This is a genomic window from Pseudomonas sp. Irchel s3b2, from assembly GCF_900187445.1.
GTDB lineage: Bacteria > Pseudomonadota > Gammaproteobacteria > Pseudomonadales > Pseudomonadaceae > Aquipseudomonas.
Window position 1 is genome coordinate 56,078 of sequence record NZ_FYEB01000013.1, and the last position, 56,684, is coordinate 112,761.

Annotated in this window: 53 protein-coding genes and 2 pseudogenes (2 of these 55 running past the window's edge); 24 read left to right on the forward strand and 31 right to left on the reverse strand. The window is 57.7% G+C overall.

Going from position 1 to position 56,684, the window contains the following annotated elements; all coding sequences use genetic code 11:
• The 3 genes in view from CKW20_RS22610 to CKW20_RS22620 are tightly spaced (at most 21 nt apart) and all read right to left on the reverse strand, a layout consistent with a single transcriptional unit that may run on beyond the window.
• A protein-coding gene (locus CKW20_RS22610) for an aldehyde dehydrogenase family protein (protein WP_095054870.1) crosses the window boundary here: on the reverse strand, nt 1-388 show its beginning. Its footprint begins 2,015 nt before the window's first position; the window shows 388 of its 2,403 coding nt (coding positions 1-388); its start codon is at nt 386-388; its stop codon lies beyond the left edge, outside the window.
• A gap of 1 nt (nt 389) precedes the next feature.
• Entirely contained in the window at nt 390-1,520 is a 1,131-nt protein-coding gene (locus tag CKW20_RS22615; protein ID WP_176466947.1) for an acyl-protein synthase, read from the reverse strand.
• Between the two features lie 21 nt (nt 1,521-1,541).
• Entirely contained in the window at nt 1,542-2,783 is a 1,242-nt protein-coding gene (locus CKW20_RS22620) for an MdfA family multidrug efflux MFS transporter (RefSeq protein WP_095054872.1), read from the reverse strand.
• A gap of 600 nt (nt 2,784-3,383) precedes the next feature.
• Between CKW20_RS22620 and CKW20_RS22625 the strand changes: the two genes are divergently transcribed.
• Nucleotides 3,384-3,572, forward strand: a complete 189-nt coding sequence (locus tag CKW20_RS22625) for a hypothetical protein (RefSeq protein ID WP_007901365.1) — start codon at nt 3,384-3,386, stop codon at nt 3,570-3,572.
• Here the strand turns inward: CKW20_RS22625 and CKW20_RS22630 are convergent.
• Entirely contained in the window at nt 3,562-3,960 is a 399-nt protein-coding gene (locus CKW20_RS22630) for a fe2+ zn2+ uptake regulation protein (protein WP_095054873.1), read from the reverse strand. The two genes, CKW20_RS22625 and CKW20_RS22630, sit on opposite strands and share 11 nt — an antisense overlap.
• 234 nt (nt 3,961-4,194) lie before the next feature.
• Between CKW20_RS22630 and CKW20_RS22635 the strand changes: the two genes are divergently transcribed.
• The gene (locus CKW20_RS22635; RefSeq protein ID WP_095054874.1) at nt 4,195-6,540 is read left to right on the forward strand and encodes an acylase; all 2,346 of its coding nucleotides are present in this window, start codon (nt 4,195-4,197) and stop codon (nt 6,538-6,540) included.
• 55 nt (nt 6,541-6,595) lie between these two features.
• Here the strand turns inward: CKW20_RS22635 and CKW20_RS22640 are convergent, their stop codons facing one another.
• Both CKW20_RS22640 and CKW20_RS22645 read right to left on the reverse strand, forming a co-directional pair.
• Nucleotides 6,596-7,597 (reverse strand): FecR family protein, encoded by a 1,002-nt coding sequence (locus CKW20_RS22640; protein ID WP_095054875.1) that lies wholly within the window; start codon nt 7,595-7,597, stop codon nt 6,596-6,598.
• A gap of 210 nt (nt 7,598-7,807) precedes the next feature.
• Entirely contained in the window at nt 7,808-12,664 is a 4,857-nt protein-coding gene (locus CKW20_RS22645) for a dermonecrotic toxin domain-containing protein (RefSeq protein WP_095054876.1), read from the reverse strand.
• Between the two features lie 228 nt (nt 12,665-12,892).
• Here CKW20_RS22645 and CKW20_RS22650 point away from each other — a divergent pair, with 228 nt between their 5' ends.
• Nucleotides 12,893-13,936: an Ldh family oxidoreductase gene (locus tag CKW20_RS22650; RefSeq protein WP_095054877.1), complete on the forward strand. Its 1,044-nt coding sequence runs from the start codon at nt 12,893-12,895 to the stop codon at nt 13,934-13,936.
• 127 nt (nt 13,937-14,063) lie between these two features.
• Here CKW20_RS22650 and CKW20_RS22655 read toward each other — a convergent pair whose 3' ends face one another.
• Nucleotides 14,064-14,381 (reverse strand): YqjD family protein, encoded by a 318-nt coding sequence (locus tag CKW20_RS22655; RefSeq protein ID WP_095054878.1) that lies wholly within the window; start codon nt 14,379-14,381, stop codon nt 14,064-14,066.
• A 163-nt stretch (nt 14,382-14,544) separates the two neighbouring features.
• Between CKW20_RS22655 and CKW20_RS22660 the strand changes: the two genes are divergently transcribed.
• Nucleotides 14,545-14,796: a hypothetical protein gene (locus tag CKW20_RS22660; protein ID WP_007937833.1), complete on the forward strand. Its 252-nt coding sequence runs from the start codon at nt 14,545-14,547 to the stop codon at nt 14,794-14,796.
• Nucleotides 14,797-14,814: 18 nt separating this feature from the next.
• Here CKW20_RS22660 and CKW20_RS22665 read toward each other — a convergent pair whose 3' ends face one another.
• Nucleotides 14,815-15,729, reverse strand: a complete 915-nt coding sequence (locus CKW20_RS22665) for a LysR family transcriptional regulator (protein WP_095054879.1) — start codon at nt 15,727-15,729, stop codon at nt 14,815-14,817.
• 85 nt (nt 15,730-15,814) lie between these two features.
• On the opposite strand from CKW20_RS22665, the gene CKW20_RS22670 reads away from it, so the two are divergent.
• Both CKW20_RS22670 and CKW20_RS22675 read left to right on the forward strand, forming a co-directional pair.
• Nucleotides 15,815-16,738 carry a carbon-nitrogen hydrolase family protein gene (locus CKW20_RS22670; protein ID WP_095054880.1) on the forward strand — a complete coding sequence of 308 codons (924 nt, stop codon included), beginning with the start codon at nt 15,815-15,817 and terminating at the stop codon, nt 16,736-16,738.
• Nucleotides 16,739-16,805: 67 nt separating this feature from the next.
• On the forward strand, nt 16,806-18,383 hold the full coding sequence (locus CKW20_RS22675) for an alkaline phosphatase D family protein (RefSeq protein WP_095054881.1): 1,578 nt from the start codon (nt 16,806-16,808) through the stop codon (nt 18,381-18,383).
• A gap of 3 nt (nt 18,384-18,386) precedes the next feature.
• Here CKW20_RS22675 and CKW20_RS22680 read toward each other — a convergent pair whose 3' ends face one another.
• Nucleotides 18,387-18,854: an LEA type 2 family protein gene (locus tag CKW20_RS22680; protein ID WP_095054882.1), complete on the reverse strand. Its 468-nt coding sequence runs from the start codon at nt 18,852-18,854 to the stop codon at nt 18,387-18,389.
• Between the two features lie 133 nt (nt 18,855-18,987).
• Nucleotides 18,988-19,881, reverse strand: coding sequence for a LysR family transcriptional regulator (locus CKW20_RS22685; protein ID WP_095054883.1), 894 nt, complete (start codon nt 19,879-19,881; stop codon nt 18,988-18,990).
• Between the two features lie 101 nt (nt 19,882-19,982).
• On the opposite strand from CKW20_RS22685, the gene CKW20_RS22690 reads away from it, so the two are divergent.
• The 6 genes from CKW20_RS22690 (at nt 19,983) to CKW20_RS22715 (ending at nt 24,588) form a co-directional block, all read left to right on the forward strand.
• The gene (locus CKW20_RS22690) at nt 19,983-20,351 is read left to right on the forward strand and encodes a hypothetical protein (RefSeq protein WP_095054884.1); all 369 of its coding nucleotides are present in this window, start codon (nt 19,983-19,985) and stop codon (nt 20,349-20,351) included.
• A gap of 21 nt (nt 20,352-20,372) precedes the next feature.
• Complete coding sequence (gene speB / locus CKW20_RS22695) at nt 20,373-21,332, forward strand: agmatinase (RefSeq protein WP_095054885.1); 960 nt, start codon at nt 20,373-20,375, stop codon at nt 21,330-21,332.
• Nucleotides 21,333-21,541: 209 nt separating this feature from the next.
• On the forward strand, nt 21,542-22,258 hold the full coding sequence (locus CKW20_RS22700) for a YafY family protein (RefSeq protein WP_095054886.1): 717 nt from the start codon (nt 21,542-21,544) through the stop codon (nt 22,256-22,258).
• Nucleotides 22,259-22,310: 52 nt separating this feature from the next.
• Nucleotides 22,311-22,652, forward strand: coding sequence for a nuclear transport factor 2 family protein (locus tag CKW20_RS22705; RefSeq protein ID WP_007897370.1), 342 nt, complete (start codon nt 22,311-22,313; stop codon nt 22,650-22,652).
• Between the two features lie 209 nt (nt 22,653-22,861).
• On the forward strand, nt 22,862-23,980 hold the full coding sequence (gene zapE, locus CKW20_RS22710; protein WP_095054887.1) for a cell division protein ZapE: 1,119 nt from the start codon (nt 22,862-22,864) through the stop codon (nt 23,978-23,980).
• Between the two features lie 116 nt (nt 23,981-24,096).
• A complete protein-coding gene (locus CKW20_RS22715) occupies nt 24,097-24,588 on the forward strand; it encodes a GNAT family N-acetyltransferase (RefSeq protein ID WP_095054888.1) in 492 nt (163 codons plus the stop codon).
• Nucleotides 24,589-24,688: 100 nt separating this feature from the next.
• Here the strand turns inward: CKW20_RS22715 and CKW20_RS22720 are convergent, their stop codons facing one another.
• Both CKW20_RS22720 and CKW20_RS22725 read right to left on the reverse strand, forming a co-directional pair.
• Nucleotides 24,689-26,434 (reverse strand): phosphoethanolamine transferase CptA, encoded by a 1,746-nt coding sequence (locus CKW20_RS22720; RefSeq protein ID WP_095054889.1) that lies wholly within the window; start codon nt 26,432-26,434, stop codon nt 24,689-24,691.
• A 187-nt stretch (nt 26,435-26,621) separates the two neighbouring features.
• Complete coding sequence (locus CKW20_RS22725; RefSeq protein ID WP_030130313.1) at nt 26,622-26,804, reverse strand: DUF6026 family protein; 183 nt, start codon at nt 26,802-26,804, stop codon at nt 26,622-26,624.
• A 272-nt stretch (nt 26,805-27,076) separates the two neighbouring features.
• Here CKW20_RS22725 and gnd point away from each other — a divergent pair, with 272 nt between their 5' ends.
• From gnd to CKW20_RS22740, 3 genes are read left to right on the forward strand one after another with little or no spacing between them, the layout of a single operon-like run.
• Entirely contained in the window at nt 27,077-28,057 is a 981-nt protein-coding gene (gene gnd / locus CKW20_RS22730) for a phosphogluconate dehydrogenase (NAD(+)-dependent, decarboxylating) (RefSeq protein ID WP_095054890.1), read from the forward strand.
• The gene (gene zwf, locus CKW20_RS22735; RefSeq protein WP_095054891.1) at nt 28,054-29,580 is read left to right on the forward strand and encodes a glucose-6-phosphate dehydrogenase; all 1,527 of its coding nucleotides are present in this window, start codon (nt 28,054-28,056) and stop codon (nt 29,578-29,580) included. The genes gnd and zwf overlap by 4 nt, the downstream gene beginning before the upstream one ends.
• Nucleotides 29,573-30,397 carry an HAD family hydrolase gene (locus CKW20_RS22740; RefSeq protein WP_095054961.1) on the forward strand — a complete coding sequence of 275 codons (825 nt, stop codon included), beginning with the start codon at nt 29,573-29,575 and terminating at the stop codon, nt 30,395-30,397. Before zwf ends, CKW20_RS22740 begins: the two co-directional genes overlap by 8 nt.
• A 133-nt stretch (nt 30,398-30,530) precedes the next feature.
• Here the strand turns inward: CKW20_RS22740 and nhaB are convergent, their stop codons facing one another.
• From nhaB to CKW20_RS22755, 3 genes are all read right to left on the reverse strand, one after another.
• A complete protein-coding gene (nhaB, locus tag CKW20_RS22745) occupies nt 30,531-32,033 on the reverse strand; it encodes a sodium/proton antiporter NhaB (RefSeq protein WP_095054892.1) in 1,503 nt (500 codons plus the stop codon).
• 78 nt (nt 32,034-32,111) lie between these two features.
• The gene (locus CKW20_RS22750) at nt 32,112-33,401 is read right to left on the reverse strand and encodes a hypothetical protein (protein ID WP_095054893.1); all 1,290 of its coding nucleotides are present in this window, start codon (nt 33,399-33,401) and stop codon (nt 32,112-32,114) included.
• 283 nt (nt 33,402-33,684) lie between these two features.
• Nucleotides 33,685-33,951, reverse strand: coding sequence for a hypothetical protein (locus tag CKW20_RS22755; RefSeq protein WP_095054894.1), 267 nt, complete (start codon nt 33,949-33,951; stop codon nt 33,685-33,687).
• 343 nt (nt 33,952-34,294) lie between these two features.
• Here CKW20_RS22755 and CKW20_RS22760 point away from each other — a divergent pair, with 343 nt between their 5' ends.
• On the forward strand, nt 34,295-35,620 hold the full coding sequence (locus CKW20_RS22760) for a sigma-54 dependent transcriptional regulator (protein ID WP_095054895.1): 1,326 nt from the start codon (nt 34,295-34,297) through the stop codon (nt 35,618-35,620).
• Nucleotides 35,621-36,839: 1,219 nt separating this feature from the next.
• Here the strand turns inward: CKW20_RS22760 and CKW20_RS22770 are convergent.
• The 10 genes and pseudogenes from CKW20_RS22770 to CKW20_RS30245 form a co-directional block, all read right to left on the reverse strand.
• Nucleotides 36,840-38,120, reverse strand: coding sequence for a hypothetical protein (locus CKW20_RS22770; protein ID WP_095054897.1), 1,281 nt, complete (start codon nt 38,118-38,120; stop codon nt 36,840-36,842).
• A gap of 46 nt (nt 38,121-38,166) precedes the next feature.
• On the reverse strand, nt 38,167-38,907 hold the full coding sequence (locus CKW20_RS22775; protein ID WP_095054898.1) for a hypothetical protein: 741 nt from the start codon (nt 38,905-38,907) through the stop codon (nt 38,167-38,169).
• Between the two features lie 32 nt (nt 38,908-38,939).
• Entirely contained in the window at nt 38,940-39,638 is a 699-nt protein-coding gene (locus tag CKW20_RS22780) for a C39 family peptidase (protein WP_095054899.1), read from the reverse strand.
• A gap of 62 nt (nt 39,639-39,700) precedes the next feature.
• Nucleotides 39,701-41,053, reverse strand: coding sequence for a heme utilization protein (locus CKW20_RS22785; protein ID WP_095054900.1), 1,353 nt, complete (start codon nt 41,051-41,053; stop codon nt 39,701-39,703).
• A 51-nt stretch (nt 41,054-41,104) separates the two neighbouring features.
• Complete coding sequence (locus CKW20_RS22790; RefSeq protein ID WP_095054901.1) at nt 41,105-41,677, reverse strand: adhesin; 573 nt, start codon at nt 41,675-41,677, stop codon at nt 41,105-41,107.
• 1 nt (nt 41,678) lies between these two features.
• Nucleotides 41,679-42,116, reverse strand: a complete 438-nt coding sequence (locus CKW20_RS22795; protein ID WP_095054902.1) for a hypothetical protein — start codon at nt 42,114-42,116, stop codon at nt 41,679-41,681.
• A gap of 435 nt (nt 42,117-42,551) precedes the next feature.
• Complete coding sequence (locus CKW20_RS22800; RefSeq protein ID WP_095054903.1) at nt 42,552-43,076, reverse strand: AAA family ATPase; 525 nt, start codon at nt 43,074-43,076, stop codon at nt 42,552-42,554.
• Nucleotides 43,073-43,636 carry a nicotinamide riboside transporter PnuC gene (gene pnuC / locus CKW20_RS22805; protein WP_095054904.1) on the reverse strand — a complete coding sequence of 188 codons (564 nt, stop codon included), beginning with the start codon at nt 43,634-43,636 and terminating at the stop codon, nt 43,073-43,075. Before pnuC ends, CKW20_RS22800 begins: the two co-directional genes overlap by 4 nt.
• Nucleotides 43,637-43,848: 212 nt before the next feature.
• Nucleotides 43,849-44,583 (reverse strand): methyl-accepting chemotaxis protein, encoded by a 735-nt coding sequence (locus CKW20_RS30240; RefSeq protein WP_371857446.1) that lies wholly within the window; start codon nt 44,581-44,583, stop codon nt 43,849-43,851.
• A gap of 171 nt (nt 44,584-44,754) precedes the next feature.
• A pseudogene (locus CKW20_RS30245) lies at nt 44,755-45,483 on the reverse strand (cache domain-containing protein); the annotation flags it as partial.
• Between the two features lie 292 nt (nt 45,484-45,775).
• Between CKW20_RS30245 and CKW20_RS22815 the strand changes: the two are divergent.
• Entirely contained in the window at nt 45,776-46,606 is an 831-nt protein-coding gene (locus CKW20_RS22815; RefSeq protein ID WP_095054906.1) for an undecaprenyl-diphosphate phosphatase, read from the forward strand.
• Nucleotides 46,603-47,031 (forward strand): DUF1294 domain-containing protein, encoded by a 429-nt coding sequence (locus CKW20_RS22820; RefSeq protein ID WP_095054907.1) that lies wholly within the window; start codon nt 46,603-46,605, stop codon nt 47,029-47,031. The genes CKW20_RS22815 and CKW20_RS22820 overlap by 4 nt, the downstream gene beginning before the upstream one ends.
• Nucleotides 47,032-47,037: 6 nt before the next feature.
• On the opposite strand, the gene CKW20_RS22825 is transcribed toward CKW20_RS22820, so the two are convergent.
• Nucleotides 47,038-47,397, reverse strand: a complete 360-nt coding sequence (locus tag CKW20_RS22825; RefSeq protein ID WP_095054908.1) for an MmcQ/YjbR family DNA-binding protein — start codon at nt 47,395-47,397, stop codon at nt 47,038-47,040.
• Entirely contained in the window at nt 47,394-48,302 is a 909-nt protein-coding gene (locus CKW20_RS22830; RefSeq protein ID WP_095054909.1) for a LysR substrate-binding domain-containing protein, read from the reverse strand. Before CKW20_RS22830 ends, CKW20_RS22825 begins: the two co-directional genes overlap by 4 nt.
• Before the next feature lie 132 nt (nt 48,303-48,434).
• Between CKW20_RS22830 and CKW20_RS22835 the strand changes: the two genes are divergently transcribed.
• Nucleotides 48,435-49,046 (forward strand): FMN-dependent NADH-azoreductase, encoded by a 612-nt coding sequence (locus tag CKW20_RS22835; RefSeq protein ID WP_095054910.1) that lies wholly within the window; start codon nt 48,435-48,437, stop codon nt 49,044-49,046.
• Between the two features lie 170 nt (nt 49,047-49,216).
• The gene (locus CKW20_RS22840) at nt 49,217-50,254 is read left to right on the forward strand and encodes a dienelactone hydrolase (protein WP_095054911.1); all 1,038 of its coding nucleotides are present in this window, start codon (nt 49,217-49,219) and stop codon (nt 50,252-50,254) included.
• 192 nt (nt 50,255-50,446) lie between these two features.
• On the opposite strand, the gene CKW20_RS22845 is transcribed toward CKW20_RS22840, so the two are convergent.
• Together CKW20_RS22845 and CKW20_RS29990 are read right to left on the reverse strand one after the other, a co-directional pair.
• The gene (locus CKW20_RS22845; RefSeq protein WP_095054912.1) at nt 50,447-52,036 is read right to left on the reverse strand and encodes an ABC-F family ATPase; all 1,590 of its coding nucleotides are present in this window, start codon (nt 52,034-52,036) and stop codon (nt 50,447-50,449) included.
• A 5-nt stretch (nt 52,037-52,041) separates the two neighbouring features.
• A pseudogene (locus CKW20_RS29990) lies at nt 52,042-52,275 on the reverse strand (hypothetical protein); the annotation flags it as partial.
• Between the two features lie 381 nt (nt 52,276-52,656).
• Between CKW20_RS29990 and CKW20_RS22855 the strand changes: the two are divergent.
• Nucleotides 52,657-52,938, forward strand: a complete 282-nt coding sequence (locus CKW20_RS22855) for an excalibur calcium-binding domain-containing protein (protein ID WP_095054962.1) — start codon at nt 52,657-52,659, stop codon at nt 52,936-52,938.
• Between the two features lie 386 nt (nt 52,939-53,324).
• Here the strand turns inward: CKW20_RS22855 and CKW20_RS22860 are convergent, their stop codons facing one another.
• Nucleotides 53,325-53,531, reverse strand: a complete 207-nt coding sequence (locus tag CKW20_RS22860) for a hypothetical protein (protein ID WP_095054913.1) — start codon at nt 53,529-53,531, stop codon at nt 53,325-53,327.
• Nucleotides 53,532-53,921: 390 nt separating this feature from the next.
• Between CKW20_RS22860 and lpxO the strand changes: the two genes are divergently transcribed.
• The gene (gene lpxO, locus CKW20_RS22865) at nt 53,922-54,821 is read left to right on the forward strand and encodes a lipid A hydroxylase LpxO (RefSeq protein ID WP_095054963.1); all 900 of its coding nucleotides are present in this window, start codon (nt 53,922-53,924) and stop codon (nt 54,819-54,821) included.
• Nucleotides 54,822-54,913: 92 nt separating this feature from the next.
• On the opposite strand, the gene CKW20_RS22870 is transcribed toward lpxO, so the two are convergent.
• Nucleotides 54,914-55,786 carry a Ku protein gene (locus CKW20_RS22870; RefSeq protein ID WP_095054914.1) on the reverse strand — a complete coding sequence of 291 codons (873 nt, stop codon included), beginning with the start codon at nt 55,784-55,786 and terminating at the stop codon, nt 54,914-54,916.
• A 204-nt stretch (nt 55,787-55,990) separates the two neighbouring features.
• Here CKW20_RS22870 and CKW20_RS22875 point away from each other — a divergent pair, with 204 nt between their 5' ends.
• A complete protein-coding gene (locus CKW20_RS22875) occupies nt 55,991-56,350 on the forward strand; it encodes a hypothetical protein (RefSeq protein WP_095054915.1) in 360 nt (119 codons plus the stop codon).
• A 51-nt stretch (nt 56,351-56,401) separates the two neighbouring features.
• On the forward strand, nt 56,402-56,684 hold the 5' portion of the coding sequence (locus CKW20_RS22880; protein WP_095054916.1) for a PQQ-dependent sugar dehydrogenase. 869 nt of this gene lie beyond the right edge of the window; 283 of the gene's 1,152 nt are visible here — the first part of the coding sequence; the start codon lies at nt 56,402-56,404; the stop codon falls past the right edge of the window.

Genomic DNA, 56,684 nt, shown 5'->3' on the forward strand with positions numbered 1-56,684 from the left:
ACAGGCTTTCGAGTACCGCGCAGAACGCCAGCATCGGTGCGTTGCCCGGAGTGATATGCACCACCAGCCCCAACGGATGCCAGCTTTCGAAGCACGGCTGCCGGTAGTCGATACGCCGCAGCGAACGCGGTTGCAGGCCCAGTTCCCGATCAAGCTTGGTGCTCAGGTTGCTCTGCTGGCAAAAATCGATCAGTCCCTGATATTGATCGTCGTCGAGGGGCAGATCCAGACTACGAGCTTGCAACTGCGTGGCAAAGCGAGCGGCGGACTCGATGACGGTGTCGCTATCGATCGGCGCAGCCAGCAGGCGGGGCAATTGTTTTTGAAGGAGGTCGAGTGCGCTTTCAGGGGGGATGTCGTCACGCAATTGGCCATTAATCAGGTACATATCAAGCGCCTCCGATCAATTCTGAAGCGGCCATGGCACAGCTGCGACTGGCGCTGGTGCCGGCACGTCCATGCAGCTCGAACCAATCGGTCGCCAGGCCGCATCCGCAACTGGCGCCGGGGTGCAATGTCGCTAGATCGCCCATGACCACGGCATGGGCGGGGCTGGATGAAATGTAGGGAGAGACGAATTCCAGCAAGCCGCGCTGGCCGTAGGGCTGGACAGTGAAATCGGATGGGTTGCGCACGAAAACCTTCGAATAAATCGGTACATGAAAATGATGGTGGGCACACTGGATATAGGGCACGGCATGCTCTACGGCGCCATATCCGTCCCGACAGCGGGACAGGTCGATGCCCAATTGCCGGTTGATTCGGGCATACAACTGATGGAGGGGGATCTCCTGTGCAGCCTGGGTTTTCCAGCCGCCTCCCAGAAACACCAATGACTGGGCAGGCAACTGCAAATCGGCCACGCAGGTGTCTTCCATGTGCTGCAGTGCGTGCGAAAGGAACGCCGGAAAACCCAGGATGCGAACGGGCAGTCCTTCCTCGGCAAACTCCTGCAAGGCTCGAATCACCCCAAAAAGATCGAACTCGTGACCTTTGCCGGTGAGGCGCAAGCCGTAAGCGACACGGTTGGCGGGGGCGTAGCTGCAAAGAAACTGATCGGTGTAGGCAGTGCCCAGGGTGATGGCAGCCTCGGGTTCATAGCTCAGGAGCAGGTAATTGCAGGGGCTGTTTGGAGTATCCCAGCCGTAGTGCCGGAAAATATGGCTCACCATGCCTTGTGCCGCGGCCATGCTGCGCTGGTCGTAGCGCATGCGACTTTTCTGGCCGCTGGTGCCTGATGAAGTCAACTCCAGCGCGCCTTCACCTGTGGGACCGAACACCAAATGACGTTTGAAGTAATTGGCGAAAATCGGCGGCAGCCTGGACCAGTCATCCAGTGTCTCTAGGGCATGGACATCAAGATTATTGGCGTTCAGCCAGCGTTCGTAGCCAAGCGTATGGTGACAATGAAACAGGCTGACTTCACTCATGGCCCGATCGAACAGTCCTTCCGGCACGGAATCCAGGCAATAGGGTTGCGTCAACGCGCAAAGCGCATCGGTATGGGGTAGATGGATCATCACAAGACCTATGGTGTGGTGTCAGACAGCAAGCGCGATGGGGGAACGTCGCAAAAACAGTCGCAAGGGCAGCAAGCACAAGAGCCCCGCGAGACTGGCCATCAGGGCAAAGGCTTCAAGGCTGCCACCGGCACCCAACGCAGCGATAATCGAGCCGCCGCCACCCATGACGGCGATGGAAATCATGCCAACCATGGCCGACACCAGGCCTTTGCTGTCGTCGCTGGAAAACAGTGCAAGCCGGTACAGTGCGGCATTGCTCATGCCAAGGCCGATGGCATAAACCGACAAGCAACTGACCAGCAGAACCGTTGAAGCACCGATGAAAGAGATGGTGATCAATGCAACGAGCCCGCCGCAAAATGGCCAGAGCGCGTATCGAATCAGTTGGGTCAGTTCAGTGTTGGCAATCAGTCGGTTGAGTATCAGGTTACCGAGAATGACTGCCGCAAATACCGGGATTTGCCACAGACCATAGTGCAGAGTAGAAAGCCCCTGGCTCTGGACCAGCAAGAGTGGCGCGAGCCCGATCCAGGCAATCAACGGCAGACTCATCAGGCCCAAGGCGATGGTGGCGCTCAAGAATGGCGGGTTGCCGAGCAAAGCCGCGTAGCGGCGTACCGTGCCACCCCATTCAAAGGGCACCGCGGCCAGTCGTTGCCCGTCCTGGCGCAAGGTGCCCACGGTTTCCGGCATGAACCAATAAAGCCCCAGCCAGACCATCGCGCCGCCGATACCCAACAATAAAAACAGCTCCCGCCAGGAGAGCCATTCCAGTGCCAGGCTGCCGAGTAATGGACCGAGCAGCGGGGAGAGCAGCGCAACGTTGCCCAGCAACGCCATGATTTTTACCGCGTCGGCTTCGCAGAAGACTTCTTGCAGGGCTGGATAACTGACGCCGATGACAAATCCCAATCCCATGCCCTGAATCAGGCGCAAGCCGTTGAACGCGAGGATGCTTTGTACGTAGAACGCTGTGGCACAGGCTAGAGCGAACCCCGCACAACCGATGAGTAACAGTCTGCGGCGACCGAAGTGATCAGACAGCGGACCGATAAGCCATTGCAGAAGAATGCCGCCAATCAAGTAAAGATTGAAGGCAAAAGGAACGTGGCTCGGACTGGCATCCAGTTGACGAGTTACAGTCAACATGGCGGGCATGATCATGTCGCTGCCCATATAAGTCAGCAGTTCGAAAAGAGTGATTGCAAGGCAAAAACCAAACAAATGATGGGGACTGATATTGATTAAAGGCTTGAGCACGGCATCCCTGTGTTACTTGAGGTTTGGGGGCGGTTTTATTTGTGTTGGGTCGAGAATAGACATCGATGGCGAACAGCTCAAATGCATGATTGAGACTTAAAGCTTCAATGGTTTTCGCTATGTTTCGAGGTGTGGGAGGAAGTCGGAAAGCGATAATTACGGTGGATTAAACTGACAGACTGATGAGAATAGTTATGTACGAAAAATGCCCGCTAGAGAGCGGGCATTTGTTCAATGGGGCAGAGAATGATTATTTTCTTACGAGTGAACGGCTGAATAGTCGTTGTTTATGCAGTCATTTTAAATTATCGATGTTGATGATAGCCGGGTCCGCCACGGTCATAATGGTGGCCGCCATGCCAGCCGCCGTGGGGGAAAACGATGCAGCCACTCAGGGTCAGGAGAGCGAGCAGGGGAATCAGCAGTGTGATTCGACGGAACATTTCAAAATCCTCATGGTTATCGCCGCAATGAAGTCAAAACTCCTCATCGGCTGTAACATGAGACCCCGTTTGCAGCCCCTCATTCCCGCAGCCTGGTAGGGGCTTGGCATGCAACCGGATACAAACCGGATACATTTTTTTGGTTCAGGAACCCGCAATGACCCAGTCGCAACGTTTGAAATATTCGATTCTGATTTCCCTGGTGGTACTGGGGATCATGTTCGGCCTTTCCTGGCTGCAAAATGCCGGGATCATCACAGAGCAGTTGTTCCAGTACATCGCCATTGGCGTAGCGGTGCTCGTGGTGGTGATCAATGGCGTAATGCGTCGCAAGGTCAAGCCTTGAGCGACGTTCTCTGGCCGGATTGCTTGCTATAAAAGACAGCGGCGGCCTGTGGATGCAGGCTGTAGCTTTTGTCTGGATTGAGGGTGATCACGCCCTCACTGCACAAGCGTTTCAACACTTCACGGACACTGAGAAAGGACAGGGGAATGTCCAGCTCCAGCAAGTGACTGTGCATGCCACGTACCCCAAGGCTGCGGTCGCTTTCGGCGGCGGTCAGCAAAGCGTCGATGACTTTCAGGCGAATCAGACTGGTGCGCAGGCCAAAGCTCTTGAGCAGAAACCTGATTCGTTCGTTGCCGTGGCGTTCGGCTTGTTGATTGAAAACGCCAGAGCCCAGAGTAGTGCCCTTCGGCATATGGCCATCCGTTGGCAGTTGCGTGTTGTACATGCAAAAAACTCCTTTTCAGAGCCTGATCAGGAAAATGTGATGGGTGCTCTCAATCAATAAGACGAACGAGCCAGGTAAATAATGAAGACTGGCATGTAGAAAATTTGTCGTCGTGACGTCAGCGGCCTGTGAGCTGGGCGTGGAGATGCCCTCAAAGGCCTAAATTTTTGCTGTTTGCTTCGTTTTAAGGGGAGGCGCATTGCGTGTCATACGTCTTTTCGATCAGGAGCGAGCGTGATTATTTCCAGGCAGTTAACCAGGTTGAGCCTTGCGGGTGTGTTTCTGGGGCTGAGTCTTGCAGCAAATGCGCGCAGCCAGCCAGAGCAGGCGACGGCCGACATTCGTCGAACCAGTTTCGGCGTGCCGCATATTCGTGCCGACAACGAGCGCGGGCTCGGCTATGGGATTGGCTATGCCTATGCTCAGGACAATCTGTGTTTGCTGGCCAATGAGATCGTCACCGTCAACGGCGAGCGCTCCCGGTATTTCGGCCCGGACCAGTTTACCGTTGAAGAGCGTGGGAACCTGGCCAGCGATGTGTTTTTCAACTGGCTGAACACCCCCCAGGCTGTCGCCGCGTTCTGGCAGGCGCAAACACCTGAAGTCCGCGAGCTCATCGAAGGTTATGTGGCGGGTTACAACCGTTCGCTGACAGAGCGTCGAGCGCAGGGTTTGCCGCAGCAATGCCAGGGAGAATGGGTGCGCGCGATTACCGCGCAGGACCTGATCAAGTTGACCCGACGTCTGTTGGTCGAAGGCGGCGTGGGGCAGTTTGCCGAAGCATTGGCCGGCGCCACCCCGCCGAAAACCGTCGCCCATGTGGCGGGCGAGCCAGCGTCTTTCCAGCTGGCGGCCTCGCGCATGCAACGCTTTGCTCTGGATCGCGGCAGCAACGCCGTGGCGGTTGGCAGCGAGCGTTCGTTCAATGGTCGCGGGATGTTGCTGGCCAATCCGCACTTTCCTTGGGTGGGCGGGATGCGCTTTTATCAGATGCACCTGACCATTCCCGGCAAACTGGATGTCATGGGCGCCGCGTTACCCGGCCTGCCGATGATCAATATTGGTTTCAACCAGCACCTGGCATGGACCCACACCGTGGATTCGTCCAAGCACTTCACGCTGTATCGCCTGCAACTCGATCCCAAGGATCCGACCCGTTACCTGCTGGATGGCAAGTCCTTGCCGATGAAAAAACAGACGCTGGCGGTAAACGTGAAGCAACCCGATGGCCAGACCCGGCAGATTTCCCATGTGGCCTACAGTTCGGAGTTCGGCCCGATTGTGCAATGGCCCGGAAAACTGGACTGGAACAACCAGTTCGCCTACAGCCTGCGCGATGCCAATCTGGATAACGACCGCGTTTTGCAGCAGTGGTATGCGATGAACCGCGCTGCCAGCCTCAAGGATTTGCAGGCATCGGTGCACAAGATTCAGGGGATCCCGTGGGTCAATACCCTGGCGGTGGACGATCAGGGGCAGACGCTTTACATGAACCTGTCGGTGGTGCCGAACGTCAGTGCCGACAAACTGGCCAAGTGCAGCGATCCGCGGGCCGGATTACAGATGATCCTACTCGACGGTTCCAACAGCGCCTGTGCCTGGGACATCGACCCGCATGCTGCGCAAAAAGGTATCTATGCGGCAGACAAATTGCCGCAACTGCTGCGCAAAGACTTTGTGCAGCATTCCAATGATTCGGCCTGGATGGCCAACCCGGCACAACCGCTCACCGGTTTCTCGCCGTTGATCAGTCAGGACAATCAGCCATTGGAGCTGCGTTCGCGTTTCGCACTGGAGCGTCTGGGCACCTTGAACAAGGCCGGTATTGTCACTGCGGCGGATCTGCAGCAGATGGTGATGGATGATCAGGTGTATCAAGCGGCTCAAGTGATGCCGGACCTGCTGCAATTCTGTGCTGCAGATCTCGGCCCTGATGCGCCGACACTTGCGCCGCTGTGCGCCAGTCTCAAGGCGTGGGATCGCCGGGTGAATCTGGACAGCGGGCTGGGGGTTGTACATTTTCAGAATGTCATGGTGCCGTTACAGAAAATTCCTGACATCTGGCGGGTAGCGTTCGATCCGAAGGATGCGCAACACACACCGCGTGGCCTGGCAATTGAACGGCCAGACGTCGCCAAAGCAATTCGCACGGCGATGCTGGCTTCGGTCGAACAGGTAAAAACCCTTGGCCTGAAAGCCGATAGCCGCTGGGGCGATATCCAGGTGGTCAGCAGTGGCGGGCAGCAAACGCCAATTCACGGCGGGCCGGGCACGCTGGGTGTGTATAACGCGATCCAAAGCGTGCCGAGCACCGACGGCAAACGCGAAGTCGTCAGTGGCACCAGTTATTTGCAGGTGGTGACGTTCGATGACAAGGGGCCTCAGGCTCAGGGCTTACTGGCATTCTCATTGTCCAGTGATCCGGCGTCAAAGTACTCTCGGGATCAGACACTGGCTTTTTCGAAGAAACAGTTGAGTGTGTTGCCGTTTACCGAGCAGCAGATCACGGCCGATCCGCAGTACCAGGCTCAGACGATTCGAGAGCAGGATGAAAAAGCAGGGAAGATCGCCGCGCAGTAATCGCGATAACGTTTGAATGAAAAATGAAGGCCGCACCCCGCAAGGGTGGCGGCCTTCAGCTTTTTGGGGCTTGTTGCGGGATCGAATTGAGGACCGGATTGCCGTCCTTGTTGCGGGTCAGGTAGACCGGTAGCACCTTGGGCAACGAAGCCACCAGGTTATTGAGCTCTTTGATGTTGTAGATACCGCCGAGGCGAATCGAGCCGGTACTGTGGTCCGCGATCATGACTGGTTTGTTCAAATAACGATTGATCAAGGGCATGGCTTCGGTCAGCGCCAGATCATCGAGCACCAGTTTGCCGCTGCGCCAGGCCAGCGAATGGTCATTGGCAGAGGTCTGGCTGATTTGCGGCGTGAAGTCGCCGTGCCGGTAACGCGCCTGCATGGCAGGTTCGAGAAGTGAACCCTCGCCGGGCAGGGCACCGTTGCTGGTCACCAGTACGGAACCCTCGATCAGGTTCACGCGTACCTGGTCTTCATACATCCAGACGTTGAATTGGGTACCCGTGACGCGAATCCTGCCGTCGGCCGCCTTGACGATGAATGGGTGCTGCATGTCGTGACTGACGCTGAAGAAGGCTTCGCCTTTTTTCAGGGTGACACGACGCTGATCCTTGTAATTGCTGAACGTCAGTTCACTGCCCAGGTTCAGCTCCACCTGGCTGCCATCGCTCAGCGTGACCTGACGAACATTATCGGTCGCCTCGAAATGCTGGTAGGCATTGGGCAGCCAACCCAGGTTCCATCCGGTATAGGCCGCCAGCGGCAGCGCGAGGGCGCAGACGGTGGCGGCAATGCCGAAGGTGCGCCAAGGCGTTGCCGGTTTGACGCGAGCAGCCTGTGCGGCGGATTCGGGACGAGGCAAATCCCCGGCCACATCCCAGATCTCCAGCATGGCTTCGTACTCGAGGGCATGCAGCGGATGAGCATTACGCCATTGCTCGAACGCCAGGCGTTCTTCGGCCGTGCAGTCGATGGCGTGCATACGCATGCACCAGTGCGCAGCGGCATCGGTGATGGCGTCGTATTGGGCTTGCGAGAGAGAGTGGTCGGTCATTGACTCATCCTGATTTCCTGCATTCTAACCTTGAGGGGAAGTCTGCGAGAACAACCGTCATGGCAATTGCCCATCAAAGTACAATTTATTTTTTATCCAGACGCCCTGAAGAACTGGGCGTCGCTGGGCAGTATCCATAAATGAAGTGAAAAAAAGATCAACCGGCGCTGAATCTGCTTCCGCCTCCTGTTACCGCTTCAAGCGGTGAACTCAGGGTGTATCAACATGCAGTTGGCGCCCCAAATGACTGATCAACCAGGAAACACTGTCAGCGTTCCCCAACTGCACAGCCAATCTGATCTTCGAATCATTCATAAAGCGACTGCGGGCATTGGACAGTGTCGTTTGACCGGTCAATTTCAAGACATGAACGAGCGCATTGTGAGTGTTTTCATAAGTCGTTTGGCCAAAATCCTCCCAAAGCCCAGTATCGTCATTCAAGACCGCGAAGAGTTCGTTTGACGGGGATCGGCTCGACAGTGCTGTGCTCTGAACTGAGGACAGCGCGGTCTTTAACTCTCTGGCGCGGGGAGTGGATGTTTCGATCAGGTCGGCAAAAGGCCTGACGGAGTCGAGGTATGCAATATCTTCTGTATTGCAAACGATGTGCGAAAGCTCATGGATCAGCGTAATCGCGCGTGCATGAGCGCTGATCGGGAAGGACGCGTCAGACAAGTAATTGCGGTAATGATCAAGGCGGGGAAGAAAAAACTTCTCGGCCAGATAGATTTTGCGTTTGTCGTCCGACGGAATAACGAAGCCGTAGGTACCGTCCCTGTTTTCGAATAGTGTTCCGACGGCGAAGCGCCTGGATTTTGGTTGCCTGAGTGTGGGATCCAGCAAGGAACCAAAGATGTCACCCACTGTTTTTTCAAGCAACGATACATGCTCCGGTAGTACCTCGGGCACATCAATAAAATCCTGGATAAGTTGATGGACAGGAGACTCCACGCCGTCGGCAGCCTTGAGTAATTGCAGGTTGCGCATACTGTTCCAGGCATAGGTCGTTGCCTGGTCCAGACCTTCATCAATCAACCGGGCCTTTACAGGGTACAGCCGACGGATTTCGGGCATGCCGTCGGCTTCAACGTTCATGCCGTACCTGACGGTAATCAACGTTTCCAATCGCCTGAGCATTCCATAACGAGGACGTTGTGTGTCTGATTCCGCAATCCATTGCCTGGCCGTGTTCTGACGCAGATACGGGCCTTGGGTCTTGTCGCCGACAATGCGCCAGCGATCCCCGCGTTTTTTGACGGGATAGACGTTGCCTTCAACCGCCGCGAAGTGTTTTTTTGTCGTCGGATGAGTGTAGAGGCCCAATGCCGGACTCAATGTCATTGAGTTCAGGTCGACATCCATACTCTCGTGACGCCGCAAGCGAATGCGCTCGGGAGCGGTCGTGTCTACGTCTTGCCACTTAAGCGGTAAGTCAGTTGCTTGCGGCGCTGGCTCGCTGATGGCCGAAGTCGAGGTCGGTTCATCCTCCGCCGATTGACGCAGCATGGCGAGTTGCGCAATGCCACTGATGAACGACTTTATCGCCGGTTTCCATCGTTGCGCCTGGAGGTCTTCGGCGGATTGTTTGATGTCTTTGTAACTGCGCCATACGGTGATCGGGTACGCCAGTTTGCCCATGAAAAACGTATAGGCCTGGTTCACATCCTCACTCAGGACATGTTTGATGACCGCCCATTCGCTCTGAGCGTTGGTATCAGACTGACAACCCAACAATCGGCCGAGTAACGCGGCGTTGTCGTTGAACAACTGTGTGAGCAGGTTGCCCGTGACAGGCTTGAGCCCCAGGCTCACGTTGTCAGGTTGGTCACTTGCAGGGCTCAATCCGCTTTCACACAGCGCGCGATCAGCCTGCGACAGACTGCCGAGGACCCAGTTGCGTAAAGCACCTTGAGTCTTCAATTCAGTCAGCAACAGCTGTTCATTTGCGTATTCCTTTACCCAATGTTCGGGGCTGTAGGGGGCGATCAGAACCCGAGGGCCGGTGATGTTCTGTTTTGATCCGATCAGATAGGTGCCCGGCACCTGAATCGCTTCGCCGCTTTTGATGCCCAGGAGTTGCAACGGACGGATAATCGCATCCGCCCCCTGGACAGCGGCGCGGGCGATGGCGTCGGGCATATCCATAACCTGTCGAATCAGATCAAACCCGCTTTGGCTCAGGCGCCCTTGCAGTTTTTCTGCGTGGGCATAGTGCATGAGTTGCCATGGCAACTGGGCGGCGAACGATTTTCTACGTGTTGCGGCGTTGCTGTGGGTGTCGGCAAGTGCGGCCTTCAATACTGTTTGCTGATGCTGGCCGAGGTTCAAATTCCGGATCAGGCGTTTGATGTAGCTTTCATCCATCCCTTCGGGAATTGCAGTGGCATCAAGTGAAACCAGCTTGAAACGGGCCTGCTCCAGGTCATGAAAGTGAATCAACGCGAAATCAGTCAGAGTTTGCGTCGATGTCATGGACGCCGAAGGCTGGCTGATCTGCACCTGAATGTTGTCCGGGTCCATATCGAAGGTGTCTGCCTTGAGTTGCTTCTCAAGCTCATGATGGGCCGTACGCTGCAGCGAGCGAATGCCGGTCAGATAGTCTTTGTCGTCGTTGACGTTATGCACGTATTGCTGGAGCAGTTCTGCGTGCAGTACCTGATCTTCGATCGAAGCCTCGCCCAGCCATGCTGGAAGCTTTTGCCGAGTGATCAGGGATTGGGCGATGTCCATTGCTCGGTGCAACCCTGTCGTGGGGTGGCGCAAGGACACGAGGTTCAGAAGACTGGACCGTGTCGCTTCGGGAAGCGTGTCGTGAAGTGCTTTTTCGACGAGGTCAGCGTCCAGTCGTACCTGTTTTTTTTGAACGTGGTCGAGAAAGTTTTCGTGAATCAGTTCCAGCGGCGCCAAGGTAAATGTATGGCTGGACATTCGTTCGACACGGCCCAGGTTTTCCAGCAGTGAAAAACGTTCGTCATGGTTTTGCAGGCGTTTCTGGAGCCTGCTCAATAAGGCTGTCAATGAGGGGAGCGCTTCAAATCCCAGGGTTGGCGTCCATAGGATGGCCTTGCCTGAATGAGTCGGGTCCAGACCGCCACGTTCCGTCAGCACAAAGCAGCTGGCCAGTTTCAATAAGTCCGTAGCGTCGCCAGCCTTTAGTGCCAGCGCGAATACATCGGGCACAAAACCGTTCAGTCCGGTGCGCTGGAGCCTTACGGGAGCGTCGAGGACTGTTTTGATGATCGCCTGTTCTACAGCGCCCAGTGTGTCGGCGAGTGTCCGTAATTGAAGCTCGCTGCGCAATGCCGTTGACAGGGTGCGAGTGAAGCCTGATTGCAGCTGTGCCAGAGACTCTCCGACGACATTTTGTGCTCCAACGACCGTGTGGGTCGCGGCGGGGATGGCAGGGTGACTGGCAAGTTGCCGTTCAAGCGTCTGTTCAGCGGCGCTGAGCAGAGTCAGTTGTTCGCTGGCCGATTCCGTATGCGCGGTGGCAGCCAGGGCGTTGCGTTGTTGCTGCGACTGTTTACTCCAGCGCAGGTCCACCTGCGTGCTCCATCGTCCACTGGCATCGGCGACCAACAGCTGATGATCGATCAACCCTCGTATATCCAGCGCCTTGTCAATCAAGGCATGCGGGTCGAGCATGCCTTCACTTGCCTGGTAGCGGCGCAGCGCATAAGTCAGGTTTGTCAGTTGCTTGGCGAGGATGTCCTTCATGAGTTGCTTGAACACCGCGCCGACAATCGGCTCACCAACAATGGTGCGCTCGTTCTCATTCAATGAGAGGAACGTGTCACGTTCTTCGAGGGACATGAAATCGAGAAGATTGTCTTCACGGCCTTCGCTTTTCATCATGTTCAACACGATGTGCCTGACTGCAGCCATGTCAGAGGTGCCTTCGATACCTCTGGATGGGGTATACAAATAACTCAGGGTATCGGCGCTGGTGATCATCAAGGAGCAGGCCAGTTCCGCATAGTGCTTATGAGGTGCGCTGACACGAACTTTTTCGATGCGCAGTTTTTTGTCCGAAGCCAATGAGTCGTTGATGCCGGCCTCGCCGACGGTTATCAATTCAAGGTAGTTGCCCGATGACAAATCACCTTGCTGGCGTTTGAGCAAAAGTACAGTGTGATAACTGTCGCAAAGGCATCTGGAAAAAAAGTCCGAGCGTGATTGCTCGTTACTCATGGGGGTGTTCCAGAAGGTCTCGAGCAAGTTGCGAAGGCTAAGCGAAAGGTTTTTTGCGCTCTCTGTTATCGCGCTTTCCCAGTATTGGTTGTCCGCGTCGCTACTGATGCCATGACCAGGATGGGAGAAAATCCTGTAGTCACCCTGTGGCCACTGATTCGTCAGGTAGTAGTGCAGCAAGGCATCGCTCAATGACAGCGAAGATTCTTTGTGGATGCGCTCAATGTTATCGGCGCCGGAGCGGGTAAAGCTTTCCAGGCGAGTCAGCCGCTGATCCAGCTGGGGGAAGCGCCCGGCCAGTGCTGTTTTAAGTGTTTCATCCAGCATCGACTGGAGTATCGGGGTCTTCACCAGCTCATCGATCATCGCCTTGAGATTGTGTGCCTGATTGAGTTGGATGAGCCGCTCCTGATCCTGGAATACTGCCCCTTCGATTTCTTTCGTGGAAATGCCCGAGACCGTGGTTGCCAACACGGTGTTGCGCTGCTCGATGGAGAGGTAGCGCAACAACTCTCGCTGCCCGGTGGCCTGTCCAAGCCATTGCTTGAGCCCATTCTTGAGGCTGACCATGTCGGCGAATTTGATCAGGCCCTTCCATGGCGTGTAGAGCATCACCGATGAAGTGTTGGGCAGGCTCATGGCAAAGGCCCCGGCCAACGGTATATCGGTTGCACCGCTCAGGCGCAGAAGCAGGTGATCGACCTGCATGGGCCTGGTTTGCGCCATGCGAGCCGCGTGGGTGGGAAGATACACACCGCTCAACCAATTCAGGTCATCACGGGTGAAGTTCAGCGCTTTTTCGCGAGCACCGGGTTCCTTGGCAAGGGACCCACGATGCGCCTCGTCGAAAAAATAAGGCTGTGTGGAAGTTGTCATGGAGTTTCCTCTGATGGGCTGCGATGGGAGATCGCAGCTCGTTGGGCCGAGGAAAAACAGTAGGGCCAATGGACGGCCTGAGTGCGGTACATATTGCTTGATCCTGATCCCGCGTCGAGGGCTTGACAGGAGCCTGGTGAAACAGCGCTTAATCGATGAATGTTTTCCTGTTGCCCTGCAACTTTGTTTGACCTGTTGCCCGTACTTTATAAAAAAAAGGAGCTTCAGATGTCTGCGCCACACGATCATGTGTCTACTGCAGTTTCGCAAAACCTGTCCTTCGAAGCGCTGACGGCGTTGCTCGAGCAGATCTTCCTGCGCCACGGCACCTCAGCCGCTGTCGCCAAAACCCTGGCCCTCAACTGCGCCGGCGCCGAGCGCGACGGTGCCCACAGTCACGGTGTTTTTCGCATTCCCGGTTATGTGTCGACGCTGCAGAGCGGCTGGGTCAATGGTCAGGCCATACCGGTAGTCGAGGACGTGGCCTCGGGGTTTGTCCGGGTTGATGCGGGCAACGGTTTCGCGCAACAAGCCCTGGCGGCGGCACGGCCATTGTTGGTCGAAAAAGCCCGCAGCGCAGGCATTGCGGTGCTGGCCATTCGTAACTCCCACCATTTCGCCGCCTTATGGCCGGACGTCGAGCCATTTGCCGACGAAGGTCTGGTGGCTCTTAGTGTGGTCAACAGCATGACTTGCGTGGTGCCGCACGGTGCCGATCGTCCGCTGTTCGGGACCAATCCAATTGCCTTCGCCGCCCCTCGGGCCAACGGTGATCCGATCGTCTTCGATCTTGCGACCAGCGCCATCGCCCATGGCGATGTACAGATCGCAGCCCGTAAAGGCGAGCGTTTGCCGGCGGGCATGGGCGTGGACAGCCTCGGCCAGCCGACCCAAGACCCGAAAGCGATCCTTGAGGGCGGCGCCTTGCTGCCGTTTGGCGGGCACAAGGGCTCGGCGCTGTCGATGATGGTGGAACTGCTGGCGGCGGCGTTGACCGGGGGCAATTTTTCTTTCGAGTTCGACTGGTCGAACCATCCGGGGGCGAAAACACCCTGGACCGGTCAACTGCTGATCGTGATCGATCCGAGCAAATCGGCGGGGCAGAATTTTGCCGAGCGCAGTCAGGAACTGGTCCGGCAGATGCATGGTGTGGGGCTCAAGCGGTTGCCGGGTGATCGGCGTCATCAGCACCGCGCCAAAGCCAAGGTCGACGGCATTGCACTCGACCCTCAAACATTGGCAGATCTGCGGGAACTGGCCGGGCTTTTGTAGGAGCCAGGCTTGCCGGCGAAGGCGGACTTGAGATCGCCTTCGCCGGCAAGCCTGGCTCCTACGAAAAGCGGTTCATTCGCTTAACTGACTGGCATTACGGCAAGCCTACAGGTCCAGTGTTTCCCAATTAACGTCGGCCCAACAACAGCCCCACCACCAAACCGAATCCCGCGGATATAGCTACGGTTTGCCAAGGATGACCACCGATGTAGATTTCGGTGGCGTCGACCGCGGGCCTGGTCCGATCACGCATACCGGAGACTGAACTGCGGGCCTGCTGGAGTTTCTGGGCGATTTGCCCACGAAGGGTGTCCGCTTCGTCACCGACCAGTGAAGCGCTGCTCTTCAGCAGTTTTTCCGACTCTTCGATCAGGGCCTGAAGTTCGCTGAAGACCTGATCCTTGATTTGATCCTCGGCGACTTGATCGATGATTTTACGGGCCATTGAAGTACTCCTTGCAGGTGAATGGGCAGTGAACAATGGAGTCTGGCGCCATGGCAAAAGTTGCAGCCATTTTGCCTGGCGACTTCACCCTGAGGAAAATCCAGGGCAGGACATTTCTTCCTACAGTGTAAGATGTCGCCTATTTACGCAGCAGGAAATTCCCATGAGCTTCAATCTGGCCGACAAACCCCTTGCCGAGCGCGCGGCGCTTGAAGATGAAAAATCCCGTTTGTTCGAACTCTGGCAAAACAACCTGGGCAAAGCCAAGGGCGAAGCCGCACGGTTGTTCGGTGAGCGTGCCAAGCGCAAAGGCAAATGGGCCGAGTGGGTGCGCTCCGAACTCGACGGCATGTCGCCCCCGGAATTTGCGAACATGGTGCGCAGTGAGGTCAATCGGCTGATGGCCGCTAAATAAGCTTCCAGACACTATTTCCTACGAGTGGGAAAAGATCGCGACAATGGCTTCACGCACTTTCAATACCACCGGATCGAGCTGCGTACTGGTGCGCCAGCCCAGCTCGATCGGATAGCGTGGCAGCGACAAAGGGCAGGGCAGCAGCGCCAGTCCGCTGAGCGCGGCGATACTTCGAGCCGCATGAGCTGGGATAGTTGCCACCGCCTGACTGCCCTTGAGCAGATACGGCAACGCGGCAAAGTGCGTGGTCGACGCGCATACCCGCCGACTCAGCCCCAACGCCGCGAGGCCTTCATCGGTGATCCCGATGAAACCGCCCGATGACACCAGAATGTGCTCACGGGCGACGAACGCCTCAAGGCTGAGAGTCTGCTGCCCTTCGGTCAGACTGAGGGGATCCACCAAACACAAATAATCTCCTTCACCCAGTACCTGACGACTGAGCAAACGCTCGGCAAATCCGCCTGCCGTGATCGCCAGATCGATGCTGCGCTCCATCAAGGCCCGGGCGACGATCTGGCTATGGGTTTGGCGAAAGATCAGTCGCAGTTTCGGCGCGCGATCAGCGATCTCTTCGATCAATCGTCGCCCATAGGCGATTTCGAAATCATCCGACAAGCCGACCGTGACCGAGCGTCCTTCGTAGTGGTGGGCGGCCGGATCGACCATCGCCAAACTCTGTCGGCATTTATTCAGCGCATCGCTGACCACCGGTTTCAGCTGGTTGGCCTTGAGCGTCGGCGCAAGACCTCGGCCAGTGCGCACGAATAATTGATCGCCATACACCTCACGCAATCGGCGCAACGCCGCGCTGACCGCCGATTGCGTCACGCCCAGACGCAGCGCGGCACGGCTGGCGCTGGATTCCTCGTGCAGGGCTTCGAAGACTTTGAGCAGATTGAGGTCGACGGTGGCGATATTCATTTGGTTCATATCATTCAGCAGTGAGTCGGGCTTTATTCATGATCCTGTGACGCCGGAGAATGAGCAACACTTCATTACTGACGGAGTCACTGCAATGCCCAAGTCCATCGTTGCTGCTCTGCAAATCGGCGCCTTGCCCGGCGGCAAGGCCGATACCCTCGATCAGATCCTCTCTTGGGAAACCGCCATTATCGAATCCGGCGCCGCACTGGTGGTCATGCCGGAGGCGTTGCTCGGCGGCTACCCCAAAGGCGAGGGCTTCGGTACGCAATTGGGCTATCGACTGCCGGAAGGTCGTGAAGCGTTCGCGCGGTATTTCAACAATGCCATCGACGTGCCCGGTGCCGAGACTGACGCCTTGGCCGGATTGTCTTCACGCACGGGCGCCAATCTGGTGATCGGCGTGATCGAGCGTGCGGGCAGCACCTTATATTGCACCGCACTGTATTTCGATCCACAGGCCGGGCTGGTCGGCAAGCACCGCAAACTGATGCCCACCGGCACCGAACGGCTGATATGGGGCAAGGGCGATGGCTCGACCTTGCCGGTGATCGACAGCCAGGTCGGGCGGATCGGCGCGGTGGTGTGCTGGGAAAACATGATGCCGCTGCTGCGCACCGCGATGTACGCCAAAGGCGTGGACGTCTGGTGCGCGCCGACCGTGGACGAGCGGGAAATGTGGCAGGTCAGCATGCGTCACATCGCCCATGAGGGGCGCTGTTTTGTGGTCAGCGCCTGTCAGGTCCAGGCCTCGCCCCAAGCCTTGGGCGTGGAAATCGCCAACTGGCCGGCGGAGCGACCGTTGATTGCCGGCGGCAGCGTGATTGTCGGGCCCATGGGCGACATTCTCGCGGGGCCGCTGCGTGACGAGGCGGGTTTGCTGACCGCCGAAATCGACACCGATGACCTGATCCGCGCCCGTTACGACTACGATGTGGTCGGGCACTACGCGCGCCCGGACGTGTTTGAGTTGACGGTGGATGAGCGAGCCAAACCGGGTGTGCAGTTCAACGCATAAACCGTTGGGGGCGTGATTGTCGTCTAGTCTCTAGGCGTTCACACCCCTGTCAACGGATGGACTGTCCATGAGTTTGTTACTCGGCCCGATTCTGCAGTTTCGTGGCATCAACGGTAATGTCTATAACGTGTCTGCTCTGGTGGTTTTACCCTTGGGCGCATCATCGCCCAGCGTAAAAGTACCCGGCGGTGTCACTGCCGACAAACCGTTGGCCACCGCTGATATCCCGTTGCTCAATCCTCAGTACCGCGTCTGGCGCATCGATTTAAAAGCGCTGCAAGACCAGGCTGTCGCGACTACTTACACGATCAAGATAGAGGACGCGCAGGCCAACTTCGTCGTTCCGGCCGAGGGCCAGTCTCCGCGCATGGCCTATGTGTCGTGCAACGGTTTCTCGGACCCCAAAGACATGGAGAAGGTGGACCGGAACAACGAGCGTTGGGAGCACATGTGGGGGGCTCATCAAAGCAAGCCCTATCATCTGTTGTTGATGGGGGGCGATCAGGTTTACAGCGATGATATGCGCAGCAGTGTGTCGTCGATGAAAACGTGGTTCGCCAAACCCTTCGCCGACCGTCGAAAGGCGGTCTACAGCAAGGTGATCGAAGCCGATCTGGACAAGTTCTTCGCCAGACTCTATCTGGAGCGCTGGAAACAGCCAGAGGTCGCGAAGCTGCTCAGCGCCGTTCCGACGGTGATGATGTGGGATGACCATGACATCATCGATGGCTGGGGTTCCTACGATGAGATATTGCATTCAAGCCCGGTGTTCCAGGGGCTGTTTGCCACGGCCAAACGCTATTTCAGGATTTTCCAGCAGCAACTGATCCAGACTCATCCGCACCTCAAACCGTCCGCTGATACTCATCCCTGTGCGATTCCCGATACCGCTGACGGCTTTCACCTGGGATTTACCGGCCTGGGTGAATTGGCATTGCTGGTTCCCGATTTGCGCAGCGAACGTGCGCCGGATTTGACGACCCCGCCGGCTCGGCAAACCCGGATCATTTCGCCCGTCAGTTGGGATGCGATTTATGCCTGGCTGGGCAAGGTCAAGGGGCATAAGCACTTGCTGCTGATGTCGAGTATTCCCGTGGGGTACCTGGATTTGCAGGCAGCCGAAAAGGCACTGGACCTGATCTCGGGGCAGCAGGAACTCGAGGACGATTTGCGCGACCATTGGCGAAGCCTGCCCCATCGAGACGAACGCAAGCGGTTGATCATGCGATTGCTGGATTTCGCCCATGCCGAATCCTGCAAGGTCACGCTGGTATCCGGTGATGTTCATGTGGCAGGGGCTTGCGTGATCGAATCGACGTTGTCCCGGCATCGCAACGATGGTTCAGGATTGATCTACCAATTGATTTCGACCGGGGTCGTGCATCCTTCACCGCCGGTGTTGGCGGTGCAGTTTCTGGAGTCCATTGGCAAGCACCAGGAACAGATCGACTACGCCATCACCGGAACCATGTTGCCCATCGGTGCACGGGGGCGTTACCTGATCGCCGCTCGGAACTGGCTGGCGATAGAGCCGGATGAAGACAGCACCGGCAGAAGTCGGCTATGGGCCAACTGGCACGTAGAAGGTCTCAAACATTGCGTGACCCAGGTGATCGATCCCGTTAAACCACGGGCCGAGCCGTGAGCATTACCACGTGCCGGTGGTCGGCGCCGACAGGCTGAGCTTGCCGCGATCAACGAAACGCATCGTGCCGAACACGCCGCTGGCCAATTTGCCCCGAAGCACGTACGGCAGATTGTTCAGTGTCTGGATCTGACCCAGCCCGAGGGTCTGACGCAGCACCGAGAAGGCCGAAACGCTCACCGGCACCACGATGACCGCTTCGGAGAAACGCGGAATCGAGCCCGCCTGGTCGCTGACACCGGAGGCGAGGGATTGACCGTTCACCTCCAGATCCAGGGCCACGCCGTTGTAGTCGATCGCCGTTTCATTGGGGTTTTGCACGCGCAGCTTTACCGCAAAACGCACTTCCAGTTCCTGGCTTGGCAGCGGCTCGATACCGACCACGTTGATGTTCAGCGGGTCGCGATCAGGGAACAGGGCGCAGGCGCTCAAGGAGAGCAACAGGAGGGACAGGACAAACAATCTGCGCATGGACAGGCTCTCGTAAAGAAAAAGGCCGAGCCGCTCGTGGCTCTGCCCTCGAACAGGAAGATATCCAGCACGATAGCGCACAACGCGCTGACGGTGATCGGCGATTAGAAGATGGTCGTGCACACTCTGCTCTTCAGGCGAACGCTGCGAGCAAATCCTCTTCAAAGACTTTTTGCGCATCTCCCGGCACCTGCGCGCGATGGCGGGCCAGATGGAACGCCACCTCGAAACTCATATCGCCCTGACTCACGGCGCGCAGCAATCCTTTGTCTTCCCAGCCGCGGGCGAAGTGATCGGGCAAGTAGCCAACATGCTTGCCGGAAAGAATGAAGGCGAGGGTGCCTTCGACCTGCTCGGAACGCGCTGAACACCTCTTCCCCTGAAACGGCTCGTCGCTACGCAGGAAGCGGTAAGGGTGATCGACCCGGTCGCAGGCCTGAAGCGCTTGATCGTCAGGCGCTTCATCGGTGAACAGCGGATGCCCCGGGGCGCAATACAGGTGCTGGGTTTCAGTGAACAGTTCGCGGTAGTCAAAAGCGCTCTGCGCCTGTGAGAAATAGCCGATCGCCAGATCCAGCCGTTGTTGCAGCAACAGCCGCTCCATTTCGCCGGGCATGGCGCTGATCAACTCGATACGCACTGATTCGTCCCGTTCGCGAAAGCGCCGGATCGCCTCGGCAACCCGTTGCAGCACTGACTGATCAAGCGCTTCGGACAAGCCCAGGCGCACTTCGCCGATCAAGCGTCCGGCCACGCCATTGGATTGATGACGGAACGCTTCGATGGACTCGAACAAGGCTCGAATGGCAAGGAGCAGTTGCTCGCCTTTGGGGGTGATTTTGAACCCGCCCTTGCCGCGACTGCACAGGCGATAGCCGAGTCGGGTTTCGAGCCTGGCCATTTGCTGGCTGATGCTCGACTGGCTCAGCCCCAATTCACCCTGAGCCGCACTGAAGCCACCGCATTCCACCACGCTGACAAACAGGCGCAGCAGGTGCAGATCGAGGTCATGAAGTTGACCGAGCATCAAACATTACTCCGCAATAAAGTCAGGATAACTAACTTGGTATTTTTCCAATGTAACCGACGACGCATCCTGCGACCACTTCCCTCGGTCAGGTGTTCGTCATGGCTCCGTTCTTCATGCTGTGTTTACCCGCACTGTTCCTCGCCATGGCCATACCGGCCCAGGCTGAGGAAAAAGTCCTCAATCTTTACAGTTGGGCCGATTACGTGGCGCCCGACACCTTGCAGCGGTTCGAAAAGGAAACCGGTATCCACGTGCGCCCCGAATCCGTCGCCGCGCTGACCAATACGTTGTTCTTCGCCACGGCCAATCGGGCGGCGACGCCGTTGGTGGATGAGGCGGTGCGCAACGATCCCGACATCTACCCGCAAAGCGAAGTGCGTGGGCGGCTGTACGCCGACCACAGCATGAGCCTCAAGGACATGCGTCAGCGCACCCGTCTGTGGACCACTTTCCGTAGCCGCCAATAAGCCAACAATAAGGAACACACCATGGACGTCCCTGCACAGAACGATCAGGCCATGACCCGCGACAGTCTTTACGGGACTGCCACCGAAAGCACCTACGCCGGTATCACAAGTTTCATGCGCCGTCGCTACAGCCGCGACTTGCGTGGCGTCGACGTGGTGGTCAGTGGCGTGCCGTTCGACACCGCCACCAGCAACCGCCCCGGCGCACGTTTCGGACCGCGGGGCATTCGGACGGCATCCACCGGGATCGCCTGGGAACGCCACTGGCCGTGGACGTTCGACCCGTTCGATCACTTGGCGGTGATCGACTACGGCGATTGCGCCTTCGATTACGGCACGCCGCAGTCGGTGCCGGACAGCATCGAAGCCCACGCCGAACACATCCTGAGCGGCGGTTGCGCGATGCTGACGTTTGGCGGCGATCACTTCGTCAGTTATCCGCTGCTCAAGGCCCATGCCCGTCAGCATGGCCCGTTGTCGTTGATTCACTTCGACGCCCATAGCGACACCTGGCCGGATGAGGAGGGCAAGCGCGTCGACCACGGCACGATGTTCTGGCATGCGGCCAAAGAAGGGTTGGTGGATCCGTCGCGCTCGGTACAGATCGGGTTGCGCACCACCAATGACGATCATCAGGGCTTTCAAGTGCTGGATGCGCGGCAGGTGCATCGGCAAGGGTGTGAGGCTATTGTCGAGGCGATTCGTGCGCGGGTCGGTGATCACCCAGTGTATCTGACCTTCGACATCGACTGCCTCGACCCGGCCTTCGCCCCGGGCACTGGAACGCCGGTGTGTGGTGGCTTGAGCACGGTGCAGGCGCTGGAGATTCTCGGCGGTTTGCGCGGGATCAACCTGGTGGGGATGGACGTGGTGGAAGTGGCACCGGCCTACGACAGCGCGGACATTACCTCACTGGCAGCGGTGACATTGGCCATGGAAATGCTGTGTTTGTATGCGGCCAGGCATAAGGTCGATCGGTAGTCCTGATGTGTGGTGTCTGGTATGACGCCTTCGCGGGCAAGCCTCGCTCCTACAGGTTTTGTGTCGTGCCCAAATCACGCGGCAATCGCTGTACTTGTAGGAGCGAGGCTTGCCCGCGAAGCTTTTCAGATTGGCGAATGACTCCTGCCAATATCTGACAGCAGCCTCTGCTAAGCTCCGACAACTTTTCAGGAAAGAGCCTGCCGACCGTGTCGCGAACCAGCCGTCTATTGACTTTGTTACAAGTGCTGCGGGGCAAAAGTCGTCCGGTGACTGCCGCGACATTGGCCAGCGAACTGGAGATATCCGAACGCACGCTGTACCGCGATATCGCGGAACTCACCGCGCTCGGCGCGCCGATCTTTGGCGAGGCGGGGATTGGCTATGTATTGCGCAGCGGTCTGTTTCTGCCACCCTTGATGCTCAATGCCGATGAAACCGAAGCCATCGTGCTCGGCTTGCGCTACGTGGATCAGCGTGGCGATGAGGTCTTGGGCAAAGCCGCGGCCGATGCCCTGGCAAAAATCGCCGCGGTACTCGACCCCGCGGCTCAAGAGGCCTTGCGCAACCCGACAGTGCTGCCGGGCCCGCCGGGTTACGGCTATCCGCAAAATGCCGTGCCTTTGAACGTGTTTCGCCAAGCCATCCGCGATCAGGCCAAGCTGCACATCGATTACGCCGATGCCAATCAGGTGCCCAGTCAGCGGCTGATCTGGCCGCTGGCTCTGGGTTTCCTCAATGAGGTGCGGATCATCGTTGCCTGGTGTGAATTGCGCAGCGCTTATCGCACGTTTCGCACCGACCGGATATCCGCCGCCAGTGCGCAGGGCGAACGCTATCCAGGGCGGCGCAGCGACCTGTTGCGCACCTGGCGCAAGCAGATGCAACTCGACGAAGCAGGGCGTTTCACTCCTGACAAGAACTGACACAGGCTTGTTTTAGCATGGCTCCAGAATCAACTCACAAGGAGCCGTAAACATGTCCAATCCAGCCTCTTCACTGGCCCCCGCCATCGCCGCCTACATTGCCGCTGCCAATGCCCGCGATACGTCGAGGGTTGCCAGTTTTTTCGCTGAGGATGCCAACGTGTTCGATGAGGGGCAGCATCAAGTCGGCACGCAAGCCATCGCCCAATGGATGCAAGACACCGCCCAACGTTATCAGCCACGGGTCGAGGTGCTTGACGTTCAGTTGCGCACCGGCAAAGTGCTGGTGCACAACTTGATCTCCGGCACGTTTCCCGGCAGCCCGCTGGAACTGCGCTACATGTTCCGCCTCAATGAGCAGGGCAAGATAGCGCGGCTGGATATCTCGCTGTAACCGCGGGCCTGCCGAAGCTGGCTTGTAGCAGCTGTCGAGCTTGCGAGGCTGCGGCTGCGCAGCAGTCGTCAAACCAGAACATGCGGAGCATCAGACACACCGCGTCTATCGGATTCACGACTGCTGCGCAGCCGAACGCAGCCTCGCAAGCTCGACAGCTGCTACGGATCAGGCTTCACCAACTGCCACCGAGACGTATACTGCCGCGCATGAATGTCGACTCTCCCTTAAGCGCCTGGCAACACGCCATCGAACAGAAGGGCTTCGTCCAGGACGAAGCCCAGGAACACGCCGTGTGGGCGCTGCAAAAATGCCACGAAGCCTTGCATGAAGACCACACGCCGGTCACCGGCGTATACCTCTGGGGTCCGGTCGGGCGGGGCAAGACCTGGTTGATGGATCAGTTCTACCAAAATCTGCGGGTCCCGGCCCGGCGTCAGCATTTTCATCACTTCATGGGCTGGGTGCATCAGCGCTCCTTTCAATTGACCGGTACCGCCGACCCGTTGAAGGCGCTAGCCCGCGAACTGAGCCAGGAAGTGCGCGTGCTGTGTTTCGATGAGTTGTTCGTCAACGACATCGGTGACGCCATCATTCTCGGGCGTTTGTTTCAGGTGATGTTCGAGCAGGGCGTGGTGGTGGTCTGCACCTCCAATCAGCCGCCGGATCAACTGTACGCGGATGGCTTCAACCGTGACCGCTTCGTGCCGGCCATTACCGCAATCAAGCAACACATGCAGGTGATTGCGGTGGATGGCGGGGAAGATCATCGCCTGCACCCTGGCGCCGGTCTGCAGCGCTATTGGGTAAACGTACCGGGTCAGCCCGGTGCTCTGGGCGAAGTGTTCAAGGCCTTGACCGTCGGCCAGTCGCTGTCCGGCGATCCGGTCAAGATCGGCTACCGTTCGGTCAATGTCATGCAGGCCAGTCAAACCGTGCTCTGGTGTCGTTATGCCGAACTCTGCGAGCAGCCGTTTGCCGCCATGGACTTCATGGCCCTGTGCGACACCTTCAACGCTATTCTATTGAGCGACGTGCCCAACCTCAGTGCGCAAAAACGCGAAGGGCGCATCGCCCGCGGCACTGAAGACGGTGTGGAGCGGGTGGCGGCGGGGGATCGCGAGCTGCCGCAGTTGTCGGTGCATGACGACGGCGTGCGCCGGTTCATCGCTCTAGTGGACGAATGCTATGACCGCAAGGTGCCCCTGTACCTCGAAGCACAGGTGCCGATGGAGGCGTTGTACACCGAGGGCTATCTGGAGTTTCCATTTCGCCGCACCCTTAGTCGTCTTCAGGAAATGCAACTAAAACGTTTCGCCGAGGCTTGAAGTTGGGGGGGACGCAACGGAATCGGTTGTCGACACCCTGACGCTCGCGATAAGGTCGCTGGACCTTTCAGTGCGCAAGAGGCGACCTGGGGCAACGTGTGTGATTGAGGGTGGAAATGGAATCCGCAGAAATTCTTGTGCTTCAGGCCAGCTACACCAACCCGGTGCATGCCGAGGCGATTTGTCTTGTATTGAACCACTACGCCGAAGACCCGATGGGCGGCGGTCACTCGTTACCCGCCGATAGGTTGCAACAACTGCCGGGCGAACTGGCCAAACGTCCCCATGCCTTCAGCGTACTGGCGTTTGTCGGCGGTGAGCCGGCAGGGCTGGTCAACTGCTTTGAAGGTTTTTCGACCTTCGCCTGCCGGCCGCTGGTCAACGTGCATGATGTGGCGGTGGTGTCAAAGTTTCGCGGGTTGGGGCTGAGCCAGAAGATGCTGCACAAAGTCGAGGACATCGCGCGCCAGCGTGGTTGCTGCAAAATCACCCTGGAAGTACTGGAAGGTAATGCCGTGGCTCAGGCGTCCTATGGAAAATTCGGATTTTCGCCAGGCATGTTCGATCCGGCGCACGGCCGGATGCTGTTCTGGATCAAGACGCTGTAGGAGCGAGCTTGCTCGCGATCGCGGTGCGTCAACCAACATCAATGTTGACTGTGCTGACGCCTTCGCGGGCAAGCCCGCTCCCACAGGTTTCGCGCCAAAATCACTGCTGAACGATCGCCGGATTGACAGGCGCGCCCTTGGGTTTCATCAGGCTGAAGTCGATCAAGGGCCTCTGCTTACGGGCATAAGGGTCGCCGATCATCAACGGTCGAGGCTTGAAGCTGTCGCTGACCAGGCTTTTGCTGCGGTCCAGTTCATCGAAGCTCAGGCCTGCCAGATCCGCCCAGGTGTGAATCAGCTGCGAACTGCTGTACGGCCGGCCCAGGTCGCCGGCAAAACTCCAGTCATGGGTTTCGCGCCATTTCGGCGAAGCCCAAGCCATGAACGGAATGGTGTACATCGGCGCCGTCGGTTTGCTCTCGTTGCGGCCCAGGGTTTTATGGCCAGCGGAGTCGAAAACGTCTTCGCCATGGTCGGAGAGGTACAGCAGGAAGCCGTTCGGATCAGTCTTGGCGTAGTCCTTGATCAGGCTCGACACCACGAAGTCGTTGTACAGCACCGCGTTGTCATAGCTGTTGTACGTCGGCACCTGATCATCACGCACGCCGTCCGGAACACCTTTGCGATCGGTGAACTTGTTGAACGTCGGCGGGTAGCGGTACTGGTAGCTCATGTGCGTGCCGAGCAGATGCACAACGATCAGCTTGCGTGGCGCCGCATCAGCCAGTGCCTTGTTAAACGGTTCGATCACATCGCCATCGTACTGGGCGGCGTTCTGGTTGCGGTTGTTGTTCAGGTACACCTGCTCGTCGGCCTGCTGGGAGAACGTCGTGAGCATGGTGTTGCGCTTGGTCATGGTCTGCTGGTTGGTGATCCAGAAGGTCTTGTACCCCGCCTGTTTCATCATGCTGACCAGCGACGGCGTCGACAGGTAGAGGTCCGGGTTTTCTTCGTCGGCGAACGTCAGTACCTGCTGCAATGCTTCGATGGTGTAAGGGCGCGGCGTAATGACGTTATCGAAAACTGCCAGTTGGTCTTTGAGCTTGTCCAGTTCCGGGGTAGTTTCCCGAGGATAGCCGTACAGGCTCATGCGCTGACGATTGGTGGACTCGCCGATCACCAGCACCAGGGTCGCCGGCTGATTGGCCATCGAATCGGTGAGGTTCTTGAGGGGTGGGATCTTGCTGGCGCTGTCGAGCATGTCTTGCATGCCAGCCAACGTGTTGAGGTAACGGTGATAGGCCACCGCCATCTGCCACGGCACAGCGGGCTCGATACGGGTTTCGAATTTCTCGAAGCCACTCGCCAGACTGCCGGTGCGCAGGGTGTGCTTGATCAGCGGGTAACCGACCACGGCCAGCAGAATCGCCGTTGCCGCGACCAGCGCCTGGCCACGTGGCAGGTACACCGGACGCAAGCGGGTCCAAAGGAAAAACCCGAATGCGGTATGGGCGAGGAATGCCAGCACCATCCACCAGGCAAAATACTGGGTCATGTACTCGCCGGCTTCAGACACGTTCGATTCGAACATGATGAAGATGACGCTCTGGGAAAATTCCTGCTGATAGATAAAGAAATAACCGAGGCTGGCCATCGAGCAGGCCCACAGCACCACGCCGATCAGCGCGGCCAGGATGCGTGTTTTTTTAGGGAACAGCAGCATCGGTGCAAGCCAGATGGCGCTCATCACAAAGGCCTGGCGGAACCCGGCAAAACCGGAGGTGCCCGTCAGTTGAATCAGCAGTTGGGTGATGCCGGAAAAGTACCAGAAAAACAGAAATAACCAGAGAAACCCTGCCCAATCAAAACCTTTCGCAGACGTTTTGCTGCGTCTAAACAAAGCCATTCAACACTCCAGCCTGATAATCACTTCGACCGTCCCTGTCACAGACGAACGGGCACCGCGCGGATACCGAGCGGCCACAATGAGCCGGATTATCAATAAACAGGTGTGAAAACTTTGTGAGTTGCCGCAGCGGGCAGGGGGGCAGCGAGTCGGAAACAGCAGGCTGTTTCCGATTCAAACGAGGGGGTCAGGCGTGGGGAACACGTTGGGTGACAGGCAAGGGCTGAGCCTGATTACCTTGGGTCAGCAGGCGCAATTGCGCGACTTCCCGTTTCAACTGGTCGCGCTCGTCTTTCAACTGGCGCAGTTCATCGCGACGGATCGTGACGTAAAGGGTTTGTGCTGGCAGTGCTGTGTGTACGGTGCCCATTGCTCACCTCGCAAATGGCTGTCTCAACTGTAAGTTCGCTCCCTGGATCAGGTGCTTACCTACTATCGGCGCCAATTTTGGTTTCTTTTGCCCTCGAAGGGAACTTTTTTATTTTTCATGGTCGTTGTGTCTTCGGCACGATTCGCGACGTTATCAGTCTGGATCGGGCACAATGCCCGGAAACTTCATCCCGCCGCTCTGGACTAACCCTCATGAGCCGCGTTGGGCTATAACCTTTGACACACTTTATTTGTAGTAGGGAGCATCAGTACATGCAACTCGGGATTATTGGACTGGGCCGCATGGGCGGCAATATTGCGCGGCGCCTGATGCTCAACGGACATACCACCGTTGTTTACGACCGCAATATCGCCTTTGTCGACACCCTGGTTGAAGAAGGCGCCACCGGTGTTGCCGACTTGCCAGCCCTGGTCGCTGGCCTGAGCAAACCACGCGCGGTATGGGTCATGCTGCCCGCCGGCGCACCGACCGAAGACACCATCGACACCCTGAGCACCTTGCTTGACGCTGGCGATACCATCATCGACGGTGGCAACACCTTCTATAAAGACGACATCCGCCGGGCCAAAACCTTGTCGGAAAAAGGCCTGCACTACATCGACGTTGGCACCTCGGGTGGCGTCTGGGGCCTGGAGCGTGGTTACTGCATGATGATCGGCGGCGATGCCGAGACCGTTAAGCGTCTCGACCCGCTGTTCGAAACCCTGGCCCCGGGCATGGGCGACATCCCGCGCACCAAGGATCGCCAGTCCGATGACGATCGCGCCGAGCGCGGTTACATCCACGCAGGCCCGGCCGGTGCCGGACATTTCGTGAAGATGATTCACAACGGCATCGAGTACGGCATGATGCAGGCCTTCGCCGAAGGCTTCGACATCCTCAAGACCAAGGCCAGCACCAACCTGCCGGAAGATCAGCGCTTCGACCTGAACGTTGCCGACATCGCCGAAGTCTGGCGTCGTGGCAGCGTGGTGTCGTCCTGGCTGCTCGACCTGACCGCCGATGCGCTGGCCAGCGACCCGAAACTCGACGGTTACTCAGGCTCGGTGGCTGATAGCGGTGAAGGTCGCTGGACCATCGAAGCCGCCATGGAGCAATCGGTGCCGGTTCCGGTGCTGTCGAACTCGCTGTTCTCGCGCTACCGTTCGCGCGGGCAAGGCACCTTTGGCGACAAGATTCTCTCTGCCCAACGCTTCGGCTTCGGTGGCCATGTGGAGACCCCGAAAAAATGACCCATGTGATCCGCAGGAAATCCAAGGCGGAACCGGCACCGCCAACCACGCTGTTTCTGTTCGGTGCCCATGGTGATCTGGTCAAACGCCTGCTGATGCCGGCGCTGTACAACCTGAGTCGCGATGGTTTGCTGGGGAATGGACTGCGGATCATCGGCGTTGATCACAACGCCATCAGTGACGAAGCCTTCGCCAAAAAACTCGAAGATTTCATTCGGGCGGAAGTGGCGACCAAGGTCGGCAAGGGCGATCAAGCCCTTGATCCGGCGTTGTGGGCCAAACTGGCGAAACACATCAGCTACGTCCAGGGCGACTTCCTCGACGAACGCACTTACGAAGCACTGGCGGCGAAAATTGCCGCCAGCGGCACTGGCAATGCGATTTTCTATCTGGCCACAGCGCCGCGCTTTTTCAGCGAAGTGGTGCGGCGTCTCGGCGCTGCCGGATTGCTCCAGGAAACCCCTGAAGCGTTCAGAAGGGTAGTGATCGAAAAACCTTTCGGTTCCGATCTGCACACCGCCGAAGCCTTGAACGCGTGCTTGCTCAAAGTGATGACGGAAAAGCAGATCTACCGGATCGATCATTATCTGGGCAAGGAAACCGTGCAGAACATTCTGGTCAGCCGGTTCTCCAACAGCTTGTTCGAAGCCTTCTGGAACAACCATTACATCGACCACGTGCAAATCACCGCCGCCGAAACCGTCGGCGTGGAAACCCGTGGCAGTTTTTATGAGGTCACCGGCGCCCTGCGGGACATGGTGCCCAATCATCTGTTTCAATTATTGGCGATGGTGGCCATGGAGCCACCGGCCGCTTTTGGCGCCGATGCGGTACGCGGCGAAAAAGCTAAAGTCGTCGGCGCGATCCGCCCTTGGTCGACCGAGGAAGCGCGGGCCAACTCGGTGCGCGGCCAATACACCGCCGGTGAGATCGATGGCGAATCGCTGCCCGGTTATCGCCAGGAAGCCAACGTGGCGCCCGACAGCACGACCGAAACCTATGTCGCGCTCAAAGTCATGATCGACAATTGGCGCTGGGTCGGCGTGCCGTTCTACCTGCGCACCGGCAAGCGCATGAGCGCGCGCGACACCGAGATTGTCATTTGCTTCAAACCGGCGCCCTATGCGCAGTTCCGCGATACCGAGGTCGATGAGTTGCAGCCGACCTATCTGCGGATCCAGATTCAACCCAACGAAGGCATGTGGTTCGACCTGCTGGCCAAACGGCCCGGGCAGGCGTTGAACATGGCCAATATCGAGCTGGGTTTCGCCTATAAGGATTTCTTCGAGATGCAGCCGTCGACCGGCTATGAAACCTTGATCTACGACTGCCTGACCGGCGATCAAACGCTGTTCCAGCGCGCCGATAATATCGAGAACGGCTGGCGCGCCGTGCAGCCATTTCTCGACGCCTGGCAGCAGGATGCAACGATGCAGGACTATGCGGCCGGCGAAGACGGACCACAGGCCGCTGACGAACTGCTGACCCGCGATGGTCGCGTTTGGCACAATGTCGGTGAGTGACGTCACGCAACACTCCATCCGTTTTCTGCTCAGTGACATGGACGGCACTTTGCTGCTCCCTGATCACAGCCTCAGTCAGCGCACGATCGAAGCGGTCCGCGCCTTGCGCGAGGCCGGCGTGCTGTTCAGTCTGGCCACCGGGCGTCCGCCCAAAGCCATGTTGCAGCAGATCGAGGCCTTGGGCATCGATTTGCCGACGGCGGCCTTCAATGGCGGCACGATCGTCAACCCGGACGGCAGTTTGCTGGTTGCGCATTATTTGCCGGCCACGGCAGCGCTGACTGCTCTGACGCTGTTTGCCGATCAGCCGGACATTGAAGTCTGGGTATTCAGTGGCGGCGACTGGCTGTTGAAGGATCCGTACGGCCCGCTGGTCCCGCGAGAGCAGCATGGCCTGGGTTATCCGCCGGTGGTGGTCGAGAGTTTTGAGCCTTACCTGGAGGGTATCGACAAAATCGTCGCCGCCAGTAACAACGCCGAACTGTTGATCGAGCTGGAAGCGCAGTTGCTGCCCACGGTCGAAGGGCAGGCGCAGGTCTCGCGCTCACAACCGATCTATCTGGACGTGACCGCGATGAAAGCCAACAAGGGCGAGGCATTGGCGACACTGGCCGAGTTTCTCGGTGTACCGCTAGAGCAGACCGCCGCACTGGGGGACGGCGGCAATGATCCGGCGATGTTTCACCGGGCCGGGTTGTCGATCGCCATGGGGCAGGCGGAGGAGGCGGTGAAGCGTCAGGCCGACGTGGTGACCGGGGCCAACACCGAAGACGGCGCGGCCCAGGCGATCGAGCGGTACATCCTGAGTTCAGTCTGAACCGCGTTATCGTTCTTCACTGTAGGAGCGGGCTTGCCCGCGAAAGCGGTGTGTCAGGCGACATCAATGTTGACTGTACCGCCGTCTTTGCGGGCAAGCCCGTTCCTACAGCGAAGGCGTCAGACCTATCACCTCAAAGCCAAAAGCTCACCGCATACCAGCCCAACACGCCCATCACCACGGTGTAAGGCAGCGCCATCCATACCATCCGCCCGTACGACAGGCGAATCAGCGGTGCAATCGCCGAGGTTAGCAGGAACAGGAACGCCGCCTGACCATTGGGCGTTGCCACGCTCGGCAGGTTGGTGCCGGTATTGATCGCAATCGCCAGGGTTTCAAAGTGTTCGCGGCTCATGTGGCCGGCGAGGAACGCCTGCTTCACTTCGGTGATGTAAATGGTCGCCACGAACACGTTGTCGCTAATGGCCGACAGCAAGCCATTGGCAATAAACAACATGCCCGGCTGTTGATCCGCTGGCAGCGCCAGCACCCACTGGATCAGCGGCGCGAACAGTTGCTGATCGTGAATCACTGCCACCACCGCGAAAAACACCACCAGCAATGACGTGAACGGCATGGCGTCCTTGAAGGCGTTGCCCAGACGGTGTTCGTCAGTTATGCCGGTGAACGCGGTGATCAGCACGATCACCATCAAACCGATCAGGCCGACTTCGGCGATGTGAAACCCCAGCGCGGCAATCAGAATCAGCGCCGCCACCCCTTGCACCAGCAACGCGGCGCGCTGACGTGCAGTGCGCTCGGCATTATCTTCGGCGGCGTAATTGGCCAGCACCGTATGCACGTTGTCCGGCAGCAGCATGCCATAGCCGAACCAGCGCAGTTTCTCCAACAGTACGCAGGTCACCAGACCGGCTGCCAGTACCGGCAACGACACTGGGGCGGTCTTCAGAAAAAACTCGGCGAAGTGCCAACCCATCTCATGGCCGATCAGCAGGTTCTGCGGTTCGCCAACCAGTGTGCACACACCACCCAGCGCCGTACCGACCGCACCATGCATCAGCAGGCTGCGCAGGAAGGCGCGGAACTGTTCGAGGTCGGCATGATGGAGGGAGGGCAAGTGCCGGTCATCACTGATTTCGCTGTCCTTACGCGGATCGCTGCCTGAGGCGACACGGTGATACACCGAATAGAACCCCACGGCTGCACTGATAATCACCGCAGTGACGGTCAACGCATCGAGAAACGCCGACAGAAACGCTGACAGGAAACAGAACATCAATGCCAGCAGGGCTTTGGAGCGAACCCCCAGCAGCAGGCGCGAGAACAGAAACAGCAGCAGGTCTTTCATGAAATAGATGCCCGCTACCATGAACATCAGCAGCAGAATCACCGGGAAGTTGTGCACCAGCTCATCATAGAGTGCCTGGGGCGTGGTCATTTTCAGCAGCAGTGCTTCGATCAGCAGCAAGCCGCCGGGCATCAGCGGGTAACACTTGAGCGCCATGGCCAGGGTGAAAATGAACTCCAGCACCAATAGCCAGCCGGCCGCCACCGGCCCGACCGTCCACAACACCAGGGCATTGAGAATCAGAAAGCCGACAATGCTCGCCTTGTACCAGCGGGGTGAGTGCCCGAGAAAGTTATGCGCGAAGGCCTGGGCCATAGAACCGGACATCGGCTACTCCTTGTATTAAGAAGCGCGCAACTTGCCGTAAGAAGCAGAGAAGATCAAGTGCAGGAAAATGACGCTGGCCTAACACTGATAACGCGCGACGACCGCGCGGCAGATTCCCTCCAGTGAATAGCCGCCTATGACAATGCAGCCGTCGGCCTGTATGGCCAATGAAGTCGCGGCGTGTGGACCACGACTCAGGCGTGTACGACACCAGCCGATGCCCTTGGCAAAACTGCGATCCAACTGCCCACTGGGTAAATATCTGGCAAAAATGAGATCGGCTTCTATCCCGCCGACCGTCGATCCAACTGTCAGCACACGTCCGTCCGGCTGAGTCTCGGCGGCGGTCCAGCGGCAACTGCTGCGGCCGACGCCTAATAGCTTTGGCTGGCCACCGTTGCAATGAATATCTGGTCGGCCATTACTGTGAACTTTCAGAGACAGGCAGTGCATCGGGTCGCGACTGCTGCCAAAGCAATGCAAGTCACCATTTTCATGCTGAACGATCTGGCAGATTTGAGCGCTGTATTCCCGTGCCTTGAAGGTCATGAAACCATCCATGGCGAAGCTGTCGTCCAGTCGGCCATCCGGGTGATAACGTGCCAACAGACCTTCCTCGGGAAAGTTGATTGATCCACTCACCAGGATCCGACCATCGTGCTGCACCTTCAGGCTGTTGAGCCAGGTGTTCATCAACAAGTGCCGGACCATGACGAAACCGCGACCGTTGAAGCTGTCGTCCAGCGAGCCGTCGGCGTTGAGTCGTATCAGCATGCCGACGTGATCGGTCGGTTCGAAGTAATGATTGGCCAGCAGCAGGATTCGACCGTCGTCCTGCACACAGACATCACAGGCTTCGGCGCTAGTCACGCCGGGCGGTAACCAGGCGTCGCGAGCGCCCCGGGAAAGATCGCCCGGCAGGCGCACCACGCAGCGTCCATTGTCGCCAAAACCCTGGACCGGGCAGCCTTGCTGATCAAACATCGCCAGGGCGGGCAGCGTCCGGTGAGCATTTTCATAATGCAGGCCGGCCACCAGAATGTGCCCGTTGGTCAACACCCGTACCTTGCCAGCCATGGCCTCGAAGCCGTGTGCGAACTGCCCACTGATGCTGCCTTGTTTGCCGAATGCCAGATCCGCCGAACCATCTGCAAGCAAGCGGGCCAGGCCAAAACGCTGGCCGCCCGGCGTACCGACCTTTGCCGCCACCAACAACCGACCGACGTGGTCAATCGCAACGTCATTGGTCATGCTGGAGAGACTACCGGCGAAATACACTTGAGTCTTGCCGGTGCCTGCGAAACTCATATCGAGTCGTTCGGCGCCATTCACGGTTGCAGGTACGGCAAAAGCAGTCTGGGGTGACATGCATCCATCTCCTTGCCAGGCGTCCTTATCCGGGTGCCCGGAAGGTGACTGCCTGAGCATAACATTCAATCCCTGAATGACCCGGCGCACAACTGTCTTCATGAGCCGGAGGTGGGCGTTTTGTGCCAGAACAATGTCTTTTCGTACCACTGCCAAGCCTGCCAAGTAATCTGGCGGGTTAGAAGTTGAAACAGGTGAGTGGTGTCGCGCAGCTGACGGTAGAAAATCGTCAACTAAGAGGAAGAGGGGGCGCGGATTACCGGGAGGTAATCCGCGAAAACGCTTAGTGCGGCATGGACCACGATTGCAGCTTATAACCTTCCTGGCTCAACTCGGCACGGGCTTCTTCCAGCACATGTTCGAGTTGCTCTGGATCGGAATAGGCGCTGCTAGGAATTTGTTTGCGGCTGATGCGAGTGCTAGTGCGATCGATGATCGTCAGGCTGAGCTCGCCGTTACCGTCTTGTGGTGCCCAGGCCACGCATTGAAAGGGTTGGAATGCGCGGTCGGCAATCAAAAGTGCTTCGTTGATACGGAGCGGGGCGTTCATGGGATCTTCTCTCTGTATGCCCAATCAAGTGATGTGCCGTCGGTTGGGCTTACCGTGCGGCTGGTTACTTGTACTGATGTCCGCAACCGGGGTTTGGGTCACACACAATCAAAAGAAATTTCAACTTTCTTCCATTGATTCGATATTCGGGTCGTTTCTGAAAGCTTATTGAAAGGTTCAACTCGTTAGGTAGCTAACCAAGTGGCTTCTTATAACTAATAAGCAAACTGCTCTATAAGCAATCGATACAAGCCCGCGTCAAAATCTTGCTAGTGTTACAACCAAGGCCGCCAAATGACTGTTTTTAATAATATTTCCTAAAATTTGGCGTCAAGGAACAGTCATGATTGAAGCGCCTGTCTTACGACGTCTGTTAGTAGTGGACCCTTGCGATGACTGCCACCGTTTGTTGCCGGGTTTACGCGCCGTGGGTTGGGATGTTGACAGCTGTACCCTGGAAAACGCCACCGAACGAACCTGCGATGTCGGCCTGTTGCGTTTACAACCCTTTCATCTGGAACGCCCGGAAGCCGTCAAGGAACTGATCACCCATAGCGGTACTGAGTGGATTGCAGTGCTGAATCAAGAAGTTTTGCGATTGCAAAATGTCGGGGACTTCGTCTGCGAATGGTTTTTTGACTTCCATACCCTGCCGTTCGATGTCTCACGGGTTCAGGTGACCCTGGGTCGCGCGTTCGGCATGGCGCGCCTGCGCGGCCAGGGCACGGTTCATATCGATCAGCCTGAACATGAACTGCTCGGCGACAGCAAACCCATTCGCGAACTGCGCAAACTGCTGAGCAAACTGGCACCCACCGAATCTCCCGTGCTGATCCGCGGCGAAAGCGGGACCGGCAAGGAATTGGTCGCCCGCACCCTGCACCGACAATCCCAGCGTCATAGCAAACCGTTCGTGGCGATCAACTGCGGTGCGATTCCCGAACACTTGATCCAGTCCGAACTGTTTGGCCACGAAAAGGGGGCCTTCACCGGCGCTCATCAGCGCAAGGTCGGACGGATCGAAGCGGCCAACGGTGGAACGCTGTTTCTCGATGAAATCGGTGATCTACCCCTGGAACTGCAAGCCAATCTGCTGCGCTTCCTGCAGGAAAAACACATTGAGCGTGTAGGGGGGCATCAACCTATTCCGGTGGATGTGCGGGTATTGGCCGCGACTAACGTCGACCTTGAAGCGGCCATCGAGAAGAAATGCTTTCGTGAAGATTTGTACTACCGTTTGAACGTACTGCAGGTCATCACTGTGCCGTTGCGCGAACGCCATGGCGATCTTTCGATGCTGGCCAACCATTTTTCCCACTTCTACAGCCATGAAACCGGCCGTCGCCCCCGCAGCTTCAGCGAGGACGCGCTGATCGCCATGGGCAAGCATGACTGGCCGGGCAATGTCCGCGAGTTAGCCAACCGGGTACGGCGCGGGCTGGTTCTGGCCGAAGGACGGCAGATCGAGGCGCGAGACCTGGGGCTGATCAGTCAACACGCCTTCGCCACGCCGATGGGCACTCTTGAAGACTACAAGACCCGCGCCGAACGTCAGGCGTTGTGCGATGTGTTGAACCGCCACAGCGACAACCTGAGCGTCGCCGCTCGAGTATTGGGTGTGTCGCGGCCGACTTTTTACCGATTGCTGCATAAGCACCAGATCCGCTAGGGCGCGGTGAAACGAAGGGGCCCGCTGCGATGTTCATCGCAGCGGGCCTTTTCCATTTTAACCAGGCACTACAGACTCCTTGTAAACGGGCTTGCCACAATGCCAGTCAGTTAAGCGAAATTCCTGTGGGAGCGGGGCTTGCCCGCGATGGGCATGGGGATCTACACATCTTTCCGATTTTGATGGGGTACATATCCGTTTCTGCGGTTACGGCCGCTGGCGGTTTCGCTTTTACAGCGAGTCACTTTCGAAAAGCGCGAAAGTAACCAAAGCGCTTCTGCCCCTGTCGTTCGGTGCCTCGCCCAGGCTTGGCATGCCCTCGCTCCGGTCCTGCTCCGTGGGCCCGCCGCGATCGGCCATCCCTGGCCGTGCGCGGCTAACCCGGCATCCATGCCGGGTTGCCCACTGCGCAGAACCTCCACTCGGCCTCTCGAGGGCGCGGTGCATCAAGATCAACAGCTGCAGGCGAGCTAACGCTCGGCCTGTTGAGTGGTGAAAAGCACAGTAGATGGGCGCTGATTTTGGATGTGCGCTGATTTTTTGTGGGAGCTGGCTTGTCGGGTCGCCGCATCGCTGCGATGGCGGCCTGTCAGCCGACCAACTTTCCCGGATTACCCATTCCAATTGTGGGAGCTCGCTTGCTCGCGAAGCTGTTGATCTTGCCGTTGCCGTTGCCGTTGCCGTTGCCGTTGCCGTTGCTTTGGCTTTTGATCCTGATCTGCTTGCCCCTTTCCCAGAGGCCGAACGCAGGTATTGCGTAGGGGGCACCGCGGCAAGGATGCCGCGGTAGCCGCCCCCGGCCATGGATGGCCGATGGCGGCGGGCCCCCGGAGCAATGCCGGAGTGAGGGCATGCCGAGCCTGGGCGAGGCACCGAATGGCGGGGCAAGAGCCCTTGGTTACTTGGGGCTTTTCCAAGTGACTCGCTGTAAAAGCGAAACCGCCAGCGGCCGTGACCGCAGCAATGGATATGTACACGATAAAAGACCCCAATCGGCTACCAGGCCGCCTTCGCGGGCAAGCCTCGCTCCTACAAAGGGCAATAACCGCCAGCCAGCACAACCGCAGAAACGGATATGTATTCCAAAACACCAGGCCCCGGCAGTGAATCTCGTAGATACCCATGCAGCGATGACGGCAGCCCATCCACCATTGATGTGTCAGACAGGTCGCTATCGCCGCTCCCACAGGTATTTACGCTGAACTCAGTAAATGTGTACTTAAAAGTAGTACGGGAATTTCAGGCTGAAGGAAAAGTCTGGCGAGTCGTCGGTCAGGCCGATGGCCAGGTTGGGCACGATCGTCAGGTTATCGGTCGCTGCCAGGGTCATGCCGATGTTGAAGTTGGCCGAGTTGTAATCGCTGTTGGAAATCGATTGCCAGTCGCCACCGTCCGGCTTGATCTTGCTCTTGCGGGCGAACTGATCGGTGAACGAGAACGACATACTCATCTTCTCGTTCAAGGCGAATGCAATGCCGGCGCCGATCTGCCAGGAATCGCCCAGTTTCACGTCCCCGGGCACCTTGGAATTGACCTGAGGACTGATGTCGCTGAAAGAGTCTTCCATGTTGTAGGTGTAGGCCAGGCTGCCGAACAGCACCGCCGGGTCGAAGCTCTTGACCAGCGAGATACCCGGGGTGATCGACCAGACACCATTGCCGGTAGGCAAGTCCTCGGGTACCGAGAGGTTATCGTTGTTCGGGTCATTGACCAGCTTGATGCCATAAGGATCTTTACCGGTCGGCGCCTTGACGCGCAGTGTAAAGACCGCGTCGGGCAGATTGGCCGCCTCATCCAGAAACTTATAAGCAACGCCAAAGTTCACATCGCCGATGGTCGGGTCGCGGGTAACGGTTGCGTCCGATGTCACCGGGCCTGCGCCACCGGCGCCACCGGAGGAATACGTTGATTCGCGGTAAACCACCGGGACGTTAATGTCGAACTGCCAACGTTGTGCCACGTTGTAGCGAGCGGTCAGGTCAAGGGTCCAGTTATCCGCCTTGATACGGTCGAGGTTGATGTTACCGAGGAAAATCGCATCCAGTGCCAGGAAACCGTTGAGTACCAATGCACGGGTATCGTAGTGCGTGTAGGTCAGGCCGGTTTCGACGCTGAACTTGCCACCGCCGAAAAAGCCGCTGGCTTCGTCATACAGGTTGGAAACGCTTTGCGCAGGCGCCGAATCATCCTTGAGCGATTGGCCGTATGAACTGCCAGTGGTTCCCGGCGCACCGGCGGCCACCGACTGACCACTCCCGGGCGTTTCTGCGGGGGATTTGGTTAGGCGCTTGGGAGCAGGTGTCGCAGGTGTTTCTTCAACTTGGCGAACGCGTTGCTCGAGTACCATCAGCGCGTTCTGTTGTGCTTCGTAACGCTGTTTCAACTCCATGAGTTCTTGTTTTAGTGCTTCGACCTGGGGGTCCGGTGCTGCGTACAGCAGTGTGGCCGGCGCCAGGCTACTCAAGCAAACGATAGCTCTGAACGTCAACGATCGGTGCATGGGTTAGCCGTCCCTTCTGACTCCATCGGGTGAAACTGAGCGTAGATCAAAATCCGAGAGTGCGAAGACCTCTGAGTTGGTCCAGGTTGCCGTTCAGCGAGCCGGCTGTCGATTCGTTGTCACGTAGCACGACATTGAAGGATGTGAGGTTGTTGACCTGGTTGCCACCGCCGAGCAACGTCGTGTTCTGCATCAACCCGCCCTGGGCCAAGCGTTGTACGGTACTGCCCTGGTTGTTGCTGGCCACGATGTTGAATTGCACGCCTGCACCGGTCGAGGAAACGCTCAACGAGCCCGCGCCATTGGCGCTGGCCAACGTCGAGCCTGCGGCCAACGCCTGGCCCTGCTGTTGCGTTGCTGGCGCTTGGCTAGCCTTTGTGACATTGATATGAACGTCGTTGTAGGCAGTGTTGTGGTCGCCAGCAGCACGCACGACTTGAGTGACGCCCTCGGTGCTGTTGAGGCCACTGCCGCCAACGACGATGCCGGTGCCTTGCGAAGACACTGAGCCATTACCTTTTTCGTCAATCATCGACACATAGAACTGTGGCGTGATGGTCGATTGTTGAATTTGCATCGAGGACGTTGCCCCGATCACTTCACCATTGGCATTTTGCCAAGTGCTGGTCATGACAATGCCGAAACTGATGATCCGTCCCGGCATGACATACCGGCCTCGCAGGGTCGCCAATTCATGATCCTTCAATTCAATGGGTTTGAATGTCTGTGCCTGGGTCGGCAGGCTGGCGGCCAGGCAAGCCCCGATCAGCCAGATTGGAGTCTTCATTGGATGCTCCCGGAGCGTCGTGCTCCTTGTCATTAGAAGAAGTCGCTTTGGATGAATCCGAAATCCATCAACTCTGCGTCTCGCACCGGAGTGAAGGTGTTGATGCGGTTCTTGGCGGTCAGTGGCATGGGTGGGTCGAGCAACGCATTGGTTTTGTCGTAACCCTGACCGATCACGGCAAAGATGATGCCGTTCCAGCCTTTTACAAAGTCGTCGACTTTGTAGCGTTTATGACCGAGTACCGGATCTCCGATATAGACCCAGCCCTCATGGACTTTTTGCATGACCACAAAATGTTTGTAGCCACGGATATCCAGGAGTACCACCACAGGAATTCTGATTTCGCTCAACGTTTGCGGCGCTACCCGGTAGCCACGGGCCCGCATGCCGATACTTTCCACGTAACGCTTCATGTCGAGCATGGAGAAGCCCTGGACGCGGACAAGATCTTGATCGGAGTGCGCCAGCATGCCTTCGATGATCTGTTCTTCATTCACGTCCAGCCAATAGGCCTGGCGCAAGATGGTCGCCAGCGCAGCTGCGCCGCAACTGAAGTCGGTTTTCTGTTGCACCAGGTCGGCAAATTTACGCTCGCGCATGCTCTGGATCGGCTTATACACCACCGCGCCGCCCGGCATGACGGAAAGCGGCAATTGTGCAGCCATCACACCGCCCACGCAAAGGATCACACTGGCCACGCAAAGCAAAAATGCCAAGACGATAATGCGCATGGAAAGACGCCTTCTGGTGGTGTTGAAACAGGCCCCCGTAAGGGGGCCTCCAGAGACAGCCATTAGAACGAGTTGTTGGAAATGGCCAGCGAGTTGCTTTGTTGGTTACCCACACCGGCAGCTACGTTGACGCCCAGGTTGCCACTGCCACCATTCACCGAGCCGTTCAGGGACGCAGTGTTGGTCACAGGGTTTGCCCAGCCAGTTGGAGTCAGCACTTGATAGGAATAGGTGTTGCTCAAATCGAAAGAGCTGCTCTCACTGAACGTTTTCGATTTGTCGTACGAAGATTCGGACTCTTTACTGCCCGATTTTTCGAACGAGGAGTCGGACGATTTCGCCCACGATTTATCGAACGATCTTTCGAACGAGGAATCGCTCGATCTGTCGAACGATGAATCGCTCGATCTTTCGCGCGATGCGTCGAAATCTGCATCGAGCGATGCGTCAAGCGATGCATCGACAGACCTGGTGCGGGTGCGATCGCCAAAGCCATTATTCCAAGTAACAGTTCTGGTAGCATTCGCAGACGCGTCCACATCAACGTTCAAAGACGCACTGCGAGTAGAGCTGCTATCCGAACTCCTGGAGCCGCTCGCATCAGAGCTCCTGGAACCACTCACATCAGAGCTCCTGAAACCACTCGCATCAGAACTCCTGGAACCACTCACGTCAAAGCTCGAAGAAGCGCTTTTATCAACGCTCAAATCGGAAGACTTATCGCGAGAGGAACTACCGGTGGCCGTTCTGGTAAATGTGAACGTATCCAGGCGGTACGTCCGATCGGCGTTGTTATTCACGACCAGGCCAGGCCCTTGTTGATCGGCAGAGGCGGTGGCTGTTGCGTTACCGAGCGGGGCATTGGTGTTGGCAATGGCCATGGTGTTTTTCTGTTGGTTAAGGTCGCCACCAGCAATGTTGATACCCATGTTACCGCTGCCGCCATTACCCGATCCGCCCATCACGGCAGAGGCTGTGCTGCCGAAGTTGTTGACCCTGTTATTGTCGCTGTATTGCGTGACGTCGGCGGTGGCTTCGGCAGTGCCGAACACGAAGCTGTTGTCCTGACTGGAGTTTGAGGCAGCATTTGCAATGGCGGACGCGTTGTCTTGTTGGTTGCCGCTACCTGCAGCCACGTTGACGCCGACGTTGCCGCTGGCGCCTGTGGCAGAGCTGTTCATTTCAGCTTCGTTGATCGTCCCTTCGTTACGGATGCGGTTGTCGGTACTGCTCTGGTTATCCCAGGCATTGGCCGTCGCATAGACAGGGATCTTTGTTGGAGGAGGGGTGTGATGACCGTTGTTATGATGGCCATGGTGGTGGTCATTGTCACGCCGATCGTTAGCTTGTACAGCAACAGCCATGACCGCAGCAATTGCGAAAACCAGAGGCTTTAGTGCCATCGAAGGTTTCATGGTGATTCTCCGTACTTATTTTAGGTTAAGTGTTGTTCCTACCTGTTTGGGTCAATCCGTAACCCGTACGCTCAGGGTGTTGGCCGTTCGGTTTCCCACCCCGGAGCTCTGATTCAACTGGATCACCCCACGGCTACCGGTGAAGGCCTGATCGCTGGTAGCGACCTGGCGATTGCCTGGTGCAGAGTCAGTTGGATCGGAGTTGGTGATCAGCGCCACGTTCTGCTGCATGAGGACGCTGTCGTCGATACTTTGCGGCTGTTTACTGATGCTTATCCGCAGGGCATTGGCTTGCTGATTGCTGGCGCCCGCGCTCTGGTTGACGCCCAGTACGCCGTTGCCGTGGCTGAAGGAGTCGCCTTGAATGCTGGATCGAGCATCGATCCTGGGGTCGACCTGCGTACGCAGCCGTTGGCGAATCTGTGTGGTGGCGCTGGCGCTGTTGCCAATGGCGATGGCTCGGGCGTTGGCCTGTTGCTGCTGATCGCCCGCCGCCTGGTTGACCGAGAGGTTGCCCTGGTGCTGCATGCCCGAACCGTCGATTTCGGCGTTATTGATGGCGGGAGGTTGAGCAAAGGTCGATGCACTGCAAAACATGGCGATCATCAGCAGCGTACGATTCATCTTAACGGTCTCCCGTTATGACTTTCAGAGCACCCAGGCCTTGCTGGATGTTTGAATTGACCATGTTGGCAATACCGTTGCCCGAATTTCCCGAACGTCCAGCGGGGAGGTTGGAAAGCTGGGTCTGGTTGGTGATATTGCCGCCCAGGTTGTTGGTATTTTGAGTGACCAGACCGGAGATGCCTGCACCAGTCGCGACGCCGGCAAAGTCGCCGTCGCTCAACTCGTTCGTTTGCCTGAGGACTTGTTTGGACGGGTTGGCATTGGCGGTCGTGGGGCTAGGGTCGGGCATCACCGGCGCACGCGTTGCCATGCGCGGTTGGACATCACGTTTGATAATAATGATGCCGTTGTCAGCCAGTACGGGCAGGCTGACACTTGAGCCCAGTGCGCATCCGATCAGCAGGAGGCTATAGATGCTTTTTTCAAATGTCCCCACCGCGGCAATTCCTTCTTTGTTGTGGACTGGCCCTAGTCAGCCTTGTGAAGGAGGGAGCGAAAGCTGTGCCGGTTTTTGATTGTTGTTTTGATTCAGAGGGTTATCGATCAAGGCAAGTGGATCGATGGAGTGAGGTGTTTCAGGTTTGAGAAGACCGCCGGGGCGACAATGCGATAAAGGATCGCAAACACTCTGGATCCAAGGGCTTAGGTGGGATGTATCAGCGTTTTAACAGATGGTATGACAAGACGAAGGCCAGCGTTGAAACGGGCTGTTCGAGAGGGGACGCATGTTTCAGAAACGGACGAATTTTGCAAAAATTCCGCAACAACTGCTGGGTATTTGGCCAGGTCCCCGTCTGATCAACCCAATCACTGTAAGAGCGGGCTTGCCTGCTCCCACAGGGATTTGAGTGTTGGCCCAAATCAAGGAAGGTCAGCGCCCGAGCAGCAGAGTGACGGCTTGCAATGCCTGAAGCCGGCGTTCGGCCCAATCGCCCTGAAGCACTTGCACAGGCTGTCGATGCTGCTCCAGCCATGCCTGAGTCGCGCTGAAAAAAGCCCGGCGTTCATCCAGCTCTGGCTGACAACGCTGACCGTCATCCGTCCAGTCGACCTGTTCGGGCGACAGCAGCAAGTGCAAGTCATAGTGCCGAGCCAGCAGCGCCTGCTCGAGCCAGGCCGGGCAATCGCCAAACAGGGTCTGGCTCCAAAGCATGTTGCTCAGCAAGTGAGTGTCGAGAATCAGCAACGGCGGCCCCAGGGTGCGGGCGTCATCCTCCCACTGCAGCTGACCGCGAGCGATGTCGGGGATATCGGCCGGGCACGTGTCTCGTGCTTCCTGCTCAATAAACCAGCGCACGTATTCGCCCACCAGAACACCGCCGAATTGCTGTTGCAGTTCGGCGGCGAGCCAGCTCTTGCCGCTGGATTCAGGCCCTGTGAGTACCAAAACCTTCATGTGCGCAACGCCGGATCGGTGCGCCACGTCCGCCAGCCATGCACCGCCAGCAGTGCGAAAGCCCCATAAAGACCGGCGGTCAGGTACAGCTCTTTGTAGATGAACAGGCCGACGAAGATGACGTCCAGCGCGATCCACAACGGCCAGCATTGCAGACGTTTTTGCGCCATCCATAGCTGCGCCACCAGGCTGAAACCAGTCAACGCCGCATCGAGCCAAGGCTGGGCGGCATCGGTCCAGTGGGCCATCGCGGCGCCTAGCAGCAAACTGCCGACTGCGCCCACGGCCAGACCGAGCGCAATGGATTTTCCATCGAGCAAGCTGACATGCCGCTTGCCATGAGTCGCGGTCCCCTGAGTCCACTGCCACCAGCCGTAGATCTGCAAACCGGCGTAGATCACTTGCAGCAGCATGTCCGAATACAGCTTCACCTCGAAAAAGATCCAGCTATACAGCAGCACCATGACCAGACCGATCGGCCAGCACCAAGGGTTCTGTTTGACCGTCAACCAGACGGCAATCACGCCGAGGGCGGCAGCAAACAGTTCAAGCCCGGACATGGAGATTCCTTGGTGTCGTAAAAATGAGGGGGGGCGAATTGTACCCGGATTGTGGGGAATGGGCTTGTAGTGGGGAATGGGGCTTGCCAATGCCTGTAGGAGCGAGGCTTGCCCGCGAAGAATGCACCGCGGTTTTTCAGATACTGCGCGTCATCGTTCTTCGCGGGCAAGCCTCGCTCCTACAGGAGGACAATGCCGGGTGCAGAGAAAAGTTACACCCGAAATTGCTTCAGCAACCCGTTAAGCTGCTCGCTCAGTTCCTTGAGGTGAACGCTGGCCACGCTCGACTGTTCGGCCGCCAGTGCCGTGCTGTGGGACAACCCGGCGGCCTGGGTGACATTTTGATTGATGTCTTCCACCACATGGGCCTGCTGCAAGGTCGCACTGGCAATGGAAGCGTTCAACCCGTTGAGGTTGCGCAAGGCCTGGCCGATGGCATTCAGGCTGGCGCCGGCCAGCCCGGCCTGCTCGATGGTCAATTGCGATGCACGGCTGCTGTCGCCAATCACCTTGACCGCCGCTTCGGAATGGCTTTGCAGACGTTCGATCATCGACTGGATTTCCGCGGTGGACTTCTGAGTGCGCTGGGCCAGCAGGCGCACTTCATCGGCAACCACCGCAAACCCGCGACCTTGCTCACCGGCCCGGGCGGCTTCGATGGCGGCGTTGAGGGCCAGCAGGTTGGTTTGCTCGGCGATGGAGCGGATCACCTCCAGGACACTGCCGATTTGTGTGCTTTCGTCGGCCAGCGTACGAATCACTTCGACTGCTTGATCGATGGTCGAAGACAGCTTTTCGATCTGCTGCAAGCTGCCGTCGATGTTGACCTGGCCCTGCTGCGCCTGAGATTCGGCATTGCGCATTTCGCTCGCCGCATGCTCGGCGTTTTTGGCCACATCCTGCACGCCGTAGGTCACTTCGTTGATCGCAGTCGCCACCAGTTCCATTTGCTGCGATTGCTGCTGGCTGCGTTGCTGAGCTTGCACGGCATCATTGCCCAATTCGCTGGAAGACTGACCCAGGGCGCCGGCGGATACCTGCAACTGACTGATCACCAAGCGCAGTTTTGCGGTAAAGGCGTTGAAGTGCCGGGCCAGTTGCGTGACTTCGTCCTGGCCGTGGGTATCGAGGCTGCGGGTCAGGTCGCTTTCACCGCTGGCGATATTGGCCATGGCGTTCACGGTTTCCTGGAGCGGGCGCACGATGCTGCGGGCAATCATGATCACCAGCAGCGCCATGATCAGGGCAATCACCAGGCCCACTAAAGACGCCTTCCAGACCTGCGCATAAAACTCGGCCTGCATGTCATCGATGTACACGCCCGAACCGATCACCCAACCCCAGGGCTCGAACAGTTTGACGTAGGAGGTTTTTTCCACCGGCGCGCTGGCACCCGGTTTTGGCCAGCGATAGTCGACCATGCCGGCACCCTTGGCCTTGGCGATGGCGACCATCTCGTTGAACAGCGCGAAACCGTCGGGGTCGCGGATCGTCGAGAGATTCTGGCCTTCGAGTTTCGGATTGGTCGGGTGCATGATCATGACCGGCGTCAGATCGTTGATCCAGAAATAGTCATTCTGGTCGTAGCGCAAACCGCGCACGGCGGTCAGTGCCTGTTTTTGCGCGGCGTCGCGGGTGAGGGTGCCGGCAGTTTCCAGGCCGTGATAGTAGGTGAGTATCCCACTGGCGGTCTGCACCACGTGCTGGGTCTTTTGGGCCTTGGCCTGATAGAGGTCCTCGTGAATCTGCTTGAGCATCAACACGCCCAACGTCAATAGCATCACTACGGCCACGATCAAAATGAGCCACAAGCGTCGGCTGATCGACACACTGCGCAAGCTGTTCATACGCTGTTACTCCGTTTTCTTGTTCTTGTCATAAACGATCGCCAGCATCCAACCACACGTTGCCGATCGGGCCTGCGCGACTCAGGTCCTATTACGCGGCAGCGTAAATGAGGCGTGTCTGATAGGATTTCGGCCCCGCACGGAAAAACCTGAGCCCAAGGCTTTTTTTCACGCAATTTTTACGGTTTTGTGTGGATCTTGCGCGCGCGGGGATTCAGCTAAAGGTTGATCGCAGTTAACGCTTATAAATTATTAACGGAGCATGCCTGGGGCATTGCTTCTTGGGGGATTGATGGATCTTTGGACGGCCTTTCAGGCATTGATTTTAGGCGTTGTAGAAGGGCTGACGGAGTTCTTGCCCATTTCCAGTACCGGGCACCAGATCATTGTGGCGGACTTGCTCAATTTCGGCGGTGAGCGGGCCATGGCCTTCAACATCATCATTCAGCTCGGCGCGATCCTGGCGGTGGTCTGGCAGTTTCGCCGCAAGATCTTCGACGTGGTCATCGGCTTGCCGACACAACCCAGCGCTCGACGCTTCACCGCAAACCTGTTGATCGCTTTCCTGCCGGCGGTAGTGTTGGGAGTGATTTTCGCCGATCTGATTCACGAGTACCTGTTCAACCCGATTACTGTGGCTACCGCATTGGTCGTGGGCGGGGTCGTCATGTTGTGGGCTGAACGCCGTCAGCATGAAGTGCATGCTGAAAGTGTCGACGACATCACCTGGAAAGACGCCCTGAAAGTCGGCTTCGCCCAGTGCCTGGCGATGATTCCCGGAACCTCGCGTTCCGGTTCGACGATCATTGGCGGTTTGCTGTTCGGGTTGTCGCGCAAGACGGCCACCGAGTTCTCGTTCTTCCTCGCCATGCCGACTATGGTCGGCGCGGCGGTGTACTCCGGCTATAAATACCGCGATCTGTTTGTGCCGGCGGATTTTCCGGTGTTCGCCATTGGCTTCGTCACTGCGTTTATCTTTGCGATGATCGCCGTCCGGGCCTTGCTGATATTCATTGCCAGCCACAGCTACGCGACATTCGCCTGGTATCGCATCGCGTTTGGTCTGGTGATCCTGGCCACTTGGCAATTCGGCTGGGTCGACTGGACAGCGGTCAAACCATGAGTGACTCCGCCGCACGCAACAACCCCGGGCGCAAGTCCGGGGGAGCCATTCAAAACCTGCGGCTGAAACTGCTGGCGTTCGCTGTGCTGTGCGCAGTGCCATTGTTTGGCTCGATGTCGCTGTGGCTGCGCGGGGTGTCGGTGATTCCCCTGGCGGCCTACGGCATCGTCAGCGTGCTGGCGTTTTTCCTGTACTGGAGCGACAAGCACAAGGCCCGCACCGACAGCTGGCGCACACCGGAAAACGTCTTGCACGCGGTGGAGCTGGCGGGCGGTTGGCCGGGCGCCTTGCTGGCCCAGCAAGCGTTTCGGCACAAGACCCGCAAAGTCTCGTTTCAACTGGTGTTCTGGCTCATCGTGCTGATGCATCAGGTGTTCTGGATCGACCAGCTGTTTTTGGGCGCTAACCTGTTCGCGTTGTTTTAAAGCACTTTAAAGCAACAAGCCGACCTGTGTGCGCTTGGGTAACTTGCTCACCACCAATTGGTGGGAACGTTGCAGCAAGCCTTGCAGCTCTTCGGTGCCCAGCGGGTAGGGCGTTTCCATGATGACCCACTGGGCCCGGGCCAGATACGGCGCCGGGTGAATGCCCGGCCGGTCGCAATGGCCCAGGAACAGGTCCTTGTCGACCTTGAAAGCCAGGGACTGTCCCCGCAGGTTCTGCAAAGCGAACATCTTGTTCCCGGCAATCGAAAACACCCGCACACCACCCCACTTGTAATCCTCCCGCGCACCGGGCAGTGCCAGGCAGAATTGCGCGACGTCCTCTTCGCTCATTAATCCGGCTTTCATAACAGTCTGTCCCCACACGCATTGAATGATTCGATCAGATGGTCGATCCAGGCGCGCACTGCCGGCATCACCCCGCGTCGATGAGGGTAGACGGCTAGCAGCCAACCGCCCGGCAATGACCAGTCGGGCAAGAGTTGCACCAGCGAGCCGTTCTCCAACTCCTGCTCGCAATACATCATCGGCAACATGGTAAAGCCTTGGCCGCTAAGGGTGCAGGCTTTGCGCACGATGAAATCGTCGCAGCCCAATCGCGCTTCGAGGTTCAGGTCGTAGCTTTTACCCTGTTGATCAAGCAGGCGGATATGCACCATGCGGTCGGCCTCCAGGGCGCCGAGCACGGGCAGGTTTTTCAGGTCTTCAGGATGATTGATTTCACGGCCGAGCAGAAATGCAGGGCTGGCCACCAACAGCATCTGGGCCTGACGCAGGCGCCGGGTGACCAGCAATGGATCTTCATCACCCAGATCCCGCACTCTCAAGGCAACATCGACACCCTCGTTGATCAGATCAACCCGACGGTTGAGCAGCATGACGTCCAGCTGAACCTGAGGAAATTTCTCCAGGAACTTACTGATCACCCCAGGCAGCATTTGGTGAGCCAACCCCACTGGACAAGACACTCGCAAACGCCCCCGGGGCTCGCTGGACATGCTGGCCACCGCTTCGTCGGCCATCTCGGCTTCCAGCAGCATCGCCTGACAATGCCGCAAGTAGCGCTCGCCCACGGCGGTCAGGTTAAGTTGGCGGGTGGTGCGTTGCAGCAGGCGCGCGCCCAGGCGTTCTTCCAGCTCGGCGATGCGTCGCGACAACCGCGACTTGGGAATCCCCAGTAAACGCCCGGCCGCCGCGAAGCCACCGGCTTCGACCACTTTGGCGAAGTAGTAGAGGTCGTTGAGATCTTGCATTGATTTTAAGCTCGACTGTTCTATCAGTGGGACAAACTATCGCATTGTTGCCGACTAATAATCTATTGGTTTCGTCGGTAGGATTGTCTCCATCAGATCGCCCGGTGGCGATCCTCACATTGGAGATCCCACATGAAATTACTGCATATCGATTCGAGCATTCTGGGTGACAACTCGGCTTCCCGTCAGCTGAGCGGCGAAGTGGTCAAAACCTGGCAAGCCGCCGAGCCTGGTGTTGTAGTGACTTACCGCGACCTGGCCGCCGATTCCATCAGCCATTTCTCCGCCGCCACCCTGGTCGCCGCCGGCACCGCCGCGGAGCTGCGCAACGCCGCGCAACAGCACGAAGCCGATCTGAGCGCGCAGGCCCTGGCCGAATTCATCGCCGCCGATGCCGTCGTGATTGCCGCGCCGATGTACAACTTCACCATCCCGACTCAACTCAAAGCCTGGATCGACCGCATCGCCGTAGCCGGCCAGACTTTCCGCTACACCGAAGCCGGCCCTGAAGGCCTGTGCGGCGGCAAGAAAGTGGTGATCGTCTCGACTGCCGGTGGTTTGCATGCCGGTCAAGCGACGGGTGTTGCGCACGAAGATTATCTGAAAGTGCTGTTCGGCTTCCTCGGCATCACCGACATCGAGTTTGTCCGCGCCCATGGCCTGGCCTACGGTGATGAAGTGCGCACCAAAGCCATGAGCGACGCTCAGGCGCACATCAGCGAGCAATTGTTCGCCGCCGCGTAAGGCTTGCGTAAAGACGTCAAACAGCTCGGGTAATACCCCTGAAACTCTGTACTCTGGTCATCGTGATGGCCAGGTACGGAGTTTTTTGTTTCTGGCGGTTATCCGTTTCTGGCCCAGGTTATGCAGTCGAGGGCTGACATCTGCGGTCAGGTAACAGGGTGGGGCCTCCCATGGTGCGTCTTTGTGCAACGCTACTGATTTGTCTGCTGGGCAGTCTGAGTTTGGTGCATGCCGCGTCTGCGCCACATCCTCACTGGAGCGTCGGTCTCCATGAGATGACCTTCCTCGATCCGCTGGACTTGCAGCCGATGCGCGCCATCGCCTTTTATCCGTCCAGTGAAAAGGAACATTCCAGCACGCTCGAGGGCTACTCGATCGAAGCCGGTGAAGACACCAAAGTCGCGATCGGACGTTTCCCGATGCTGATGCTGTCCCACGGCAACACCGGTACCCCGTTGGCCCTGCACGACCTCGCCACCTCATTGGCACGCAAGGGCTTCGTGGTGGTGGCGGTGATCCATCCCGGCGACAACTCCAAAGACCACAGCCGCCTTGGCACCTTGAGCAACCTTTATGGTCGGCCGATCCAGATTTCCGAAGCCATTACCGCGACAGTGAGCGACCGGATGCTCGCGCCCTTCGTCAATGCCGAGCAGGTCGGGGTGATTGGCTATTCGGCGGGCGGTGAGACCGCGTTGATCCTGTCCGGCGCCACCCCGGATCTGAATCGTCTGCGCCGTTATTGCCAGGAACGTCCTGATGACCACGATGCCTGCAACACTCAAGGCGAACTGATCGTCGACCGTGATGACTTGCAGCCAGTGGCGGACCCGCGCGTGCATGCCTTGTTGCTGATGGCGCCGCTGAGCCTGAAGTTCGGCCGCCATACCCTGGCCGACGTGCATGTACCGGTGCTGCTATACAGCGGCGATGGCGACAAACTAGTGGCGTTCGACAAAAACGCCGCAGCGCTTGCGCGCAAACTGCCGACCGCACCGGACTTCAAATTGCTGGCCGGGGCGGGGCACTTCGTGTTCCTGGCGCCCTGCAACGAAGAACAGATCGCCGCCATGCCGGCACTGTGCACCGATGCCGACGGCGTAGACCGCAAGGACATTCACCGCAGCATGATTTCCGAAGCCGTACGGTTCTTCGCCCATGCCCTGGGCAAGCCCACCCGCGCCGGCATGCAAACCGCGGATCAATAAAAACGCCGCTGCCCGTAGGAGCCCGGCTTGCCGGCGAAGGCGGTTTCATGGGCGCTGCATGACGTGAAGCCGCTTTCGCTGGCAAGCCAGCTCCTACGAGGAGCTGCGCCGCATTCGGATGATCTTTTGATCTTGAAAACCAAAAAGCCCCGTCACCAGGACAGGGCTTTTCAATTGAAGCTTGCAGCAGCCTTACATCAACACACCCTGACTACGCAGGTAGTCGTCATAGGTGCCGCTGAAGTCGATCACGCCGTCGGCGCTCAACTCGATGATTCGTGTAGCCAGGGACGATACGAACTCACGGTCGTGGCTGACGAAGATCAGCGTGCCCGGGTAGTTCTCCAGCGCCAGGTTCAGCGCCTCGATGGATTCCATGTCCAAGTGGTTGGTCGGTTCGTCCATGATTAGCACGTTCGGCTTTTGCAGGATCAGCTTGCCGAACAGCATGCGACCTTGCTCACCACCGGAGATGACCTTGACCGACTTGAGGATCTCGTCGTTGGAGAACAGCATGCGGCCCAGAGTGCCGCGAACCAGTTGCTCGCCGCCCTGGGTCCACTGACCCATCCAGTCGAACAGGTTGCAGTCGTCTTCGAAGTCGTGAGCGTGGTCCTGGGCGTAGTAGCCCAGTTCGGCGGCGTCGGTCCATTTCACGGTACCGGCATCCGGAGTCAATTCGTTGACCAGGGTGCGCAGCAGGGTGGTTTTACCGATACCGTTCGGGCCGATGATCGCCACGCGCTCGCCGGCTTCAACCTGGAAGCTGAAATCCTTGAACAGGGTCTTGCCGTCGAAGCCTTTGGCCATGCGCTCGACGATGACCGCCTGACGGTGCAGCTTCTTGGTTTGTTCGAAACGGATGAACGGGCTCACACGGCTCGAAGGCTTGACTTCGGCCAGCTGGATCTTGTCGATCGCCTTGGCGCGGGAGGTCGCTTGCTTGGCTTTCGAGGCGTTGGCCGAGAAGCGGCTGACGAACGATTGCAGTTCCGAGATCTGTGCTTTCTTCTTGGCGTTGTCCGACAGCAGTTGCTCGCGGGACTGGGTCGCCACGGTCATGTACTCGTCGTAGTTGCCCGGGAACAGGCGCAGTTCGCCGTAGTCCAGGTCAGCCATGTGGGTGCACACGCTGTTCAGGAAGTGACGGTCGTGGGAGATGATGATCATCAGACTGGAGCGCTGGGTCAGAATGTTTTCCAGCCAGCGGATGGTGTTGATGTCCAGGTGGTTGGTCGGTTCGTCGAGCAACAATACTTCAGGATCGGAGAACAGCGCCTGCGCCAGCAACACACGCAGCTTCCAGCCCGGCGACACTTCGCTCATCGGGCCGAAGTGCTGCTCGATGCCGATGCCCAGGCCCAACAGCAATTCACCGGCGCGGGATTCGGCGGTGTAGCCGTCCATTTCGGCGAATTCGGTTTCCAGCTCGGCCACAGCCATGCCGTCTTCTTCGGTCATTTCCGGCAGCGAGTAGATGCGATCGCGCTCGGCCTTGACCTTCCACAGCTCTTCGTGGCCCATGATCACGGTGTCGATCACGGTAAATTCTTCGTAGGCGAACTGGTCCTGGCGCAATTTACCCAGACGCACGTTCGGCTCGAGCATGACCTGGCCGCCGGACGGCTCGAGGTCGCTACCGAGGATTTTCATGAAGGTCGACTTGCCGCAACCGTTGGCGCCGATCAGGCCGTAGCGGTTACCGGCGCCGAATTTGACCGAAACGTTTTCGAATAGCGGCTTGGCGCCGAACTGCATCGTGATGTTAGCTGTGGAGATCAATTACTTTACCTATCAATGGGTTGCGAGCTGCGCATTGGGCGCTTGGGCCATTCCTGGGACATTCTGGAGTTTCTCTCCATCTCTTCCCAGTCACCGCTAGTGTTCAACCAGCGCGCATAAGTCGAGTGCAGCATCTGGACGCTGTGTCCAAGCTGTTGGGCAATAAAGGCGGGATTCATGCCAGACATTGCGCATATTGTCGCATAAGTGTGACGGCAGTTGTACGGTGGGCGATAACGTGTCGCCCCTTCTTCAAGTTATTTTTGTTCAGTGTTGTGTGCGGGACACTTGGCATGGCTCTGGGTAAAGTCGGCAACGCTTGCCCGGCCAGGTGTGTCTCAGATGGATTGCTGAATGGCCAGCACTTGGTCAGGGTGGGCACCTATTCAGATTCCTCTCTCCGTGTCGCGCATGGCGGCAAAAGGTGGAGGAGGGGACTATTCTTCTTCGTCAGGGCTTGGGTATTCCGGGTGCGCTGGCGGTTCGCAGACACTGGTTCTCGCCCAAGACGCGCTCCTCGCCCGCCATTCTCCCGGGAAGCTGTGATTGGATTAGCGGGTTATTCTGGAAAGCAGGCAACATGAGAACGCAAACGGTCTCTCATCATGGATGGGATCAAAATGAAGCTGATTTTGGTGACGCTTGTTGTTGGTCTGTTGGCTTGGAAGCTTTCCCCTGAGTTACAGTCCTGGGCTGCGGCTCAACTATCGAATCCCAAAGAGAGCTCTACAGTTGTGACTGCGCCGAAGCCTGTTTCACCTCCATTCAAATGTGATGGGCGCAAATATTGTTCGCAGATGACCTCGTGCGCAGAGGCTAAAAACTTTCTGCAAAATTGCCCAGGAATGAAAATGGACGGCGATAACGACGCAATCCCCTGTGAGTCGCAGTGGTGCCGATGACTCTTTGCCGCTCAGCGACAGGCTTAATGGTTTAAATGGAAAAATTTTAAAGGAGAGAGTGCTATGGATAAGGCGTTTCGAAATCCGATTTTTCTGACTGGGCTGCCAATGGCTATCTGCGGTCTCGCTATCACTGCGCCTGGTCTATGGATTCCCGGCCTGGGTTTAATGGTGGTCGGCTGGGCAAAGGGGAATAAACGAGCTTGATCGAGCATCACGACATGGTTTTTGCGCAAAGCTGGACCGCGCAGATCACCTCTCCAGGCAGTGACTATAAAGTTGTCGCTATCTGCCCGCTGTAAACGACTCGCTGGTAGCGGTTGAAAGTCTGGCTTTGCCGCACGTTGAACGGCGTGCGACAAGCCGGTGACTGATCAGGTCGAGACTCAGAGCAAGTAGCCAGTGGCTTGTCCGAGGTGGTTGTCCTGCCCTCCGGTGATGAGGTGCAGTGGAATGTGCTGTTGTTCATCGATAGATGGGATTTCGAAACTTCCCACTATTTGAAGGTGTCGCTCACTCAGTCCGGTCGACTCTTCTTCTTTTGCCTTAGCCATTCTCGCGTGGTTCGCTGCGATTTCATTGAGAGTTGACACGTTACATCTCCGGTGACTGACCAAGCGTATCGCTGGAGTCCTTAATGTTAATTTAATTGCCGCCGCGTCAGAATTACGTCGTTCTGGGGCTGCTACGTCCGACCGGTGCAAAGCCTACGCCAGACATGTTGCGTATTCCGCACCAGATTTTCATATGCGACGAATGGTGGCGTGGCAGGTGGCTACTATCGGGAGAGCGGTTTGTGCACGTTAGATGACCGGCCGCCCCGCGCTCCTTATAGCGTCGAGGCATTTTCACAGTTGAAGGTTAACCATGGGTTACAAAGTATGGCTAAAATGCCATCTTTCAACCGACACCGACCGTCGGTATGGCTCAAGGACGCGCCATCGGGAAACAGTTTTGTTCACTTTTGACGTGTGACGATTTTCGTGAAACTTATCATTGCTGCTATCTATGTCATCTCCATCGCGTATGTTCACTTGCGCGGAAAAGTGCGCCACAAATTAGGCCGCCAATTAAGCGACCACTCGACGTTTCTGGCGCCGATCAATTGCTTCCTTTATCTGTTCTCGAAAGCGCCCAATAAGCCTTACCTCAATCCAGCGGACTTTCCCGACCTGAGCCCTTTGCAAACTCATTGGGAAGAGATTCGCGCTGAAGGCCAGAATCTGCTCAAGGCCGGGGAAATCAAGCGTTCGAATCAATACGATGACGTTGGTTTCAACTCGTTTTTTAAAAGTGGCTGGAAGCGTTTTTATCTCAAGTGGTACGGCGACAGTCACCCGTCGGCCGCAAAGCTTTGCCCGCGCACGACTGAACTGGTGCAAAGCATCGGCTCGATCAAGGCGGCGATGTTCGCCGAACTGCCGCCGGGTTCGAAGCTGGTCCGTCACCGCGATCCGTATGCCGGTTCGTACCGTTATCACTTGGGACTGGAAACGCCGAACGAGGTCGGTTGCTACATCAACGTCGACGGCGAGAACTACCATTGGCGCGATGGCGAGGCGGTGATGTTCGATGAGACCTTCATTCATTACGCCGAAAACACTACTGCGCAGAACCGCATCATCCTGTTCTGTGACATTGAGCGGCCGATGAAGTATCGCTGGGCGACGGCGTTCAATCGCTGGTTCAGCCGCACGGTGATGGCGGCGGCGGGCGCGCCGAACGATGCCGGCGACAAGGTCGGTGGTATCAACCGCTTGTTCGCCAAAATCTACACGATTCGCCTGCGCGGCAAAGCGCTCAAGAAGCGGAACCGCACCCTCTATTACCTGGAGAAGTGGGCGATTTTTGCCGGGTTGCTGGCGGTTTTTGTTTTGATCTGAGGTTTGCGTTGCGGCGTATGACGCCATCGCGAGCAGGCTCGCGATGGGGCCGATATTCACACCACCTGACTCATGGATGTACCAGTGAAGGGTCAGCCACTCGACCGTTTCGTGGTTTTTTTCTCCGCAGTAGATTTGGCTTTAGTGGCCGGTTTACTGGCCGCTTTACCGCCGCCCTTGCCTCCAAGACTGCGTTTAAGCAGTTCGGTCAGATCGATAACATCCGCCGTCTTGCGCTCCTCTTCACCGGTAACGGTTTCGACGGCTTCGATCTTGCCTTCATTCGCCTTCTTCTCGACCAGCGCCATGATCTTGTCTTCGAAGCTGTCGCGGTATTCCTCAGGCGTCCAGTCGGCACTCATGTCCTCCACCAGCCGTTTGGCCATCTCCAGCTCACCTTTGGCCAGATCCGGCTTGGTCACTTCACTGCCCAGTTCCAGTTGATCAAGGCTGCGCACTTCAGCGGGCCAGCGCAACATCACCAGCACCATGGCTGATTCCAGCGGCATGAGTGCCGCCAAGTGCTGGCGCGAATGCAACACCACGCGGGCCAGGGCAACCTTGTCGGTTTTGCTGAGGGTTTCGCGCAACAGCGCATAGACCTTGCCACCGCGTTTGTCCGGCGCCAAATAATAAGGCGTGTCGATGTTTTGCAGGGGGATCTGCTCACTGCCGACAAAGGCAAAAATGTCGATGGTCTGGGTCGACAGTGGATGAGCCGAGCGAATCTCCTCTTCACTGAGCACCACGTAACGTCCCTTTTCGTACTCGATCCCTTTGACGATGTGCTCTTGGGTGACTTCCTTTCCGGTGACCTTGTTAATGCGCTTGTAGCCGACCGGGTCCATGCTGCGGCTGTCGAGCCAGTTGAAATCGATACCGCGCGAAGACGTCGCTGAGACCAGCGCCACGGGGATGTGCACCAGACCGAAACTGATTGCGCCTTTCCAGATTGCCCGTGCCATCGTCGTACTCTCGTCAGTCGATTGATGTTCAGGTGACCTGTGGCCAAGGGCAAAAGTTTCAGTCGGCGGCGGCCCGGTCCTGCGGGCGGATCGGTGGCAGAGTCAACTCGTGTTACATCTTCTGAAAGAGGTTTTAGTTAACAAAACCGAAGTCCGGGCGTAGCGTGGCGCTATTCACGTTGCACGCTCATTTGGAGAGGTCCCATGAACCGATGTGTGCTCGGCATCATCGTACTGGCATTGAATGGTGTGCTGAGCCCTTTGACTCTGGCAGACGCCGCATCGCCGTCCTCGCCCTGGCTGCTGGCACAGAACCTGCCGGGCAGCACCCACAACAATCCCTATAACAGCCCGATTCGCCGGGCCAATCCCAACAGCATGCAAGGCACGCAACCCAACATCCCGGTAATCCGCGGGCCAGGCACGGTCCCTGTACCACGACCGCCAACACTCGATAACGGCGGTATCGGTAACCGCTATCCGCAAGATCGACCGGCTCCCACCAGCCAACCGAAATTCATTCCCAATCCACCGCCCCGGGACTCGAACCGCAACTACCGTTGAACGGCAGGACAGAGGCCTTGCCAGCCATTTTGACGACAAAAGGAATCGTGCATGTTGCGTAAAATCCTCCTGGCCACTTTCTATGCCAGCGCATTATTTACCGTCACGGCGCCCGTTTTCGCTGCGCCGACACAGGATTTGAAAAGCGAGCAGGGCACCCTTGAGCTCACGCCAATCGTTAAAGGTCTGGAGCATCCCTGGGCGCTGGCGTTTCTGCCCGATCGCGAAGGGATGCTGGTGACCGAACGGCCCGGCAATCTACGGGTGATCAGCGCCGACGGTAAATTCTCGGGCCCCCTCAGTGGCGTGCCTCAGGTCTGGGCCAAGGGCCAGG

What these genes read in the sequence shown, in the direction of transcription:
- CKW20_RS22615 (WP_176466947.1), bottom strand. Translation starts at nt 1,520, where the DNA reads ATGATCCATCTACCCCATACCGATGCGCTTTGCGCGTTGACGCAACCC.
- CKW20_RS22625 (WP_007901365.1), top strand. Translation starts at nt 3,384, where the DNA reads ATGACCCAGTCGCAACGTTTGAAATATTCGATTCTGATTTCCCTGGTG.
- CKW20_RS22630 (WP_095054873.1), bottom strand. Translation starts at nt 3,960, where the DNA reads ATGTACAACACGCAACTGCCAACGGATGGCCATATGCCGAAGGGCACT.
- CKW20_RS22640 (WP_095054875.1), bottom strand. Translation starts at nt 7,597, where the DNA reads ATGACCGACCACTCTCTCTCGCAAGCCCAATACGACGCCATCACCGAT.
- CKW20_RS22645 (WP_095054876.1), bottom strand. Translation starts at nt 12,664, where the DNA reads ATGACAACTTCCACACAGCCTTATTTTTTCGACGAGGCGCATCGTGGG.
- CKW20_RS22650 (WP_095054877.1), top strand. Translation starts at nt 12,893, where the DNA reads ATGTCTGCGCCACACGATCATGTGTCTACTGCAGTTTCGCAAAACCTG.
- CKW20_RS22655 (WP_095054878.1), bottom strand. Translation starts at nt 14,381, where the DNA reads ATGGCCCGTAAAATCATCGATCAAGTCGCCGAGGATCAAATCAAGGAT.
- CKW20_RS22660 (WP_007937833.1), top strand. Translation starts at nt 14,545, where the DNA reads ATGAGCTTCAATCTGGCCGACAAACCCCTTGCCGAGCGCGCGGCGCTT.
- CKW20_RS22665 (WP_095054879.1), bottom strand. Translation starts at nt 15,729, where the DNA reads ATGAACCAAATGAATATCGCCACCGTCGACCTCAATCTGCTCAAAGTC.
- CKW20_RS22670 (WP_095054880.1), top strand. Translation starts at nt 15,815, where the DNA reads ATGCCCAAGTCCATCGTTGCTGCTCTGCAAATCGGCGCCTTGCCCGGC.
- CKW20_RS22675 (WP_095054881.1), top strand. Translation starts at nt 16,806, where the DNA reads ATGAGTTTGTTACTCGGCCCGATTCTGCAGTTTCGTGGCATCAACGGT.
- CKW20_RS22680 (WP_095054882.1), bottom strand. Translation starts at nt 18,854, where the DNA reads ATGCGCAGATTGTTTGTCCTGTCCCTCCTGTTGCTCTCCTTGAGCGCC.
- CKW20_RS22685 (WP_095054883.1), bottom strand. Translation starts at nt 19,881, where the DNA reads ATGCTCGGTCAACTTCATGACCTCGATCTGCACCTGCTGCGCCTGTTT.
- CKW20_RS22690 (WP_095054884.1), top strand. Translation starts at nt 19,983, where the DNA reads ATGGCTCCGTTCTTCATGCTGTGTTTACCCGCACTGTTCCTCGCCATG.
- speB (WP_095054885.1), top strand. Translation starts at nt 20,373, where the DNA reads ATGGACGTCCCTGCACAGAACGATCAGGCCATGACCCGCGACAGTCTT.
- CKW20_RS22705 (WP_007897370.1), top strand. Translation starts at nt 22,311, where the DNA reads ATGTCCAATCCAGCCTCTTCACTGGCCCCCGCCATCGCCGCCTACATT.
- zapE (WP_095054887.1), top strand. Translation starts at nt 22,862, where the DNA reads ATGAATGTCGACTCTCCCTTAAGCGCCTGGCAACACGCCATCGAACAG.
- CKW20_RS22715 (WP_095054888.1), top strand. Translation starts at nt 24,097, where the DNA reads ATGGAATCCGCAGAAATTCTTGTGCTTCAGGCCAGCTACACCAACCCG.
- CKW20_RS22720 (WP_095054889.1), bottom strand. Translation starts at nt 26,434, where the DNA reads ATGGCTTTGTTTAGACGCAGCAAAACGTCTGCGAAAGGTTTTGATTGG.
- CKW20_RS22725 (WP_030130313.1), bottom strand. Translation starts at nt 26,804, where the DNA reads ATGGGCACCGTACACACAGCACTGCCAGCACAAACCCTTTACGTCACG.
- gnd (WP_095054890.1), top strand. Translation starts at nt 27,077, where the DNA reads ATGCAACTCGGGATTATTGGACTGGGCCGCATGGGCGGCAATATTGCG.
- zwf (WP_095054891.1), top strand. Translation starts at nt 28,054, where the DNA reads ATGACCCATGTGATCCGCAGGAAATCCAAGGCGGAACCGGCACCGCCA.
- nhaB (WP_095054892.1), bottom strand. Translation starts at nt 32,033, where the DNA reads ATGTCCGGTTCTATGGCCCAGGCCTTCGCGCATAACTTTCTCGGGCAC.
- CKW20_RS22750 (WP_095054893.1), bottom strand. Translation starts at nt 33,401, where the DNA reads ATGTCACCCCAGACTGCTTTTGCCGTACCTGCAACCGTGAATGGCGCC.
- CKW20_RS22755 (WP_095054894.1), bottom strand. Translation starts at nt 33,951, where the DNA reads ATGAACGCCCCGCTCCGTATCAACGAAGCACTTTTGATTGCCGACCGC.
- CKW20_RS22760 (WP_095054895.1), top strand. Translation starts at nt 34,295, where the DNA reads ATGATTGAAGCGCCTGTCTTACGACGTCTGTTAGTAGTGGACCCTTGC.
- CKW20_RS22770 (WP_095054897.1), bottom strand. Translation starts at nt 38,120, where the DNA reads ATGCACCGATCGTTGACGTTCAGAGCTATCGTTTGCTTGAGTAGCCTG.
- CKW20_RS22775 (WP_095054898.1), bottom strand. Translation starts at nt 38,907, where the DNA reads ATGAAGACTCCAATCTGGCTGATCGGGGCTTGCCTGGCCGCCAGCCTG.
- CKW20_RS22780 (WP_095054899.1), bottom strand. Translation starts at nt 39,638, where the DNA reads ATGCGCATTATCGTCTTGGCATTTTTGCTTTGCGTGGCCAGTGTGATC.
- CKW20_RS22785 (WP_095054900.1), bottom strand. Translation starts at nt 41,053, where the DNA reads ATGAAACCTTCGATGGCACTAAAGCCTCTGGTTTTCGCAATTGCTGCG.
- CKW20_RS22790 (WP_095054901.1), bottom strand. Translation starts at nt 41,677, where the DNA reads ATGAATCGTACGCTGCTGATGATCGCCATGTTTTGCAGTGCATCGACC.
- CKW20_RS22800 (WP_095054903.1), bottom strand. Translation starts at nt 43,076, where the DNA reads ATGAAGGTTTTGGTACTCACAGGGCCTGAATCCAGCGGCAAGAGCTGG.
- pnuC (WP_095054904.1), bottom strand. Translation starts at nt 43,636, where the DNA reads ATGTCCGGGCTTGAACTGTTTGCTGCCGCCCTCGGCGTGATTGCCGTC.
- CKW20_RS30240 (WP_371857446.1), bottom strand. Translation starts at nt 44,583, where the DNA reads ATGGAACTGGTGGCGACTGCGATCAACGAAGTGACCTACGGCGTGCAG.
- CKW20_RS22815 (WP_095054906.1), top strand. Translation starts at nt 45,776, where the DNA reads ATGGATCTTTGGACGGCCTTTCAGGCATTGATTTTAGGCGTTGTAGAA.
- CKW20_RS22820 (WP_095054907.1), top strand. Translation starts at nt 46,603, where the DNA reads ATGAGTGACTCCGCCGCACGCAACAACCCCGGGCGCAAGTCCGGGGGA.
- CKW20_RS22825 (WP_095054908.1), bottom strand. Translation starts at nt 47,397, where the DNA reads ATGAAAGCCGGATTAATGAGCGAAGAGGACGTCGCGCAATTCTGCCTG.
- CKW20_RS22830 (WP_095054909.1), bottom strand. Translation starts at nt 48,302, where the DNA reads ATGCAAGATCTCAACGACCTCTACTACTTCGCCAAAGTGGTCGAAGCC.
- CKW20_RS22835 (WP_095054910.1), top strand. Translation starts at nt 48,435, where the DNA reads ATGAAATTACTGCATATCGATTCGAGCATTCTGGGTGACAACTCGGCT.
- CKW20_RS22840 (WP_095054911.1), top strand. Translation starts at nt 49,217, where the DNA reads ATGGTGCGTCTTTGTGCAACGCTACTGATTTGTCTGCTGGGCAGTCTG.
- CKW20_RS22855 (WP_095054962.1), top strand. Translation starts at nt 52,657, where the DNA reads ATGAAGCTGATTTTGGTGACGCTTGTTGTTGGTCTGTTGGCTTGGAAG.
- CKW20_RS22870 (WP_095054914.1), bottom strand. Translation starts at nt 55,786, where the DNA reads ATGGCACGGGCAATCTGGAAAGGCGCAATCAGTTTCGGTCTGGTGCAC.
- CKW20_RS22875 (WP_095054915.1), top strand. Translation starts at nt 55,991, where the DNA reads ATGAACCGATGTGTGCTCGGCATCATCGTACTGGCATTGAATGGTGTG.